Consider the following 54,279-nt stretch of genomic DNA (forward strand, 5'->3'; position numbering starts at 1 on the left):
TCGCCATTGTCCGCCTCAGCGGAGAAAGGGCGCTTTCCGTCGCCCTTTCAATGAGCCGTAGAACAAAATTGTCTCCCCGCTACGCCGTACTCTCCTTTCTCTACGCTCTCAATGACGAACTGATTGACGAAGCGATTCTCCTCTATTTTGAGGGGCCGAAAAGCTTTACCGGTGAAGATGTTGTGGAATTTCAGTGCCACGGCGGATTTATCGTGGCGCAGAGGGTGTTGCGCGCCGTTTTGGAATACAATGTCCGTCTGGCCGAGCCGGGAGAGTTTAGCAAACGGGCTTTCTTGAACGGGCGGCTTGATTTGACCCAAGCCGAAGCGATTGCTTCGCTGATCGAAGCTAAAAGCGACGATGCCGCACGGATTCTTGCCCGCCAGATGAAGGGGGAGTTGCGTGAATACGTCGAGAAAATTCGTGATGCCCTTCTGGAGATTTTGGCCTATTCCGAAGTGGTGATCGATTACGCGGAAGAGGACTTGCCACAAGACGTCGTGGATCAAATCCTTTACAAACTCGAAGCCATTACCCGTGACCTCTCCAAAACCCTCGAATCGTCGCGCCGCAGAAGCGGATTGATGCAGGGGTACCGTGTCGCGATCATCGGCAAACCCAATGTCGGAAAAAGTTCACTCCTCAATGCCCTTCTCGATTACGAACGGGCGATCGTCAGCGATATCGCCGGAACGACGCGCGATACGATCGAAGAGCAGGTACGTATCGGGTCCCATCTCATCCGCCTCGTCGATACGGCGGGGATTAGAGCTGCTCACGACGAGATCGAGCGGATCGGGATCGAACGCTCCATCGCCGCAATAGAAGGGGCGGATGTCGTTATAGCCCTCTTTGACGCAAGCCGAACTCTGGACGAGGAGGATCAGGCGATTTTAGCGTTGATCGAGCGGTACAAAGAGCAAAAGCCCTTTATCACCGTCCTCAACAAATCGGACCTTCCGACGCAGTTTGAGACAGCCATCCTTGATCTGCATGCCCCCATACGTCTTAGCTGCAAGCAGGAGACCCGCGAATTGATCGAAGCACTCACCGGATTGATGGATCACGACAACGATTCGGAGGAGATGATGCTCATCTCGGAACGGCAAATCAGCGCGACGACGCAGGCGCTTTGTTCGATCCAAGAGTCGTATGAACCGCTGGAATCCGAAGAGCTGGAGATATTCTCCTTTCATATTAATCAAGCGATCCGCGCCATGGCGTCGCTCACCCGTCCGTATGAACTCGACGAGATGTTCGACAAGATGTTCGGGCAATTTTGTCTGGGAAAATGATGGGAGCCGTCATCGCGATCGATCTGGGGCTGAAACGGATCGGGCTTGCCCTCAGCTACGGCAACGGTCTCGTCACTCCGCTTCCCGCGATCGAGCGGAAAAATCGCAATCAAGCGGCTAACGACGTCAAAAAAGTATTGAACGAATACGAAGCGACTGCGGTTGTCATCGGTATCCCGATGGGGAGCACTACCGAAGATGAGATGCGCCGTCGCGTCGCGCACTTTATGAATCTCGTCGAATTTAACGGTGAGATCGCCTATCAAGACGAATCCCACAGCTCCCAAGAAGCCGAAGCGCTGATGAGGGGTGAAATCCGCTACAAACGTGACGGACGGATCGATTCGCTCTCTGCGAAGATTATTTTAGAGCGGTATTTAAAGAATACTTCTACATGTGGGAAAGCGGCTACAGATTATTGATCAATTCTGAGGTAGAAACAGAATGCGGCACTATTATCACTCAACTATCACAATGTAACAAATATACACTTGGAGTATTTTTACAATCTGCACGATAACTATTTTAATTAATTACCGTATAATTTTGATTATAATTTCTTAAAATTGGGTTAGTGTTTTCATACAAAACACTGAAAACTTACCAAGGAAATTTATGAACCGCATATCGATTTGTACCTCTTTCATCTTTCTGGCGACATTGAACACCGTTGCTCAAGCCGGCGATTCACGAAACAATCTCATCTCGCTTTACGGGATAAACAGTGAAGTTGAGAACACGAAAGAAAATACCGTAGGAATATTTTACAATACCGAAGAGGTCAAGGTCAGATTGGACAAGGGTGCAGACCTATATAATGCAGCGGCTCTGCTTAAATTTAATCCGCTGGAAAACAAAGGGTATATTAAAATCGGAGTTGATTATATGAATCGAAAAATAGGTGGAGAACAGACAGATACCTATTACGGTTCGCTTGGATTGGGATATATGGTGTTGGATGATGTGTATGTGGAAGTAGGCAGTAGCATCAACAAGTTAAACGGCGGCTTAACGGTTCCCGATCAGACGACCAAGCAAATGTATGCGGATATTACAAAACGGTTTGATACCTCTGCCGGGACGTTAGACACATCTCTCTCCTGCGGCAACATTGGTTCGGAGTTTACCGAAAACAAAAATTTTTACAAGATCGGAATGGATTATTATCCAGTTAATAATGCACGTTTGGCATATGTGTATAGCCGCATAGAAGGGAACACAAGCAACAACTTTTCACTCGCCTATGGCTATTTGATCGCCGCATATAGAAACTCTCTCTCCTATGATGCCCGTACGATTACACTCGGTGTCCAATTTGCATTCGCTGATATGCTCGATATTTCCAGTTACACAATGCCGACCAATATCAAACTGCATCTTTCCGAATAGTGAATCATGCAATCGGAGCTTGACTCCGATTGGCTTTGATGGATTTAAAATCAAATCGCTTTAAAAAACTCCGCCGCTTCCTCTTCGTCGTCGCTCAAGGTAGAGAAGTCTTCATCATTGGCAATTTTATCTTTAATAACTCGTGTGCAGTACTCTAAAGCGATTTCTCGTGCATGCTCCAGATCAAATATAAATCCCAAGCCGCTGAACTGGTAGGGCTCTTCTTGCTCGATACAGATCAATACTCCGTCACACTCTCTTTCAAACAGTTCGACAATATCACGGTATTGAATATTAAACTCCGTCGCGTGCCATCCCATCTGCTCCAGCACTTTGTCCGAAAATTCGGCGATTCCGTCTCCGGTGGTATCGTCATACAAAGCGCGCAGACGGTTAAACCCGATTATATTCTGCCATGCTGCGGAGGCTTTAATCAGAAGGCGGTCGTCATCTTCCACGATGCGGTAATTTTTTCCCAGCATTTCGCTGATGGGGCGTGAAAGATTGGTTGAGAGGGGGGAGATCGGGGGGACGGACCCCTCATAAATAGATATAAGATTCGGTGCAAACGGCTCAAAAACGATTTTCCCGTCATGGCTGATGGCAAATATTTTTGCGGAGTTGACAGCCTGTAAAAAATCGGATTTAGCGACGACGATGATCTCTTTGAAAAGGTTGAATTTTTTCATGATGGCTCCCAATTTTTTGGTGAATTGTAGCATGCGAAGGGATGGAAAAGGTAAAAGAAAAAATTAAGGGTCTATTATAAGGGTCTGCTAATCTTGGTTTAGGGAAAAATGGGGTATAATCCGCGAAATTTTAAGCATTTCGAACGCTTACTCTAAGGATACTCTCATGGGATTGAACGTCTACTACGATAAAGATTGTAATATTGAACTCATCAAAAGCAAAATCGTCGCAATGATCGGTTTTGGATCACAAGGTCACGCACACGCGGAAAACCTACGTGATAGCGGTGTAGAAGTAGTTGTTGGACTACGTAAAGAGGGTAGTTCATGGGGCAAAGCGGAAGCAAAAGGGTTCAAGGTTATGAGCGTTGCCGAAGCATCTGCCTATGCCGATGTCGTCATGATCCTTCTTCCGGATGAAAACCAAGCGGAGATTTACAAAAACGAAATCGAGCCGAATCTTAAAAGCGGTGCGACAATCGCATTCGGTCACGGGTTCAACATCCATTACGGACGTATCCACCCTCGCTCAGACATCAACGTAACGATGATCGCCCCTAAAGCTCCGGGTCACACGGTCCGTTCGGAATTCGTTCGCGGCGGCGGGATCCCTGACCTTATCGCGATCGGACAAAATCCGAGCGGAACAACGAAAGAGTTGGCACTCTCCTATGCATCGGCTATCGGCGGAGGACGTACGGCAATTATCGAAACGACGTTCAAAGACGAAACCGAAACCGACCTATTCGGAGAGCAGGCGGTTCTTTGCGGCGGTGCGGCATCTCTCGTACAAGCGGGATTCGAAACATTGACCGAAGCGGGTTACGCACCTGAATTGGCATACTTCGAGTGTCTTCACGAATTGAAACTCATCGTTGACTTGATGTTCGAGGGGGGGATTGCCGATATGCGTTACTCCATCTCCAACACCGCGGAATACGGTGACTATGTATCCGGTAAACGTGTTATCAACGCAGAATCCAAAGCGGCAATGAAAGAGATCCTCAAAGAGATCCAAGACGGCCGTTTCGCAAAAGATTTCATCCTCGAAGGTCAAGCGGGTTATCCGCGCATGAACGCTGAGCGTGCCAATGCGCGTGCGTCATTGATCGAACAAACGGGTGTTAAACTCCGTACCATGATGCCTTGGATCTCCAAAAACAAAATCGTTAACCAAAGCACAAACTAATATCCCCCTTTATCAGGGCCTTCGGCTCTGATTACCCTATGAAAGCGGTTCCCCTCTGTCTATGAGAAAACATCATGAACCCCCTTCCACCTCTCCTCTGTTAAAAAAAATCATTTGGATTCTCACTTTTCTCCTTTTTTTGATCGGGACTTTTTTTATTGGTTATTTTTTTGGATACGAACAAGCGGAAAATGAGCTCATCTCTGAACGCGAAGAGACACGGCAAATGTTTGACCAGATCAAAAAAATTACGACACTCGATGAAGAACCTGCAACTCCCCGTGTCAATGCCGATAGTATGCGCCAGGAGCGAGAAATTCGCAGACTTAAACAAGAGCTCCAGAAGGTATTGGCGAAAGAGCGTCCTGCCGAAGCGTTGAAGCCGCAGCACGAATACGCCCCGAAAGATAAAAAGGCGCTTCCTCCCCCTCCCGCCCCCCGCCCTTTGCGACCCAGCGGTGGGGAAGGGAAATTGACCATCATTATGGATGATGTCTCGTATGAACGCGACGTCAAAGCGATTGAGTCGGTCGGATTGCCGATTGTGATGTCGTTTCTCCCTCCTAGCTATTCTCATCCGGATTCTGCCGCGTTGGCGGCAGGCCACAAGGGGTACATGGTTCATCTGCCGCTTGAAGCGGTTTCGTACAGTGCGGAAGAGCCGATAACATTACGGGTATCGGATAGCACTGAGACCATTGCGAAGCAAATCGCTTCGATCAAACGTCTCTATCCGAACGTCCACTATATCAATAACCATACAGGATCAAAATTTACCGCCGATGCTGCGGCAATGGAGAAGTTGATCAAAGTAATGCGCGATGAAGGGATTATTTTCGTCGATAGCCGTACGATCGGCAGTACCAAAGTGCCACAGGTGTGTAAAAAATTCGGATTGCGGTATCTGGGACGAGATGTCTTTCTGGACCATCAAGACGGTGTGGAAAATGTGAAACGGCAGATCAAAGAAGCGGTTGAAAAAGCCAAACAGCACGGATCGGCAATCGCGATCGGGCACCCCCGTCCCGATACGATTGAAGCGTTGAAGCAGTCGCGTGCACTGTTGTCCGAAGTGAAGCTGGTGGGGATCGGGGAGATATAACGGCGTTAAGCAAACGGTTTCCATTCTCAGCCGGTTTGTATTTTGTTCCGTCTTCTACTATCCGGCACACTATCGCTCCATCGGCACCTCGAACACCAATACTTCGGTATCTTCCGAAGCACTCAGCGTATATTCTTCCGTGTCGGTGATTTGCATCTCGTCGCGGCGGTCGAGTTCGGTCCCCGCGACAGAGAGTTTCCCCTCGACGACCAGCAGCAGCCGACCGTGATCGGGGCTGAGAGGGGGGAGGGGGAGAGATTCTCCCGCTTTCAGTCGGGCGATGCGGATTTCGGCGTCCTGATGGATACGGATCGAGTTTTCTCTCCCGTCTCCCGAGACCAGAGTATGCCACCCTTTTTGATCGGTGATAGTGCGAAAGTCGCGCTGCTCGTAGCGGGGAGGGTATCCGTGGGAGTCGGGAAAGATCCAGATCTGGAACAGTTCGGTATCGGTTTCTCCGGTTGCGTGTTCGGAGTGGTGGACGCCGGTTCCGGCGCACATGTACTGGATCTCCCCCTCACGGGTGATTCCGTGGTTCCCTTCTGAATCGCGGTGCTCGATGGCCCCCTTGGTCACGATCGTGATAATCTCCATATCGCGGTGCGGATGCATCCCGAATCCCGTCCCCGCTTTGATTGCATCGTCGTTGATGACCCGCAGGGCACCGAACCCCATCCGGTCACGGTTGTGGTATTCGGCGAACGAAAAACTGAACCAGCTGTGAAGCCAGCCGAGATCGGATATGCCGCGCTCATGCGAGCGGTGGATGTGGACAAACATGGTGTTCTCCTTTGAGCGATTTGTTGAGCTTGCGCAACAGCTCCTGAACGCTCTTTTGCTCCTGCGCGGAAAGCCCCGACAAAAACGCGGTGATACGCCGCGAATGTTCCGGGAAGAGCGAATCCATAAGCAGTTTTCCCTCCTCGGTGATCTGGAGGGTGGAACTGCGTTTGTCGGCAGGGTTCTTGCGGGTCGTTATCAGCCCCTGCTTGGCAAGATTTTTAACCACGACGGTCATGTTGCCCGGTGTGCTCATCGCCAGTTTCGTCGCCGCACCGATGGTCTGGTCGCCGCGGTGGTAGAGGAGTTCGAGGAGGGCAAACTGGCCGATCGTAAGGCCGTTGGCTTCGATAAGGGAGAGTTCGAGAGAACGTATACTGTTAAACGCTTTCATGATCTCTACCCAGGTCGAGAGCGACAGTGCGATATCGGGTTCAAATTCAGGTAATCTCTTCATATGAGAAATATACTACTAATTAGTAATAATGTCAAGGAGGATGTTATACGTTTTCGGAGTCATCGAATACTACGGAAAATTACTAGGGGATTGCAGGCAAACTTTTGGTCAGAACGGCCAGCTCCAGAGAATCGACCTCTCTATCCCATAGACCCGATTCGGGAAACGGGATCACTTTACCCGTTCTAAGATACCCTCTGCGTTCATAATACTCAATCAGCTCCGTGCGGTGGGTGATGACTTCCATCACGGCGGTATGGATTCCCCACCGTTTATGGGCTTCGGATTCGGCATAGGCCAAAAGCGCTTTTCCGATCCCCCCTCCCTGCAAGGTCGGCTCGACGGCAAACAGTCCGAAATGGACGCTCTCGTTTTCATGATGCGCATGGATGGTGGCGAAGACCCTATCCTCAGACTGAGCGATCAGGATTAGAGATTCGGGATCACCTAGCAATTGTTCCACTCCCGCCTCATCGATCCGTTTACCGCTGAGCAGATCCGCCTCGGTCGTCCATCCTGCACGGGAGCTATCACCGCGATAGGAGCGGTTTAGGAGGGAGGTTAGGGTGGGGATGTCGTTGTGGGTGGCATGGGTGAATTTCATGAGGGGATTTTAGCATAGGATTAAGGCTAAAAGAGTATTATAAGACAATAAAAAACATCAAAGGGGTACACATGGGTGAGGGATTGGTTCGATGCCGACAACGGATGGAAAACTATACCAAATCGCTTGCTCACCTCCGTACCACGGTTGAAAAAGAGTCTCTCAACGAGATCGAAAAAGCGGGGTTGATCCAGTTTTTCGAGGTGGCGTTTGAACTCTCTTGGAAAGTGATGAAAGATTATCTTATCACCGAGGGGTATGATGTCAAAAGCCCTCGCGAAGCGATCAAAACGGCGTTTGATTACGGACTGATCTCTGATGGAGCCAAATGGCTCGAAGCTCTCGAAAAACGAAACCTCGCCTTAGAAATTTACGATGAAATAATTTTAGATGAACTTGAAAAGTTGATAACTAATACGTACTACCCGTTGATGCTACTGCTTGAATTGAAACTCAAAGCTCAGTGTGGAGAATGAGGCGTTGAAGAGTGAAATTGATGGTGGAAAATAATATGAAAATTATTGTCATTGGGAATGGATTTGATTTAAATTTGGGACTAAAAACAAGTTATAAAGATTTTTTTGCAAGTGATTATTTTAAATCTTTAATTGAAGAAGATAATTCATTTGCAAAATATTTAACGTATAAAAATAATCTCAATAATTGGGTAGATATTGAACAAGAAATACCTGAATACTCTATGGCTGTCACCGTTGCAGATGCAGATCACAACGTGGAAGATGACTTTATAGCATTAAAAAGAGCATTAACTGATTATTTAAAAGAAGCTCAAAATGCTGCAATTAGTCATGAGTCCAAAGCTTTTGAAATGATTTGACAAGAGATTGCAACTGCCGATAAAATTTTTAATTTTAATTATACTAATTCAGTCTTTAGGATTGCAGAAATATTGGGTATTCATGATATAGAAGAGAAACACGTACATGTGCACGGTTCACTTGAAAATTCAGATATTATTTTTGGAGTTGAAGATGATGCAAAAGTACAATCAGATCATTATTTTTTTAAAAAGTCTCGTAACCGTAATTTCGGTAAATCAAACATAGCAAGACACTTAGAACCTGAAACAGATTTGGTTTTATTCGGTCACTCTCTTGGAATAACTGATAGCTCATATTTTCAAAGATATATTCATCTTCTTGGTAGTGTACGTCATGGGACTGAATTGAAATTTTATCATTTTGGGGATAGTGGTTATCATGACTTGATGGCAATGATTGAAAAATACACAAACAATAAGTTATCTCATTTTAAAAATAATAATAAATTTACAGAGATTGATACATCTAAATAATAATTTTATTTTCCACTTCCATTCTACCTTGGAAGTAGTGTAAACAAGCATTTTAAACCCTTACCGCCTCTACCCACTCTTGCGTACTCATAACATTACTAAATCGAAATGCTTGCTCCACAAGGGTGGCACGATGCAACTCTTCTGCGGTAGCCTTTCCCGCTGCATTCTCAAATGCCAGCGTCCCCGTCGCATCCGATAAAAACTCGACGTTAAAACCCAAATGATGAGCGTATCGCGCCGTCGTATCACAGCAGTGTTGCGTCATATAGCCACTGATAACGACGGTGTCGATCCCGTTTTTAGGGAGCCACGCTTCCAGATCGGTGCCGACAAAAGAACTTGCCATCGTTTTTTCGATCGTGTGCGCCGTTTTGGTATTTCTAACACTCTCGTGCAATTCCCATCCGTGTGTCCCTTTTACAAACGCTTTAGACTTCGATGTATGTTGTACCATGACGATGGGGATATGGGCATCGTTCGCCGCTTGGATCGCGGTGACGATGTTGGAGGTGCTGTTGTGCGGATAGGTCACGGGGAGAAGCCCCGTAAAATATTCGTTTTGGACATCGATGACGAGGAGTGCCCGTTTTTTGCTATTTTGACTTTTGATCGGAACCGTATCGGCGATGACACCGCTCGCGGCAAGCAGTGCCGCTATTTTGAGTGCATCTCTGCGATTCATCCGTTATTCTCAATCTTAAACGTATTAAAAATAATATCGGTCGCCAACATCCGCGTCGCATGGTTTACCGCATCGAGAATATCACTATCACTCCATCCCATCTCCCGTAACGTATCGAGATCATTCGCGCTAATACCGTGGGCATTACGTATCGCTTTGATCGCGAGGTTGAGCATCGCTATTTCACGTTCAGGGAGATTTGCGGCATTCGGATCGTTTCGCATAGCTGTGACTTGACCCTCCGTCCATCCCGCCAGATTTATCAACATCCCCGTATTGTAATCGATACAAAACTGACACTCTTCGCCACTCGAAACCATAATGCGGATAGCGGCGAGAAGCGGCATCGATAGAGTCGGGTGGTTCATATAAAATTTGATGAAATCCAATTGCTGACGCAACAACTCAGGGCTGATGCTGAAAAGCTGGGCATTGTTGCCGACACTCCCGCGCATCGCTTCGATGATTTTGTAGAGTTTCGCTAACTCACCTGTTGCTTCTTCGGGTGCTATGGTGTGAATGAGTGGCATGAGAAATCCTTTTTGGATGGTGTTGACTGTTTGGTCAAGTGGCATTATAAAATGATTTGACCGAATAGTCAAGAGGTTGTGATACAATTCGTTTATGTAACAGATGTTATGCATTTATTGCACTTTGCTGTTTTTGGAAGTGAGGCTTTAGCCTCGCATAGTTGTTTTAATATCAAAGAAGCTTTTGGCGGGGCTAAAGCCCCACTCCCAATTAAAAGTATATAGAAGAAGTCTGATGGAACAAAATACAAGACAAAAACTGATCGACGCTACCTATGAAGAGGTCTATTCTCACGGCTATCAAGGTGCGGCACTAGCCGATATTCTCGCCAATGCAGGAGTGCACAAGGGGTCAATGTACCATTTTTTCCCCAACAAAAAAGAGATGGCACTCTCCGCGATAAAAGAGAAGATCGCGGAGCGGTTCGGAACCCGTTATTTGGCAATAGCCAAAGGGGAGGGTGATTATCTAGCGCATTTTTTTGAGGGTTTGCGGGATCTCAAACAACGAGATTTTCGTCGCGGCTGTCCGGTCGCAAACATCGTTCAGGAGATGTCCAATATCGATGAAGATTTTAATATGGCGATGAAGGAGATATACGCAAAGTTTCGTCAAAGCGTCAAAATCATTTTTGATAAAGCGGTTAGTGCCGGTGAATTACGCTCTTGTGATACGGCCAAACTAGCCCTTTTTACTACCTCTGCTTTGGAGGGGGCAATTTTGGCGGCGAAAGCATCGGGAGAGACTCAAGACTATCTCGATTGTGTGGAGTGCTTGATCAGTTACATCGAGAGTTACAAACATGGATAATACCAAAAATACGAATAAGTATATTGTTTTAATGATTGTCGCGATGCTCTTTTGGGGGTTTGCGTGGACGGCGGGGAAAGTGGCGGCGGAACACTCCAATGCCGAAGTCGCCGCTTTTTGGCGGTATGCGATCTCGTTTATGACGATCATTCCCGTTATCTGGTATCTTAAAATACCGTTTAAAACAGACCGAATCGGTTTTATGTACATGCTCTGGGCTGGGATATTGACTTCACTGTTTAATTATCTCTTCTTCGCCGGGCTTTCTCACGGTCAGGCCGGATACGGCGGTACGATGGTAACCTCACTCTCTCCTATCATCACTTCTTTGTTCTCTATTTTATTTTTTGGAACCAAGACTTCACCTCGGCAAATCATCGCACTTTCTATCGGAATTTTCGGTGCACTGATACTGCTTCGTGTACCGTATGAGGGATTTGCCTTTTTAAATCTGGATAGCTTATATTTTCTTGGGTGTGCTGTGGTGTGGTCCATGGTGACCATCATTACCCAAAAAGGGACGAAGAGGACAAATCCCATATTTTATACGTTTGTTGTTTTCGGGATTACCACGATCATTAATATGCTTTTTGCATTGCCGCACCGTCCGTTTGATTTTGGGGCGTATGACGCGGTATTTTGGTGGACGATCCTCTTTATCGGGGTGATTCCGGGGACGTTTAGTACCGCACTCTATTTCGTCTCGGCGGGGAAAGTCGGGGCGCATCGGACGGGGGTGTTTATGTTTATCGTTCCCGTGGGGGCTATCGTGTCGAGCTGGGTCGTGTACGGTGAGACGTTGGCACTCTCCACCCTCATCGGGTGTTTGATGGCATTTGCGGCGGTGATGCTATTTCGTCTCGCTCCCAAGCTTTAGCTTGGGAGTGTATATGTTAGTCTGCATTCCCAACGAGGACGTTGGGAACGAGGGAAAATTTGCAGGTCAAATGCTGTTTTTGGAAGTGAGGCTTTAGCCTCGCATAGTTGCTTTGTCAGAAATTGCAGTGTTTGTGAAACTTTTGGCGGGGCTAAAGCCCCACTTCCGATGAAGTGCGTAACATCAGTTATTAAGTACTTGTAGTGCACAGGATTTAATATGCGGGAGTTTTTCACGTATCACCATTTCAATAATGGGAAGATTGATCCCTTCGTAATCATGCGCTATAAAATTGCGTATATCATAAGAGCCTTTGAGGTCTTCACGATCAAAATGGGTTAGAACGGAAAAAGCGGCATCATTTTTAAGTTTTTCGAATTGCTCCGCCATCGCCACAAGATGCATCAAGATAGCGGGGCGTTTGAGTTTAGTATCCGATAACGAGACAACGATTCCGCCACTTTCATTGACAATTTCGAGAATAATATCGATCTTTTCGATGATAGTTTGAACCCGCTGCAGATCACGAATCTCAGACATAAATAGCCTCTTTGAGCAATTTTTCTCTTTTAATGTCATCCAATCCTGATAGGTCACAAATATCGACACGCCCCCCGCCGAAACGATGCGATATCGTACTTCGGAGTTCTTCGATTACGCGCAATGCCTCCCATCCGGGATGAACTTGTAAAAAGCGTGGAGTGGTATGCATAACGATGTCGATATCACTACCCCACACGGCATTTTCACGTGCGTAACTGCCAAATAATCCTAATTTCTCAATCCCTTCGCTCTCTAATTTCGGGCGGATGGAAGAGAGATAGGCTAAGATTTCTTCTTTTTTTGTCATGGGTTAATTATAACAGAGTTCAATGGATTTTAGAGTTCTTTAGCACCGATGTCGCTGAATACTGTTTATTTCAAAATTGAAGATTGAATACCTGACCCCTTTACTCAAATGGCTTAATAATTGCGGAAAATTTCAAATAATCTTCAAAGGAGTTGATCTGATCGGGATAATGCGCTACGAGCCAATCATCTTCTGATAAAAGTACCGCATTTTTTTCGATAGAGAGGGTTTTGATTTTGTCGATTTTCCGGATCCCATCTTTCCGAAAAAAAAGTTAATGTCCCTTTTTTGTTCAAAAATAATCCTTTTAGATATGTCTCGCTCTCAAGAGCTCAAGCTTGGGAGTGTATATGTTAGTCTGCATTCCCAACGAGGGAAGTATACTCTCGTCATTCCGTGCTACGACACGGAATCTAATGCAAGAGATGGATCCCGTATCAAGTACGGGATGACAAAATGCGTATATACAGTTAAAGATTGACGGAACTACCTTTGCTCATTTCACCGGAAGAGTTGAAATATTCAATATTTGACTCAATGGAAATTCATGTCAATAAGGCAATAGATCTATCATTATGATTTTCTCGAAGCGCATGTTAGGCAACTTTTTCTGCTTCACTTGACGTCTTGCGTCTGATAAAGAACCAATTAACCTCAAGCATTATTACAAGTAGACCATAGACCACGGGAACGACATTGAAGGCAAAAAAGTCGCCACCAAACTCAGACAGGCTTATTACGACAAGTACCATTGATGCGATAGACAAGACAATCAAGGCAGGTTCGCGACGACCGACCATGAATGTGAGGACTATTGCAACCGCAATGATCACTGCGCTTACAAGCATTAACGGTATAAGTACAAAGAACCCAAAATATGCGGGCTCCATAATTCCAGATGGAAAAAATGGCGCAACAACCGCTAGTAATACACAGGTGCTAGGTATCAGGAAGCACAAATAGGCGATACTAATACGCCTTTGGAGTTGAGCCGAAGTAAGCATGGAGTTGTCTTTTGTCCGCCTAACTATGTTATTCATACTCAAAATATACCATTTTGATAGAAATTTACAAGATAATCGGATATTAAAAATGTCCTAATATCAGAAACATCCAACCAAAATTGTACATATCAACATATTTTTAAACATTCTACACCGTTTATCCTAAAATAATTTCCGCAAACGCTCTACCCGCAGGCAAAGCGAAAAAAGAGGACAATCTCCCCATTATTAGAGATAGGAATTTGGTTGGAATCTGCTATTAAATGAAAAATTCAAAATAGAGTTGCGATATAATAATATCACCAGATGCGAGATAATATCATGACAATAGCAATGAATAAAGCGATTGAGGATTTGCAGGAACTTAGCCCCAATGAAAAAGGGTTTGTCGCACAATATCTGATCTCCTCTTTGGATACCACGCAAGATACAGAGGCTCAAGCAGAATGGTCGGAATTGGCAAAAAAACGTTTCGAATTATTGGAAAACGGTGATGTGCAACCCATCAGTTGGGAGAGTACCAAAAATCAGGTACTCCTATGAAGCAATTAGCTATTTTCCGCAGATATGATCTCCTTTTCAACATGGGTTTCATCGCTATGTTTTGCCCCATTTTCCATCATTTACAAAGAAACTCACGATACTGTTTTTGTCCTTGCTGTAATGCATAATAGCCGTAAACTTGGATATTGGCAAAATAGAGTATGAGTGTTATAACCATTCTTGCAATTTTAGCGTTAAGCCTAATCGGATTGCTCCATTTTTATTGGGCATTGGGTGGAGTGAACGGATTGGGTAAAGCCCTGCCGACCGAGAATGGCAAACCGTTGATCAACCCCGGAAAAATTGCGACACTTGGAGTGGGGATAGCTTTGTTTGGTTTCGCCATAATCGCCTATATGCTCTATTTTTATGATTTGTCTTCGTCGCACTATCGGGATTATTTCATCATTAGCGGCTGGATAGTATCGGGGATATTTACACTTCGAGGGATCGGTGAGTTTAATGCAGTCGGGTTGTTTAAAAAAATAAAATCATCCGAATTCGCCTATTATGACACCCGTTTTTACACCCCATTTGCTTTAGCTATGGGGTTGGTTTTTGCTATTTTGGCGTATAGAGTGTAAGTAAATTATAACGAAAATGAGGAAAATGAATGAACCGATATACCATGCCGAACTTTAAATCCTCCGCGTTGATTACCATTGATACGCAAAGAGATACACTTGACGGGCAACCGTTAGAGATCAAAGGAACTACGCAGGCACTACCGTACATAAAGGAGCTACTTGATTTTTTTCGCGCCCATCAGTTGCCGATCGTGCATATTGTTCGAATTTATAAAAAAGACGGTACTAATGTGGATTTGTGTCGCAAAGAAAGCGTTGAAAACGGAGCTGAATTATTGATGGAAAACACTGTAGGTACCGAGTTAGCTAAAGAACTGTTTGATAAAGATGACATTCACTTTAATACAAAACTTCTATTAGATGGCGGGATACAATATCTCTCGAATTACGAAGTGATTATCTATAAGCCTAGATGGGGTGCATTTTATCAAACACCTTTGAATGAATTTTTACACAAATACGAGGTGGATACCCTTGTTTTTAGCGGATGCAATTACCCTAATTGCCCTAGAACATCTATCTATGAAGCAGGCGAACGGGATTATAAAGTAGTACTTGCCGAAGATGCCGTTTCTGGTTTATACGAACAAGGAAAAAAAGAGCTCCAAAATATCGACGTATGGGTCAAACCAACTGCTGAAATTCTCAAAGAGGCAACACATGCATTATCTGAAACGTGAGGGAGTAGTTAGGGATGAACTGCAAACTGATTTTGCGCTCTGCCTCTGCGACGGTGAGTATTATCCGAAAATTGGGGTTACGAAACACCCTTCGATGTGGACGAGAGATAGTATGAGAGAAAGGGCATAAATATGATCATCCAAAACAGCACCCTTTCTGACATCAACGAAATTTTCAGACTCTATGCCATCGCTACCGATTTTCAAAAGTCCAAGTTCTTTGTCCATTGGCCGGAGTTTAAACGGGAGTGGATAGAGACCGAGATAACCGAAAACCGGCAATGGAAGATGATGATAGACGGACGTATAGCATGCATCTGGGCGACGACGTTTAACGATCCGCAGATATGGGGAGAACGGGATCATGATCCGGCCCTCTATATCCACCGCATCGCGACAAACCCCGACTTTCGAGGTAATAATTTCGTCGCCCGCATCGTCGAGTGGGCGGAAGGATATGCACGAGAGAATGGTAAAAAGTATATTCGGATGGATACAGTCGGTGAAAATAGAGGACTGATAGAACATTATAAAAAATGCGGGTTTGAATATTTAGGGTATTTCAAACTGGATTCTATCGAAGGGCTTCCCGATCATTACGCTCTGGCGGATGCGTGTTTGTTTGAGAGAAAAATCCAATGACCTATGTACTTCCTAACTTTTTTTTGGAAGAACAAAAAGAGAATATAATTGCAAAAGATTCTTTTTTTTGTGCAGCTTATTCTTCACGACAAACCCAAACGGACATATCGATACGAAACGTCACACATGTAATGATCCTGCTTCATAAGGGAAAAAAACATCTCAAATTTTCAACCGGTACTATTTCGATTACTGAAGATACACTCTTGCTACTTTCTCAAGGCAACTATTTTATGAGCGAAATCGTTAATGACAAGGGGGTGTATGAAGCTACCCTCATTTTTTTTGATGATTTGTATATCCACGCTTTTATTGAGCGTCATAAATTGCAGATTCTTGATAGCATGGCTGAAAAAACCGCATTGTTTAAAATGGACGGACTGTTAAAAAATCTGTCTGATTCGTATCGATTGTATGTGAATAAAACCATAGAAAACAAATCAGAAATTCTCAAGCTCAAAACAGAAGAACTGTTGTTACATCTGTACGCAAATAACAAAGAACGTTTCAGCGCTTTTGTGTACACGGTTTTATCTACAGCGGACAGTAGGATGAAATATCTACTTGAATCCAATGTCGATATCCTCGAAGACGTTGCGGGAATGTGTGCCTTGACACGATTGACAAAAACGCAGCTACGCAAATCTGTGCACAATATTTATGGGCTAAATCCAAAAGAGTGGCTTGATCAAAAACGGATGGAAAAAGCATGTCTGCTTTTAAAAACGACCGATAATCCGATCCATTCGATAGCAACCGGCTGCGGATACTCAACGGTCTCATGGTTCGGATCGCAATTTAAAAAGTTTTACCGGCTCACCCCCAAAGAGTATCGTGAACAAAACCGATAAAAATCCCCCTTTTTCTTGTACCTTTTTTTTCTAAACACTCTATACTTTTGGCACATCGAAGGAGAAACTATGGAAGCAAAATGGGATGCTGAATCGTATGCGAAAAATTCCAAGTCACAAGAACTCTGGGCAAAAGAGCTCATTGAAAAGATCAATCTGAACGGTCACGAAGTTATTTTGGATATAGGCTGCGGTGACGGAAAAGTGACCGATTATTTGGCCCATTTAACGACGTCACGTGTTGTCGGGATCGATCTGAATCACGACATGATTGCTTTGGCAAAAGCATCCTATCCATTACCGGAATTTCTACAGATGGATGCCGAAAAGATCGATTATGAAAATACTTTCGATCTCGTCTTTTCGAATGCGGTATTGCATTGGGTAAAAAATCATGAGGCGGTCATTGCCGGAATACACAAAGCGTTGAAGCCAAAAGGAAAAACGGTATTACAGATGGGCGGAGAGGGCAATGCTAAAATGGTTTTTACAGCATTATCCACGGTACAAAAAGAGTATGCACCATATTTTGAAGATTTCGTATCGCCCTATACTTTTTGTTCGGATAGTTATTATCTGAAAATACTAGATAAAGCAGGTTTTGTTCAACCCGATGTTCAATTGATCGAGAAAGATATGGTTCATAAAAATCTGGAAGCTTTTGAAGGGTGGTTGAAAACGACATGGTTCCCCTATTTGGGATGTTTACCTGAAAATAAGAGAGTTGAGTTTTTGAATCAATGGATACAAGCGTATTTGGATTTAGCTCCACTCGATAAAATGGGTAGAGTTCATGTATCCATGGTCAGACTCGAAGTAAAAGCTCAGAAAAAATAACCGCTAATAAAAGCTTGTGTAACCGATTTTTCGGTACACTTTCACAACTTTACAAAGGAGAGCAGATGACACATTATCGCACCATCGACAATACCCCTCTTGTCCGAGTTGCTCTCTTTTGGCGTCTGCCATAACACTTTCTTTTTAACTTAACCCCTAACATTTATTACTACACACTAGAAGGATACCTATGTCGTTGCAATTAGACGATTTCCTCATTACGGGTCGTACCTTTGAGGAGTATGTGGCATTTTTCGATTTGGATGCCGAGACGATGAAAAACATGAGAGTTTTGGACTGCCCAAGCGGAGCGAGTTCATTTATAGCTGAAGCCAAGCGTAGAGGGATAGCGGCACAGGGATGCGATATGTTGTACTGTTATGATCGTGATGCGTTGCGTGTGCAAGGGGAGAAAAGTATCGAGAAAATCTATGCCGATACGAGCTGGATGGCAGATAATAATTTTGCCTTTTATCATTCATTTGAGAGACATAAAGAACATCGAATAGGGGCATTAGAAGCATTTTGTGCCGATTACAACACAAGGGACTATTGGTTCGCTGAACTTCCGAAATTGCCGTATGCTGATAACAGCTTTGATTTGGTGCTGAGTTCGCATCTGTTGTTCGTCTACGATGATAGATTAGACTTGGCATTTCATGAAGCCTCAATCACTGAGATGTTGCGTATAGGAAAAGAGGTGCGTATTTTTCCACTGGTCGATTATAAAAACTCCCGTGTGGATGAACCCTATAATCTCAGCCCGTTTGCCTATCAAATCGCAGAAAAATTTGGCGGTGAGATTGTTAAAGTTGACTTTGAGTTTCAAAAGAATGGAGGGTATATGATGAGGATAAAGCGGTAGACTATGAGGCGAGAGTGTAGTGATATAGATCGCCCTTTTTTGAGTAAAATGATACGATGTATATTACAAGGAGTATGAAATGAATCCATTTACTACGCACGGTGCATTTAGTTGGTTTGAGCTTTTAACGGGCGATGTCGAAGGGGCAAAAAAGTTTTACGGTGAGGTTTTTGGATGGGAGTTCAAAAGAGCTGACAATGTCGATTTTGACTATCAAGTGGTATCATTGAATGGTCAAGAGATAGCAGGTATCATGGATATACAACAGTGTGATGATGAAAAAATACCGCCGCATTGGGGCAATTACATAACTGTCACAGACATTAAAGTCACGCTAGATAAGGCAAAAGAGTTAGGGGCAAATGTTATTGTCGAGATTACGTCGATACCGAAAGTCGGTGATTTTGCTATTATCCAAGATCCGCAAGGGGCAGTAATTTCGATGATTGAATATAAGATGGCGTGTTAAACAACGCAAAGGGTAAATTCTCATCATACGCTCCCGTGTTGTTTAGGTTATAGTTGAATCCGAAAGGGGATCATTGCTGATTCTGAAAATCCCATCCCCTCGTAAAATCGGTGTGCCGAGAGATTATCCGCATCGGTGAGGAGAGTCACTCTTCGAATCCCTTTTTCTTTGGTACAGGTGAGGACGTATTCGAGTAAAGACGAGCCGATATCCTCTCCACGGTGTTTCTCATCGATGACCATATCTTCGAGTAGGGCGACTCTCTCTCCCAGTGCCGTTGAGACGGTGTACAAAAGGTTAACCATCCCTACTACCTCGTTATCTATTGATGCGACGTATATCTCACCGATTTTCTCATCCTCGATGATCATTTTCAGTCCCTTCGTCTGATGCGTGATATCAGGGGTAAATTCGACCTCTTTCGAAAAGAGCTGATGCAAAAGGGTGCAAAGGATCGGGATATCTTCTACGGTTGCCGTTCGGTACGTGATGGGGGTCTCTTTAGAGACAGACTCATAGGCGATGAGGATCTTTTTACGCTCAATGCCCCACCGATACCCGCTCATAGCACCACTTTTGGCGATAACACGGTGACAGGGGATGAGATAGCCGATATGATTTTCACCGATTGCACTGGCTACTGCACGCACCGCTTTGGGATTATCGATAGTATTGGCGATATCTTGATAGGTTGTTAGCGCACCATCTGGGAGATTGATGAGGGCTTTCCAAACGTTGATTTGGAGGTTTGTCCCTTTGACCATGAGGTTGTATTTTTTGTTTTTGATGAAAATATTTTCCAAGTAGGTTTGCGCTTTTTCATCATCGTGTTGCAAATTTGCATTTTCCCACAGTTCACTAAATCGTGTAAAAATAGCCTCTTTGTTTTTATCGATAAACCCTAAATAACAGACCCCTTTATCAGTGTAGGCGATCAGTGCTTCGCCGAAGGGGGTGAGCCCGAAACCGTAGGTGATGGTGACGTCTTGTCCTTTTTCTCTCCACTCTTTTGGGGTGACCCCTATGAGATTGACAAAAAGTTCATGAAGTCTGCTGGAGCTGGATAACCCGATATCCAGAGTACTCTCCAACAGAGATTTAGACTCTTTGATATGCTCTTTGGCGTAGTTTAGCGTCACGGAGTGGAGAAACTGTTTAGGGGTTACTCCGACATACTCTTTAAACACCCGCATAAAATGGTATTTACTCATACCGATATTTTTAGCGATTTCATCGATGGAGGGCTGATCTTTGAAATGGGTGTCGATATAGGTGATGGCTTTGGCAATGAGATGATAATTTTGGTTTAATATTTCGAGCTCTTGCATGAATCGCCTTTAATAGGTTGCATAATTATAGACTCTAAAACCCTTCAAAAGAGTTTCGAGCTCCGCTTTAATCTGCATTTGAAGAGGGAGGTTTTGTATGTCATCTAAAACATCGCAGATTCTATGGGCGATCAGGGTAAACTCTTTTTCTTTCATCCCCAGTGTCGTTAATGCGGCACTTCCTATGCGTATACCTGAGGTAGAGGTCGCGGGGCGGGGATCGGCGGGGATCGAATTTTTATTGACGGTGATACCGGCATTTTCCAACGCCACACTCGCCTCTTCACCTGAGAAATCTCTCTCCATCAACGATACGAGAACCATATGGTTATCGGTTCCTCCGCTGATGAGCTGAAACCCTCTTTGGTTCATAATCTCTCCTAAAAGTTTTGCGTTGCTTTTAACCGCTTTGGCATACTCTTTCCATGAGGGGTGTAAAACCTCTCCAAACGCCACCGCTTTTGCGGCGATGACATGCACTAGCGGACCCCCTTGTATTCCGGGGAAAATAGCACTGTCGATTTTTTTGGCTATCTCTTCGTTGTTTGTCATAATCACCCCGCCGCGAGGACCTCTGAGTGTTTTATGGGTTGTAGAGGTGACGACATCGGCGTAGGGAAACGGGCTCATATGCTCACCCGCCGCGACCAATCCGGCAATATGGGCAATATCGGCAAAGAGTATCGCACCAACACGCTCCGCTATGGTGCGGAACTTTTTAAAATCGATTTCCCGCGTATAGGCACTTGCACCGCATACGATGATTTTAGGTTTTACAATTTCCGCGATCTGAGCTATCTTTTCATAATCCATTCTTCCATCAACTTCCACACCATAGGTAAAGGAGTGGTAGTTTTTTCCCGAAAAACTGGGTTTTGCACCGTGCGTCAAATGTCCACCGTGACGCAAATCCATCCCTAATATCTTATCGCCTGCTTGCAATAACGCGGCATAAACTGCTCCATTGGCTTGACTTCCTGAATGGGGCTGTACGTTTGCGTAGTGACATCCGAAAATTTTACAGAGTCGATCTTTAGCCAGTTGCTCTACCTGATCGGCAAATTGACATCCGCCGTAGTATCGTTTGTTCGGATACCCCTCAGCGTATTTGTTGGTAAAAATACTCCCCATCGCCTCCATAACGGCGGGAGAGGTAAAGTTCTCACTGGCGATCATTTCCAAATGGGTTGATTGTCGGTCAAACTCATTTTGTAGAATGGCGAACACTTCCGTATCTGCAACCGATAAATCCTCTTCGTGTATAAAACTCATGCTCTCCCCTTGTTGGATAGTTCGTAAAAGTTTAGCGGTTACGAATATCGGTTGCAATCCAAAAATTGCTCATTTGCAATGGTATGAGAGCAAGATTTGGATTGTTTTTGATGAGCAAAAATTTATAGGAAATAGGGAGATGGAGTTTAAAACAAGCAATAGCTACATAATGAATTGTTATAGGTATCACCTATAGTTTTTATGACGCTAAATGGCTTCTCTTTAGATTGATTTCCAGATTAAATCCTACAGCTTTTGCATATTCTATCAATGTGGATAAGTTCGGTAAACTTTTAGTATTTGGACTCTCTAATCTCGAAATATTGCTTTTTTTTGTATGTAGTAGGGTAGCAACATCTTCTTGGGAAAGTTTTGCATCGAGGCGAGCTTTTATCATCTGTTTTTTGAGTGCAAAGATCGGTTCTAATGCTTCGTATTCTTCTCGAACCTCTTCATTTTTCAGAGCTTTTTCTTTGAATGCTTCAAAAGAAGGTCTATTAGTCATGGTTTATCTCCTTTTTTCGCTTTAATGCGATTTCGATCTCTTTTTGGGGTATTTTTTGAGTTTTTTTAATAAACGAGTGGAGAATAATGATTTTCTTTCCACTTGCATAGCAAAAGAAACTCCTTCCTATTCCCTCAGCACCTTTTGCTCTAATTTCGAAAAGTCCATCACCGAATGCATCAGTGTACGGTTTTCCGAGATTGGGACCATGTTCTTGAATCATCTCAAAGATGTGGAGCATTTTCGCCAAAATTTTGGCAGGAAAAGATAAAGTGTCTGCTTCTACAGCCTCGTTAAAAAACTCAATTTCCCATTTCATGTAGCTATTATATCAAAAATGATAACTTTTTAGAAGAGAATGTATTAGTCCTTAACATTCATCTAAATTCCTTTTTTGTCTAATTATTTATTTATACTCAAAATATCCCATTTTAACAGATATTCTAAATGATTGGTGTAGATGTTGAGCTAAGAGATGAGCGTGAAGTTGTGGTGTGTATCGGGAGATTTATGTGGTTTGTGCAAGTTTTAGATGTTTAAACTATATTAATTAATAAAATAACAATAAATAGCTTGTAATTCATCCTGAAAAGATATATAATTAACAAAATATAGGTAATTAGCAGGTGAAATTAAGAAATGAAATCTTTGTTCAAAATCGATGACTTGCTCAAACAAAGTAATAAGGCGGTGCGTAATGAGCGTATCGCTTTGGGGCTGACCCAAAAAGAGTTTGCCAATTTCGTCGGTTTGAAGTACGCGACTTATCGCTATTTCGAACAAGAGGGGAAAATCTCTTTGGAAAATTTTCTTTCTATTTTAAACGCCATCAATAAAAGTATAGAGTACAAAAAGTTTTTGGATGGTTTTGAGTATGAGAGTGCGAGAGAACGGGCAAAACCTGATATAAATACCCCGCAAGACAATATGACAAAGCCTATCGTACCGCCGTCTCAAAAGCAGATTACCCTCGATAAACAGATATTCGGCAACGAGCTGTTTTACAGTGTCGAAAATGGGCATGTGTATGAAGTCTCGACATTTATCACGATTATGTTGGGACACTACAGTGATGAGAGACTGGTATTACTTTTGCGTTATTTCGGTGTTGATAGATTAAAGCCTTATATTCTGAAAGAGAAAAATATCGATTTATTGCAAAAGTTCAACAAACATATAACGTATCTAAAGAAACGAGTCTGAAATGTTGGAAAAAACGAAAATCTCGAAGAGTTGTATCATCAAAAATAAGTAGATATAGCCATAGGAAAAAATGGAGAAAAATACGTGAGTAAATTACTTGAATTTTTAAACAAAAACATAGCACTTGATGGTGATGAATTGCAATTACTTACCCAAATGTTTCATCAAAAGCATTTTAAAAAAGGGGAATCCATCCATCACGCAGAGCATATTCACGACAGTATCTATTTTCTCGAATCGGGTATTGCGCGAGGGTATTACATCGATGAAAAGGGGAAAGATACGACGTGGTATCTCTATTTTAACGATGAGAATTCCCATTTGACCAATCTGGTTGTGTTCGATTATGACAGCTATTTGTGTCAAACTCCCTCGAAACTCCATTTTGAAGCCATCACCGATTGTTCCTTTCAAGTTATGAAAAAAGAGGATAAAGATTATTTGTGTGCTCATCATCTTAAATGGTCGGAGTTTATGAGACGATCGAGTGATTTGGCGTATTCGCTGGTGCATCAAAAGTTTTTCTCTCAGTTAGTGATGAATGCAGAATCACGATTTGCGCAGTTTTTAGAAACAACCCCGTATCTGCTCGATAAAGTACCGCAATACCATATCGCTTCGTATTTGGGAATCACGCCGCAACATCTGAGTCGGTTGAAAAAGATGAACAAATGCGAATGACAATTCTCTAAGGAGTGAGTAGAATTTCCCTATGTTTGTTAGGGGAATTTTATGCAAAAAACATTTTTACGGCATCCCACGATTTGGCTCTCCATCGCTTCGATACTTTTACTATCCGGGTGCGCGACGCCTGAAGCTTCTCCTTCTAAACTCGATTCCAACCTCTCAGCAACTTTTCACCATGCCGATAGTTCTCTCACAGAGGATAGAGAGTGGTGGGGTAAGTTTAACGATCCTATCTTGAGTGCTCTCATCGAAAAAGCGCTCACCTCCAATCATGATGTACGAATTGCAATGAGCCGTATAAAAGCCGCTCGTGCCGGAGCGGATGCACATGCCTCGCGTCTTTTACCGTCAGTAGATTTACAAACATCAGCTTCAACGACCCATAGCGGACTCCCCTCACCGTATAAGCAGGGGATGCCGGATGTGAGAGCGTATAGCGCGGGGGTTGGTTTGGCGTGGGAGCTAGATTTAAGCGCAGGGGTGCGTGCCGGCGCTAATGCCGCACAATCCGATGCTTTGTCCGCAGAAGCAGGAGCTGAGGGGGCACGGCTGCTTATTGCGAGTGAAGTAGCACGTCAGTACTTTATCTTGCGAGGTGCACAACAACGTCTGGCTATTCTCAAAGAGCTGGCGCAAACGCGACACGAATACGTTAAGCTGATTTCTCGACGCCTCAAGGAGGGGCAATCGAGCCGATATGACCTCAATATGGCTGAAGCGCAAACCAATGCATTGGATGGACAGATACCGTCGTTGCAAACGTTGGTTGACGTATCGCAAACCCATATTTCCCTTTTACTGGGTGCAAACCCTTCTATGTCAGTGGTATCCGATAATCCTGAATATGTTTGGCCGCAATCTCCGAGTATCGGTACGGGTCAACCTATCGATTTGCTTCGTCGTCGTCCCGATTTGATGGCGGCGGAAGCACGTTATCGTGCAGAGTCCTTACGTTCCAAAGAGGCGGAATCTCAAACGTGGCCGAAGCTCTTTGTGAATGCGCTGTTCGGGTTTGAGGATTTGCGGATTAACGGAATGGATTTGGCAACGGTGGCATTTTCGAATGTTGCCATGGCGTTTGCTATGCCGATTTTTAACGCGGGACGGATTCAAGCGGGCATTGATGTTCAAAGTGCGCGTGAAAACGACGCGTTACTCTCATGGCAAAAGGGGGTTCTTGTCACGGTGAAAGAGGTGGAAGATACGCTAAGCCTACGCTCAAACGAGATGAAGCGCGGTGCATTGCTCAGAGCGGTTGCTGCAAATCATCAACAATCACTCCACCATACGCAATCGCTATACCGTGAAGGTCAAATCGACAAACTTTCCCTCCTCGATGTTCAGCGTTTAACATTGCTCAGCGCATTGGAGGTAACAGATCATGAGACGCAACGTCTTTTAGCCGATGTGCAGCTCTATAAAGCGTTAGGCGGGGGATGGAACGCATCTCAACTCTCATCGAAAGAACAACCAAAGGTACACCCATGAACCCATCAAAAATCAAATATTTGCAAGCTATTGCCCTCCTAGTCTCTGTGATACTGATAACAGGATGCAAGGATAAAACGGTGAAAACTCCCGACTCAACGGCGGTCTATGTGACGACAATCGCAAAGAGTGACGGTGTGGAAGAGAGATGGTTAAGCGGGTCGATTCGTGCGCGGGTTGAAACCGATGTCGGTTTTAGAATAGGGGGAAAAATCCTCAAACGTCTCGTCAATGTCGGAGATTGCGTCACCAAAGCTCAGCCATTGGCAATGCTGGATAACGGTGATTATCAATTAGCTCTCAGCGCTGCCGAGGAGCAGTTTAGGGCGGCGAGCGTGAATGCCAAACAATCCCTATCGGACGCTCAAAGATTTCAACGTCTCTCACTGGATGGTTCGATGGGTTTAGCAGAGTATGAGCGTCAAAAGAGCCGTGCCGATGCGGCAACAGCGGGTATGGAGCAAGCACGAAGCGCGTTGGAACTGGCAAAAAACAAGGACAGCTATACGATTCTTAGGGCACCGTATGATGGCGTTATTACAGCTATTACTATGGAAGTAGGTCAAGTGATTGCAGAGGGGCAACCTCTCCTATCCATAGCCAAAGAGGGTGAGCGTGAAGTGGTGGTGGATTTACCCGAAGAGATTATGACCCATGTCACTGAGTTTAAAGCCGATGCGCAACTGTGGGATAACGAGGAGGGTTCGGTGCCGCTTCGTTTGCGTGAGCTCTCACCGATGGCTACATTACCAAGTCGAACCTATCGTGCACGTTATGTAGCGCAGAGCGGGGGATTACGATTTCCTTTGGGATCGACCTTGCAACTACGGCTATCACGCCCTAGCGAAGCGGGAGTCACTTTACCGCTTGGTGCCATTATTAAAACAGCAGATGAAGCGGGAGTATGGGTACTCAAACGAGATGGCAAGCATCCGGTATTTGTAAAAGTTAAAATTCTCAGCTATGGAGCAACGACGGTTCGGGTGAGCGGATTAGAAGAAAAGATGCGTATCATGACGGTCGGAGCGCAAAAGATAGATGGATCGATGAACGTCACTCCAATCGAGCGCAACATTGAGACTATGGATGAGTTGTTTGATGAAAAACTTTAATCTCTCCAAATGGGCGGTAACGCATACGCAGTTGGTCCTTTTTTTGATTATCAGTGTACTAATCGCCGGAATCATATCGTTTACCAAACTCGGTCGTTCGGAAGATCCGAATTTCAACGTACCGGCAATGACGATGGTCGTGATGTGGCCCGGTGCAACTGCTGATGAGGTTCAAAATCAAGTGATCAACCGTATCGAGCGCAAGATGCAAGAACTCGAACATATCGATAATATCCGCTCCTACTCGCGTCAGGGGTACGGTGCCATTACGTTATGGATGAGCGGGGGAACCGGTAAAAAAGAGTTGGATGAGTCGTGGTATCAGGCGCGAAAGAAGATTTCCGATATACGTCACGAGTTGCCCGGCGGAGTACAAGGACCGTTGTATAACGACGAATTCACCGATGTTTACAGCGTTTTGTATGCCCTGAGTGCCCCAGAGTTGACGACGGCCGAACGTCATGATGCGGCGGAGATGATTAAGCGTCAATTACAAAGCGTCAAAGGGGTTAATAAAGTCAATATCCTCGGTAAACAAAGCGAGCGTGTCTATGTCGAGGTTTCGACACGTCGCCTTGCCGCACTGGGTATTGCCCCCAACGTTATTTTCGAGGCATTGGCGCGTCAAAATATGGTTATCCCCTCCGGTGCCATCGAGACTCCTGATGATCGTGTATACGTTCGTGTGGATGGTGAACTTCATCATGCAAACGATGTGGGAAATGTCCGTATCGAAGTCGGCGGGAGAGTGTTGAAACTATCCGATATCGCTACGATACGGACCGGATATGAAGATCCGCAACGCTTTACGATACGTCGCAACGGCGAATCGGTGTTAGCCATCGGCGTGACGATGAAACACAACGGCAATATTTTAGAGCTGGGCAGTGCACTCGATGAGCGGATGAAACGTATCCAGACACAATTGCCCCTGGGGATACGCATCGAGAAATACTCCGATCAGCCGAAAATCGTAGAGGAATCGGTGTGGGAGTTTGAACGCTCCTTTTTGGAGGCGTTGGTCATTGTACTGGCGGTGTCGTTTCTCTTTTTGGGTTGGCGGAGCGGGATCGTCGTTGCCGTTTCGGTACCGTTGGTACTGGGGATCGTTGCAATCGTCATGTTTGCTTTGGGGTGGAGTTTGGATCGTATATCGCTGGGGGCACTCATCATTGCATTGGGTCTGTTGGTCGATGATGCGATTATCGCCGTTGAGATGATGGTGGTGAAACTCGAAGAGGGGTGGGATCGCTTAAGTGCCGCTACTTTTGCTTACAAATCTACGGCATTTCCGATGCTGACGGGGACATTGGTAACGGTGGCGGGTTTTATGCCGGTCGGTTTTGCGCAATCGATTTCGGGAGAGTATGCCGGAGGTATTTTTTGGGTGGTCGGTACGGCATTGATCGCTTCATGGTTGGTTGCGGTGATTTTTACCCCTTATCTGGGGACGAAACTGTTACCCTCCTACGAAACGTCGTCGCATCCGCATGATCTTTACCATCGCCCCGTCTATGTGAGATTACGTCGCATTGTCGAATGGAGCGTCGTGAGACGCTGGAGAGTGTTGGGTGCGACATTGGCTCTTTTTGTCCTCTCCGGTGCGGGTATGTTACTGGTGCAACAGCAGTTTTTCCCTACGGCGTCACGGACAGAGTTGTTGATCGAGCTGAGACTGCGCGAAGGGGCCTCGTTTGAAGCGACGCAACATCAGGTAAAACTGCTGGAACAGATTCTCAAATCCGACCGTGATATCGATGGTTTTACCGCCTATACGGGGGAGGGGACACCTCGATTTTACCTCTCGATTTCTCCTGAACTTCCCAGTCCGTCGTATGCGCAGTTCGTACTCACAACACGCACTCTTGAAGATAGAGAGAGGGTTCGTAGTCGTCTGATGGCGCTGTTTGATAAAAATGAAGCATTTCCGGATTGCAGAGCCCGTGTTTTGAGGCTGGAGTTCGGTCCTCCCGTAGGGTTTCCGGTGCAGTTTAGAATCATGGGACCGGATAAGGAAAAAGTACGCCAAATCGCCTATCAGGTGAGAGATGTCGTCCGTCAAAGTCCGCTGGTCAGAGATACTCAGCTCGATTGGAATGAGCAGGTAAGGTCGCTCAGAGTCCATGTTGACCCGGACAAAGCCCGTTTGTTGGGTTTGAGTACGGTGGATATTCAAAATATCGTCCAAACCGCATCAAACGGAGTGGCGATAACGCAGATTCGACGTAACGAAGAACTCGTCGATGTGGTGGTGCGCGCTACCTCTGATGAGCGTTTGTCAGTTGAGCGGCTCGGAGATATTCAGCTCTTCTCACACACTGGAGCTGTATTTCCTCTTTCACACGTGGCGAAGATCGAACCTGCATTTGAGGAGCCGGTAGTGTGGCGACGCGATCGGGATAGGACGCTTAGCGTCCGCAGCGATTTGGCAGACGGTATCCAAGGCCCCTACGCCACCACCAAAATAATGCCATCATTGCAACCGATTATCGATAATCTTCCCTCAGGTTATCGCATCGAAGCCGGAGGAGCCATAGAGGAGAGTGATAAATCGAACATCGCACTTTTTGCTGTTTTTCCGGCTATGTTTGCCGTTATGCTGTTGATCTTGATGGTGCAGTTACAGCGATTTTCATTGATGTTTATGGTATTTATGACCGCTCCATTGGGACTTATCGGTGTTGTTCCGGCGCTGCTGATCTTTAATGCCCCGTTTGGGTTTGTGGCATTGTTGGGGGTTATCGCATTAGGGGGGATGATTATGCGCAACTCCCTGATTTTGGTCGATCAGATCGAACAGGATATTATACGGGGTGTCGATGCATGGAATGCGATTATCGAAGCCACCGTGCGCCGTGCACGTCCTGTCGTTCTGACTGCCGCCGCCGCGATATTGGCGATGATCCCTCTGACCGGCAGCGTGTTTTGGGGACCGATGGCGATGGCGATCATGGGGGGGCTTATCGTCGCTACGGCTTTGACACTGGTTTTTGTTCCGGCATTGTACGCGGCATGGTTCAAAGTGCGTGTCATTTCATAAAAGAGAGCGAAACTATCGTATCTATGGGATGCAAGAGGTATGCAAAGATCACTCGAATGATGCATAAGCATAAATGTTCCAAAGGAACGTATTTTTTAAAATGGAGATGAAATGAGTAAAAAACAATGCGCAAGCAGATTAATGATGATAGGAGGGTTGGTTGAAATCGTTCTTGGGATTCTTCATTTTATTTGGCCATTTCAGCTTATAAAAACGGGTGAGTATGTCCATTTATCAGCAGATTACATGAATCTGCTCTTTCTGAGTTCACTCTCTATCGGACTTTGTCTCAGTGTTTTTGGACTGTTGTCCATCTATTTTTCAAAAAGGTTGCTTTTTGATGAGCGAAGCGCATGGATTTATGGAATGGTTCAGGGGTTAATATGGGAAGTAAGAACACTCTTTGAACTACTATTTCCGGTTAAAATACCTTTGTTGTTTATCGTAAATCCGACAATAGTCATTCTTCCATTAGCGTTTTTGCTTGGAGTGCTTTTTTTAGCCCCTCTTTGGAGGGTTAAAGAAAGTTTTATAGGCAGCGAGAAGCAATGAGTGTTATAACTATTCTGACTATTGTCGCGTTGAGTTTGATCGGATTACTCCATTTTTATTGGGCATTGGGTGGTGTGATCGGACTGGATATAGCTGTGCCGACAGAGGATGACACGCCATTACTTAATCCCGGAAAAGTTGCGACCGTGATCGTTGGGATAGCTTTGTTCGGGTTCGCTTTTGTTGCCTATATGCTCTACTTTTATGATTTCTCTTCGTCGCACTATCGGGATTATTTCATCCTTAGCGGGTGGATAGTATCGGGGATATTTACACTTCGAGGTATCGGTGAGTTTAATGCGGTCGGATTGTTCAAAAAAATAAAATCTTCCGAATTTGCATACTATGATACCCGAGTATATACCCCGTTTGCATTATCTATGGGATTGGTTTTCGCTACTTTAGCGTATGGGGCATCATGAACTCAATCAGTATCAAAAACAGTACCATCGACGATCGACGGTTTACCCGATCATTGCGCTCTGGCGGATGCGTGTTTGTTTGAGAGAAAAATATAAGGATACCTATGTCGTTGCAATTAGATGATTTTCTCATTACAGGTCGTACTTTTGAGGAGTATGCGGCATTTTTTGATTTGGATGCTGCATCTATGGAAAATATGAGAGTTTTGGACTGCCAAAGCGGAGCGAGTTCATTTGTAGCCGAAGCTAAATATAGTGGTACTTGACACCTCAAATTGCAAATTTGTGCATCGCTAAACTTTATGAAGATGTGCTACAATTTTCAAAAGTAAAAAGGGGGCGTTGATGTCACGATTACCGCTTCAGCAGTTCGAACTCTATCATCAGCTTATGATGCCTCTTTTACAGATCGAGGCAGATTTAGAACCTGCTGATAACAATATTATTAAAAGTCATGCCCGTACTGCTCTCGTTTTTACCCAAGGGATGAGAGATATTCTCGATGATTTAACATTCGATTATGATCTATTTGAAAAGCTCCTCTTTGATCTCGATGATAATTATGAAATCGTTAAAACCGAGTACGCTACCGTTAATGATCCAGAACTAAAATCTATCGTTGATCAGCTGATGACTCAAATGGTAAAACTCCAAATGGAGATCAGCGATAAATTGGTTGATTTCAAACATGCCCATCGAGCTTGAAAAGCAATATCTAAAAGATAAAGAGCGGGCAATCAGATCGATTGGTGAAGCCATTATCGAAAAAACTGAAAAACTTTGCGAAACCGATCCCTCTCATCCTTCACTTCACAATAAACCAATCGTTTGCTCAAAAGACAAGTTTAAACACTCCGTGCGTGTCGGTGGAACCGGCTACCGGATCATCTATACCATACGAGAAAACTATGTCTATTTCCAGCGCCTCATAAATCATGATATCTATGATCGATTGATAAAAGATTGTTAATCATAAAAACGGATTCTTACTATCTGTCATTCAAAAAATGAAGATTGAAACCATGACCCCGATATTTTTTTGTTAATGGTAGTTTTAAAGAACCAAACATCGGTTGTAATACTCAACGTATGAATTGAGCGGTCTGCGTGGCTTTTCGCGCAAGTCCGCTCGAATGATAGGTTAGGCACCCAGCGGTACAGGTATCGCGCATAGCTTATCGAGACCTTTTTTAACTGCAATAGTAATTATCACAACAGCTAGAGCATTCGTAAGTGTTCCTGTTATGATATGAGAAATATCTATTTACTGAGGAATTAAATATGGGAAAAGTCATATTATCTCAGAATAAACATTGGAAGAGTTATAAAAATCTCTATAGCCGAGAGATAGTAGAGCTCCTCATCAACAATTGGTTTTCGTTGCTATGTGACACCTCTATATGTCAGTCTACATTCCCAACGAGGACGTTGGGAACGAGGGAAACGATCATTACCTATAATCAAGAAGAGACGAGTGAAGCGATAAACGTCATACCGTTTTGGAAATATTTTTATAAATAAAAAAGTACTAGAGCATATAATTGAGAGGTTATAGGTATCACCTGACACCTATTTTGTGTTAGCTCAGCTAGTAGCCTCTTTTATTCAATATTGGGGTAAGTATCATATGGCAAATAGTAGTTTTTAACGATAGTGGTATGTAGTTTATGGTGACCACTGTCTTCATCTAAGGACTCTTTAGTTATTTCTTCAACAGTAACATCACTTTCTTTTTTTATACCATCACTACAAAGCATTTGCAAAGTATTGGCATCAACATGGTGACCAATAATACACATATTATTAATACCCCCAAAATCAGGTGCTTTAGCATTTAATGCTGAAACATTATTGTAAAAGGTAAAATAATCTGGATTACTTTTTCCTCGTTTTAGACATACTTCATAAATAAATTTTCCCATTTGTAACTCTCCTATATTATTTAACTACCAACTTAACAGCACTGGCTAAATTTGGATACATGGCTTCTAGTAATTTTGCTGCAATAGGAGAAGCTTCGATATCAGATATTCTTTTTATGGTTAGATTTGGCATTGGGCAAACAAATATAGGATCTTTAGGAGGCATTGTATCCATTAAAAACCGTGCTTTGATTATTTGGCCTGGATTTATATGCTCAGCTTTGATTAAGATGGTTTCACCATCTTCTCTTTCTATTTCCCATCGTCCATCATAGCCATCTGGTATATCTTCAATATATGCAGGGATTATATAAGTAGCATCTCTTGATTCTATTTTAATTGGAGGGTTTTCTAATGCAACATTTCCGCTGTTAATAATGTCTACTTCCAGAAAAACTAATTCATCAATTATATCGCCTTTATATTGTATTTCTAGTTTATCGGTTTCCTTGAATAAATTTTTATTTAAAAGAGGTGTTATTCTCATTCGATATTGAAGTTCTTTCCTCTGCATTGATTTTCGAACGTGTGCAGCAGATATAAACCACGTAAGAACACCTATTAATATAGTCGCTCCAGCACCAAACAAACCAATAATATCTGATTGTGTAAGTTGAACTAAACTCTCCGTTTCTACTGCCATTAATCTTCCTTTTTTTGATAGCTAATGTTTAAAATGAACAATCAAAAAGCCGCCTGCGGGTTTTTGATTAGCACCTCAAATGTCTTGCTAAATTCTGTTTTTAAATTGTACTGCATAAAACTTGCTAATGATGATATCTTGTTGGCAGCATCAATTACTTTACTTAAATCATCTTGGCTATGACTTTCATTTGTTTGCTGTCGCAAATATTGCTGTTGATATCCCCAGAATAAATTTGCTTGACTTGCAATATCATCAATTTGTTTTTTCAAGTCAGGAAGATACAATCCGATATTCATTTCAATCTTATTTATTCGATTAACAATTTCATCTGAATAAAATTTATGAAAGCTGTCTAAAGTGTCTATTTCTGTAGAAATGAAGCTCGATGTAATAGAACATTTCGATTTAATTGCAGACAATAATTCGTAAGTATTTTCAAGATGTAACCTTTTTTCATTATTTGTTCGATCGGTATGTTCTAGTTTTAGCAATTTAATTTTCATATTCTGTTCAATATTAAATTGTTCCTTTTGATAATCTAATTGTTCTTGCAATAACTGTCGTTCTTTTTCAAAATTTTTTCGTGCTAAATATATAGAGATTAATGCACCAATAATTGAACCGATTACAGTTGCCATTACTGTTGCTATACCTTTGTCTAATACGAAACTAGAAAACTGTACAGTTGTATTTATATCCATTTATTTCCTTTGATTGTTTTAACATTTTTAATATAGCGTTTTTGTGAATTTTGCTACGCCAGCAACAAGTTCTTCTACTTCTTCTTTTGTTGGTTCTCTTTCTTTATTATGGTCACAAAGATTACGAATATCACCAAGTCTTTGTATTTGTCTCCAAGAAGGGACATCTAAAATACCTTCATTTTTAAGTATTTCATTGAAATCGTTAATAGTAGGGGCTTTTTTATGTGTCTTTACATTATGATTGATAACAACTTGTGCAAGATGCTTTTCTAACACTACTCCTGAAATCGCACCAGCTCCACGTAAAAATCCATGTTTAATTAATTCTCTTGCTGTATCAAGCTCGGAATCAAATAAATCAGCTTGAACTAGTTGCTTGATATCAAAAAGACTACTTTCAAAACGTGCTAATACGGCATTCAAAATAGCTTGTTGTTGTTTAAAATGAGGGATTGCTCCATCTGGACCCACAATTTTTCTTTTTTCATATCCGCTTGTAATAGTTAACCCTTGAAGGTAATCTTCAATTCGATAATTTTCGTAGCTAATGTCTTTTCTTGTTTTCGGTTTTTCATAATGTCTTGTAAAGTCATCTATCCTGTCTGGAAGTAATTGTTTGATTAATACTTTTGCTTCTGAATACCAAGCTTGATATTCATCATTAAACTTAGGAAGTGATTTTATAACTTTTGCAAGATTTTCATCTGTTTTAGCAGCTTCGTTAACACCATCTGGATAGCACTCATATTGCATCGCAGTACTGAGTTTTTCACCTTTATCAATAAGTTTTTCTAAATCTTTTTTGTACTTCTCGAGATTACTAGTCATTGATATCAACCTTTTATGTGTGTTGTCTAATCATTTATTTATTCAAAAAATATACCATTTTGCCAGAATTTTATCAGATAATCAGACATTCAAAATGTCCTACTATCAGAAACATCAAACCAAAATTTTACATATCAACATATTTTCAAACATTTTACACCATTTTTCTTAAAACAATTTCCGTATTCCATATCTTCGGCATATGAATGGAGAGGGTCAAAATTTACCAAAAGAGCGGTACGATACTCTTATCAAAAACATAGAAGTATAACGGCTCTGCTGATAGTGCAACGATTCAGCATAAAGAGAACAGGAGAAAATGAATGTTGATCACCTACCAAATAACCCCCAACCTATCAACCGAAGATTTCATCGACATCCTCAACCGTTCCACATTGGGCGAACGCAGACCTGTTGATGATCTTGAATGTATCGCGAGTATGCTCAAAAATGCCGACATCATTGTTACGGCGATTGCGAATGAGAAAATCGTAGGGGTAGCACGTGCCGTAACCGATTTTAGCTACTGCTGCTATCTGTCGGATTTAGCCGTCGATGCGAGCTGTCAACATCAGGGGATCGGTAAACAGCTCATCCAAAAAGTACGCGAACCGTTAGGGGCTAAATGCAAATTGATTTTGCTCTCTGCACCTGCAGCGGTAGAGTATTATCCAAAAATCGGTTTTACGCAACACCCCTCGGCGTGGGTACTGGACAGCACGAAAAACGTTTTATAAAAAAGCAGCGACAATGAATTTCAAAAAACTGAGAGAAGCCGAGGCAAGTTTTTTCACCTTTTACCCCAAAGGATTCGAAGACGAAGCACATCTCTCCTTTGATCGGTGCAGATAATGCAGGGTTTACTGGATTTTTGATGATGGCGATGAAATAGGAATATTTGTTGTAAAAATGTAACTTATCGTTAGAAGACTAATATACTAATTTAAATATTTACACAATGACGTGATTTTTTTGATAAAATATTTTTATATTAATATTTTTAGTTTTGTATTATTGCCTGTTATGTACCAACCATGATGAAAAGTAGTGAAGGAGTGGAAGTATGGGAAAAGATAAACATATTTTGCAAAATAATATCATTGAAATTGACTCGATTTTTAATCATACAAATACCAAATCAACCCTTGATAAATTGGAACAAATTCAAATCGAAGAGCAGCTTCAACTAGCTGATTTGGCTTTGAATATTATCACGGATGCCATCTATCTATTCGATGACAAACGAGAAATTAGGTATGTTAATAAAGCCGCCTGTGATGCACTTGGCTATTCCAAAGAGGAACTGATCGGTAAAACTTCTTATGATATTGATCCGGTGATTACGGCAGATGAGGTGCAAAACATTGTAGAGACAATTAGGTCCAATAAAGTAAAGTATTTTGAAACAAAACATAAACGAAAAGACGGCTCGATTTTCAGCGTAGAAATTACCACTTATCCCTATATGAATGGTCGTTATGCTTTGCATGTCGTTAAAGACGTAACAGAGCGAAAAAAAACTGAAGAAAAAATGCAACTTATGGCAAGTGTGTTTTCAAGTGCAAAAGAGGGAATCGTCATCACAGATACAAAAGGAATAATAGTTGATGCGAATGAAGCGTATAGCCTTATCACAGGATATTCAAACGATGAGATTATAGGGCAAAATGCAGGATTTTTAAAATCGGATAAACACGATAAAGCATTTTATAAAAATATGTGGAATGAATTAATCCGAAACAAATATTGGATCGGTGAGATTTGGAATAGAAGAAAAAATGGAGAAATTTTTGTCGAGAGATTGACCATCTCTGCTATCAGTGATTCGGATGGGAAAACTTCAAGCTATGTCGGATTATTGACCGATATAACGACGGGGAAAGATTATGAATCTACATTGGAGCGAATGGCATTTTATGATTCTTTGACGGGATTGCCGAACCGGTTGTTGTTTGCCGAGAGAATCAATCAAGCTATGATGATTTCAAAACGTTTAAATACTATGATGGCAATTTGTTATCTGGATTTAGATGAATTCAAACCCGTTAATGATGGGTTCGGGCATAGTGTCGGCGATAAATTATTGCTTGAAATTTCGAATCGGATGCAAAACCAAGTAAGAGAAAGTGATACGATTGCAAGAATAGGCGGAGATGAGTTTGCCATCTTACTGATTAATATTAAAGGTATTCAAGAATGCGAAACTATCATCACCAAAATCTTGGATAGTATTAATGAACCATTTATCCTTCCGGATAAAGGAGAGGTTACTGTAACTGCAAGTATTGGTATAACTCTGTATCCGCATGACAATTCTCCTTCCGATATATTACTTCGGCATGCGGATCAGGCGATGTATTTAGCAAAAGAAAGCGGCAAAAACCAATACGTTTTTCACAGTTAATCTTTAAGCAAAAAAGATTGTGTTGTCATTTATGAAAGAGGTGTAAGATTGTACCTATTATTATAGGAGCTCACATGTTACAACGTATCCTTGCATTTTCTACAGCTTTCCTTTTTGTCTCCTCACTCTCAGCTGCTCCGCTTCCGGATATTAAGATGCCGGATAACGGATTGCCTTTTCAGCTGATCGATGGATATCAGGATTATAAAATCGTTGCAACGCACTGGCGTATCGACAAACATGAGTTACGGTATGTGTTAGCCAATCCGATAGCGTATAAAGCATTGCAAAACAAACAAAAACCGCTTCCGGAAGGGAGTAAAATGGTCAAAATAGGCTGGAGTGTCAAACCTATGACAGCCTATTCGGATGCGTTGGAGGCCGATAAGCTTCAGCGGATTGAGTTTATGGTGAAAGATTCGAACCGTTTTGATCAAAAAGGTGATCACTGGGGATATGCCCGATTTGTTAAAAAGGGAGATAGTTATGCCCCGTATGCGAACGGCTCAGCGGAATGCGTTGCCTGCCATGCTTCCGTCGCACCGAACGATTACCTGTTTACGACCTTTCAGCCAACTTTTTAATGGTGTCCTGAAATCAAAATGCAAAACCGTCTTAAATTTAGACAAAAGGACGTATGCTATGATAGTTCCAATTAAAAAGTGGAGAACATAATGTCTGTTTCACGTTGCGGATGGGTCAAACTGAGTGATCCGGTGTATGTTGCTTATCACGATGAAGAGTGGGGGAGAGCGCTGCATGATGATCGGGCCCTTTTTGAACTGTTTTCTTTGGAGACTCAATCGGCGGGGCTTAGCTGGCTGACTATCCTCAAAAAACGTGAAGGGTATCGCGAAGCATTTGAGGGGTTTTCTCTGAACAAGGTGGCACACTACGGCGAGGCAGACATAGATCGGATACTCAACAGCACACTGGTGGTAAAAAGCCGTCCCAAAATCGAAGCGATTATCACGAATGCACGAGGATTTTTAGAGATTCAAAAAGAGGTTGGTTCATTGGATGGGTATTTTTGGGGAAAAGTGGGGGGAAACGCGATTATTAACGATGTTGCCGATTACAAAGAAGCGGCGTGTACCTCAGATATTTCCGATACTATTACAAAAGAGCTCAAAAAACGGGGATTCAAATTTATCGGAACGACCACCATATACGCTTTCATGCAAGCGTGCGGGATGATCGACGATCATGAAAACAGCTGTATGTGCAAACAAATAAGGAAATAATTTTAAATGAATTCGATCGTATTATTCGACAATGTCCAACTCACCTACACCGAATCACCGGTCCTGAAAAATATTTCGCTTCAAATCGATCAAGGGGAACATTGCGTTATCCTCGGGGCAAACGGTTCGGGGAAATCGAGTCTTATCAAACTGATTAATTGCGAACTCTATCCGTCTTACATCGATGAGCCGTTTAGAAGAGAGATTTTGGGCAACGAACGATGGGTCGTCACGCAACTGCGTAAACATTTGGGGGTTGTGACGAATGATCTGCATACCCGTTTTGCATTTGAGAGCGGCTATCTCAGCGGATTTGAGACGGTGCTGAGCGGTTTTAACGGAACGATCGGATTGTTCGATCATTTAGAGGTGACGAGTGAGCAGATCGAAGCGGCAGAACATGCCATGATGCGGTTGGGGATCGAGCACCTGAGCGAAAAACGTTTGAGCGAAATGTCGACGGGAGAGCTGCGAAAATGTATCGTAGCCCGTGCGCTGGTTCATCCGGTAAAAGCGATCTTGCTCGATGAGCCGACCGTCGGGCTGGATATCAAAGCACAGCTTGATTTTATCGAGATGATGCGCTCTTTGGCTAAGGGCGGTACGACCGTCATATTGGTGACGCATCATATCGAAGAGGTATTTGAAGAGATCACTAAAGCGGTCTTGCTCAAAGAGGGGATGATCCATGCGGCAGGAGAGAAAGAAGAGGTGTTAAACAGTGATACTCTATCCACTATTTTCAACACACCGCTCAAACTGGAAAAGAGGTATGGACGTTATTCGATACATCCTAAGCAGTAAAGGTTATACGCATGAATCCTGCAAAAGTCATACGTGAAAAAGTTGAAAAACTGACCGATCTTCCCAATGTCGGCAAAACGGTTGCCGGTGATTTTGCACGAATCGGCATTACCCGTCCCGAGCAGTTGCGCGGAGAGGATCCCTATGATATGTATGTCCGATTTTGCAAAGCGTTCGGAGAACGGCAAGATCCGTGTATGGTGGATGTGCTGATGTCGATCACCGATTTTATGGATGGAGGAGAGGCTAAAGTTTGGTGGGATTATACCGCGCAGCGCAAGGTGCGCTACGGAGATAGGATCACAGTGCGTTAAAAACCTCGCCGAAAGGAGGCTGGAATTTTATCCGATTCATGGAACTCTTTAGCGGCTGCGAGTGCGAGATTCGGATTGCGTAATAATGAGCGTCCATAGGCAACGAAATCGCATACTCCCCCCATCAGTAACGCTTCCCCTTCCGCCGGTGTCGTAATAAGACCTACGGCGATGGTAGGAATCGATCCTTCGTTTCGGATCCGTTTGGCATAATCGGCTTGATAGAGGGGGACGAACGGCGGTTGCGTCTGAGTGAGGGGCTGATTCCCTCCGGCAGAGACATGGATGATATCGGCTCCTGCCGTTTTTAGCGCTTTGGAGAGGGCGATAGAGTCTTCAATATTCCACCCCTCTTCCATCCACTCCTCCGCAGAGATGCGCACAATCACGGGAAGGTTAATGGCAACTTTCACCGCTTCAGTCACTTCCAGCAACAATCGGCATCGGTTTTCAAACGTTCCCCCATAGCGGTCGTTGCGTCGATTGCTTAGCGGGGAGAGAAATTCGCACAACAGATAGCCGTGTGCTCCGTGAATCTCGACCATATCGTAACCCGCATCTTTGGCACGCAATGCGGCACGAACAAAGGAGCCTTTGATCTCCTCTATCTCTTCGAGCGCTAATGCGGTTGGAATGCGATAAGGGGCTTCGGGACTAAATGCGATTGCACTCGGAGCGACAGGGATCTCTGAGCTGCATTCGCATTTACGTCCGGCATGGGCGAGTTGCAGTGCAATTTTGGCACCGTTATCGTGGCAGATTGATGTTAATGTGCGATGGGTGGGGATATGGGCATCTTCCCATATCCCCAAATCATTTTCGCTGATTCGCCCTCGTGATTCAATCGCAGTCGCTTCAACGATGATCAATCCCACCCCTCCCAGCGCTTTGGAACCGTAATGGAGCAGATGAAACGGATTGGGATGACCGTCATGTTCGGCATGGTACATGCACATGGGCGGCATGACAATGCGGTTTTTAAGGGTTACACCGCCGATAGTACCTGCTTGAAGTAATAAACTCATCTCCCCTTCCTTCTCGTGTTTAAGCGTTTTTCAGTATCGTTGCTATGGTCTGGGAAGAGTATTGGGTACCCATTCCCCATAGAACCGCCAATCCATGCGCGTTGTCGGCAATTTCAGCGATACGTTCTGTCGGGATATCCGCTTCTGCCAAGGTTACCGGTGTTCCGATCGAGCTAAACCACGATTCCAATGCAGCAATCCCCTCATTGGCCGTGCCCAGTCCGAAGACCTCTTTGGCAAACCGTTCAAACTGGGCGGGGTTTTGCCCTTGGTACCATTTCATCCATGCCGGGATGACGATGGAAAGACCCGCACCGTGGGCGATGTTAAAGAGGGCAGAGAGGGCGTGTTCGATCATGTGGTTGGGGAAGTTTCCCCCCCCCGTCCCTGAATTGGTTAACCCGTTGAGCGCCTGGGTGGATGCCCATGCAAACTCGGCACGTGCGTCATAATTGAGCGGATCTTTGAGGAGAATTTCGGTCGTTTCGATGACCGTCTTGATGATCGATTCGACGAGACGCGATTGGAAATGGGGGTGAACGGTCGCCGTAAAATAGACTTCGATCGTATGGGCGATGATATCGGCTGCCGAATAGGCGAGGTATTCCGGGGTGACGCTCATCATCAGTTCGGGATTGATAACGGAAATTTTCGGATTGACGAGTACGGAGCTGATCGAGTATTTTTGTTTGGTCGCGTCGTTCATGACGACCGAGTTGCCGTTCATCTCGCTGGCGGTGGCTGCGAGGGTCATGACCGCATAGACGGGGAGTGCTTCGGTAATGGAGGCTTTCTGGATGAAAAAGTCCCATACATCCCCCTCATAGAGGGCTCCTGCGGCGATTGCTTTGGCCGAATCGACGACGGAGCCTCCGCCGACACCCAGAACCGCTTGAAGATCGTGCGATTTCACCCGATCGATTCCGTCGTGGACACGGGAGAGGAGGGGATTGCTGACGACGCCGTCTAGCTCTTCGTAGGTAATACCGGCATTTTTCAGACTGCTGATGATCCGCTCATAGAGGCCATTTTTTTTGATTGAACCGGTCCCGTAGACGAGGAGAAGACGTGTAATCCCCTGCTCGGCGATCATCGAACCGATGTTGTTTTCTTTCTCCCGTCCGAATTCGATTCGGGTAGGATTGTAATAGGTGAATGCATCCATAAAAATCCTTTAGAGTAGGGTGATGAGGTCGTTTAAATCGGAACGGTGACGCGGCTGCTGCTCTTGGACCCGGTATCCGAACGGAATCAGAAAGGGGACGCCGTAGAGGGATGTATCGATCCCCATAATCTTCTCGGCCGCTTCACGGTCAAATCCCTCGATCGGACACGAGTCGATCCCGATCGATGCCGCCGCCGTCATCATGTTGCCTCCGGCGATGTAGACCTGACGCGAAGACCAGCACTCCAGTGTCTCGTCGCTGTGAGGATCGATCCAGCTTGTATAGAGTTGGCGAAGTCCATCGGGGTAATGAAATTTCTCAAATTCGTTTTGGATGTATGCGTCGCTGGAGCGGACGGTTTTGCGGTAAGCGACGGCAACAAGTTCGGATGCCGTCGTGATCTGGGGCTGATTCCAGGCGATTGCCCGGATCGCTTCGCGCATTGCGGTGTCGCGGATCAGAAAAAAATGCCACTGCTCCATCCCGAATGAACTCGGGCTGAGGCGTCCTGCTTCGAGGATAAACGTCAGGTCTTCCGGACTAATTTGTTTTGTGTCGTCAAAAAGTTTACAGGCATGACGGAAATGGAGTGCTGTTTCAAAATCGTTTCGCATAAAAAGCTCCTTTAGGGGTATGTCAGGTGAGATTCTATAGGATACGGTATTAACTGTCAAGAACGTACTAAAAAGTACTGTACATACTAAAAGGTAACTATAGATGAATGGTGAAACGCGATTTAGCTGCCCCTTTGAACTTACCATCGAATTGATCGGCGGAAAGTGGAAAGGGTTGATCTTGTGGCATCTGCTGGAGAAAAAAGTACTGCGTAACGGAGAGATGCTCCGTCTAATGCCCCGTATCACCCAAAAGATGTTGACGCAGCAGCTTCGGGAGATGGAGGAAAACGGTTTGCTCACCCGCGTCATTTACGAACAGGTACCGCCGAAAGTGGAGTACAGCCTCACGCCGCACGGCGAAGCGCTGCGTCCGATACTCGATATGATGATCGGTTGGGGTGTGGAGTATGCCCAGGAGAAAAATATTAGGCTTGCGTGTAGCAGTCATTAAAAAGGGGAAGAAATCGCTTCAAAAGGGTAAAATATTACATTATGCCAATTTTTGGAGAGGTTTCCAAATAGTGGTTAGAGTATTAAAAACAGATGGACAATGGCATGGAACCGATCGATTTTTATATTTCTGAATTGGATGCAATGAAAAAATATCCGGAAACACTCTATTGCCGGGGCAATAGGGAGCTTCTAAATCGGCGCAGGGTATCAATCATCGGCAGCCGGAAACCCAATCCGTATACCCAGCAGATGACCCATCGGCTTGCCAGCGAATTGTCCCGAGTCGGGGTCTGTATTGTCAGCGGCGCGGCGATGGGGGTGGACGCGATTGCCCATCGCGGAGCCGGCAGCGACAATACCATCGCCGTATTGCCGTGCGGAATCGATCTGCGCTATCCGGCTATCAATAAGCCGCTTTTGGAGAGCATTGAAAAAAACGGTTTAACGATCAGCCCGTTTAAACCCGGATTTCAGGCCACAAACTGGAGTTTTGTCGTTCGAAATGAGTTGGTCGTCGCATTGGGGGAGGTATTGATCGTGATGCAGGCCGATATCGGGAGCGGAAGCATGCGAAGTGTCGAATATGCTCAACAGATGGGGAAAAAGATCTATGTTCTCCCCCATCGGATCGGTGAGAGCGAAGGGTCAAATCGTTTGGCGGCAGAGGGGAAAGCCGAAATGATCTATGAGATGGACCGTTTTGTCGGAAAATTCGGAACGGTTCATTCGCCGATCGACAAAAAAGACCCGTTTTTACTCTTTTGTGCGAGACGACCGACATACGAAGAGGTGGTAGCGGCATTTCCGCAGAGGATATTCGAAGCGGAACTAAGCGGTGTGATTGAGGTGCAAAACGGAAGGGTAATCGTAGTATAAACGGCCTGCCTCAAAAGAGGAGGCGGAAGCGGTTAACGGTGCCCTGAAGCACTTTCGTAGCCGTAGTGTTTGACGAGGTAGTTGATGATGATCTGCTGATCCTCTTTCGGGATCGGCGCTTTGAACTCGTTGACCATTTTAGAGACGGTACCGGTCCAGTAGGGGCGGCTTTTTTTCCCTTGATTGAGGACGTAGCCGAACGAGTGGCAGATGAGGCAGTATTGCTGCAGCACTTCGTCATGATCCCCTTTTTCGATCGGGTAGTCGATGTAGGGCATCTCAATCGGTTTGGCAACCTGAGCAAACAGGGCCGATGTGCTGAAGAGTAATCCGGCGATCAGTAATTTTATTTTCATAATCCCCCCCTTACACTATTTTTACATTGACGGAGTCAACGGCATTGTATTGATATCCGCCGGCATTCCAGCCGATGTCTTCGGGGAGGGGCTGAATGTTTCCGATACGGTTGATCGCGCGGACCATAATCGTGTATTCCCCTTTGGCTTTCGGTTCCCAGACAAACGTCCACGGACGGTAGGCAAATTTGCCGTAATCTTTTTCCAAAGCGGTAGGGCTCCAGCTTTTTCCGCCGTCGACGGAGATCATCACCTCTTTAATCCCTTTCCCCTGATCGAAGGCGACGCCGGTCACTTTAACACGGGACCCTTTTTTGATGATGGTATTGGGGGTCGGATAGCCGATAACCGATTTGACTTTCATCACGGCGATCGGTTTGCGTTTGTACTCGAAATCGCTTCCGGAGATGACACATTCGCAGTCATTGTCGGGGACGGTATAGGCGACGTCCATAAAGAACGATTTGCGGTATTGATCCATGACGGTGATCTCGGAGAGCATTTTGACCCAGCTGTCGGAGAAGTGTCCCGGGATAACCAGACGCAGCGGAAATCCGTTGAGATACGGCAAATCTTCCCCGTTCATCGAGTAAGCGACGATGATCTCTCCGCTGAGAGCTTCGTCAATCTCCATTTCACGAAAAAACTTCGGTGTTTCATCGACGGCCGGTTTCTCAAGACCGTTAACCCCGACAAATCGGGCTGAGCCTTTGACGCCGGCGCGGTTTAGAATATCTTTGAGGCGTACCCCTTTCCAGATCGCACACCCCATCGCACCGTGGCCCCATTGGACGCCGTGGGTCGCCTGGCCGGTTGCGGCATAATACTTGCGGCTGTTACCGCCGCATTGGAGGACGGAGGTGATCTCTACGGGCTCGAATTTGGATTTCAGATCATCGACACTCAGAGAGAGGGGGGTTTCAACCGCCCCTTGTACCTGAAGACGAAATTCATTCAAATCGATGTACGTCGGAATATCGGGCATATGCCAGCGGACGAAAAACTGATCGTTCGGAGTGATCGCCCGGGTGAAAATATCGCGCGGCGATTCGAGTAGCGGCGGACGGTCCGAGATCACTTTAAGGGGTTTTTTTTCCGGAAACGCAATGGTAGGGGGGACAAACTCATGCGATTCGGTGACGATTTTTTGTGAGGTTTCTTTCCCCAATAGGGTAGATGCGCCGAGAATCAGGCCGGCACCTAAGAAATTTCTGCGGTTAAGTGGATCCATAAAAATGCCTTGAAAAGGAATGTCACAATATTATCATAATTAGAATGAATTTAGAGTATAAGCATCGCATCGCCGTAGGAGAAAAAGCGGTATTTTTGATCAATCGCCTCTTGATAGATGCGGTGGGTCTCTTTCAGCCCTACAAACGAGGCGACGAGCATCAGGAGCGTCGATTTTGGGAGATGAAAATTGGTCAGCAGATGGTTGACCCGCAAGGGGGGATTGAGCGGGTGCAAGAAGAGGTTGGCCTCTCCGCTGCATTCATCGGTTCGGACATGATATTCGACCGTACGGGTGGAGGTGGTTCCGACACACAGTAACGGGGCAGAACTTTCGATGATCGTTTTTGCCGATGTGCCGATTTTAAAATACTCCGAATGCATCGGATGATCGGTAATGAGGGCGGCTTCGACCGGTTTAAAAGTGCCCGAGCCGACATGCAGCGTAACAAAGGCGTGCGGATGGGATGCGCATACGGATTCAAACAATGCATCGGTAAAATGGAGCGATGCGGTCGGAGCGGCGACGGCCCCTTCGTTGTGCGCAAAGACGCTTTGATATTCCCGTTCATCTTCGGTATCGTCTTCACGTCCCAGATAGGGGGGGAGGGGGATATGCCCTATTTTTTCCAAGATGGGGAGAAGCTCTTCAAATCGAATCCGACTATTTCGAAGATAAAAATTGACTTCCCTCGAACCGTCTTCATTCAAGGTTGTTACGCGGGCAGTGAGGTCGGCATCAAAAAGGAGGCGGGTACTAATTTTCACTCGTCCTTTGATGTAAACATTTATTGCATACGCATCAAGGGGGCGGTTGATAAGGAGTTCTATCGCTCCGCCGCTCTCTTTTTTCCCGTAAAGTCTAGCTTTGATAACTTTGGTGTCGTTAAAAATAATCCCGCACTGTTGCGGCAAAAATGATTCCAATGCATCAAAGCGGGCATGAATAATCGTTTTATCGGATCGGTTATAGACGAGGAGACGGGCATGGTCTCTGGGGTGGATCGGATGGGTCGCTATGAGCTCATCGGGAAGATGGTATGTATAGCTTTCGCTCAGCAGGGGGTCGGTGGGACGGGAATGCCCCTCCTTTGAAGCAACCTCTTTAATCAATGGTCTCTTCTTCATCTTCAGCAATATACGGTTCCTCTTTAGGGGCCGGATTGACGGCACGGACGATCAGAATCGAAACACCGTAGAGGAGGATAAGCGGCATCGCCATCAAAATTTGGGTAATAACGTCCGGAGGGGTGAGAATGGCGGCGATGATAAAGATTAAAACGATGGCGTAGCGAAAGAATCCGGTCATCATTTTATCATCAATCAATCCCAAAAGGGCGAGGAAATAACAGATAACAGGAAGTTCAAAAGAGAGGCCGAATCCGAACATGATTTTGGTGAAAAATTCGACATAGTCTTCGATGTTGATCATCGGGACGAAGGAGGCGCTGCCGAAGGCGATCAGATAGCTAAATCCAAACGGCGTGACGACGTAATAGGCAAAAGCAGCCCCCATCACAAACATGACCGTTCCGCCGACAACAAACGGTATGAGCATTTTTTTCTCATTCGCATAAAGCCCCGGTGCCACAAAAAGCCATATTTGGGTCAGTATGACGGGGAGTGCGGCAAGCAGCCCCGAGAAGAAGGAGACTTTCATGGCGACGAAAAACGTTCCCCCCAGTTGAGTGGTGGTGATCATCCCCTCAGCTGCTTTATGAGAGACTTTGGCAACGGAAGCAATGGCATCAGCAAGGGGTGCCGTTATCCATCCCAAAAGCGCTTCGTGAAAATTAAACATGACAAAAAACATGATGATGACGGCGGCTACGCTGATACCGAGTCGTTTGCGCAGTTCGGCTAAATGGGGTTTTAAATCTTCAAACATTAGACATTCTCTTCTTGAACGGATTTGGCTTTAGGGGTGAAAGTGATCACTTCCGCCTCCTTCGGTGCTGCCGGAGCCGGTGCAGGGGCGTTGAGATCCAAATCATTTTTAAGGACATTGAGTTCGCTCCCGATTTCGGTGACGCTTGCCATCCGTTCGAGTTCGGCACTCGCGTCGGTGAGCTCTTTTTTATAGTTAAGGGCATCTTGCTTCATCTCGGAAAACTTCATCTCCTCTTCGAGGGTAGTACGTGCGGAGGAGACGGTATTTTTGACACTTCGGAAAAATTTGGCGATCTCCACCATCGTCGAGGGGAGCTTGTCCGGACCTAAAAACAGTACCGCGATAATCGCGATGAGGAAAATTTCACCTAATCCCATTCCAAACATAGTCATAATCCTGCATAAAGTTTTTTACATTCTGCCTCGTAGGGGCAAGCTTTAGTGCCTCAGCGGCTAGCGTAGCCGAACGAGAGCTCTGCTCCATCGGCATTTTAAACGAATAGCGGCGATTTTATCAAAATAAAGTTTTAATATCCCTCAACCCGGAGGGCAATTTCATCGGCCAAAAGAAAATCCGGGTTAAAATAGCGCCCCTCCCGGTACTCCAGCATCCCCTCCCTTTTCAGAAGATCCGCCTGTGCTTTTTGCTTAGGGGACAAAATTGATTCGTCTACTCCGATACAGCTTCGAAACCCCAAAAAAAGTTTTTCCCCCAGACGGGCACTCTCATCCAAATGCTCTTCGTAAATTTCAAGCGGATGGGAGATGTAGCGGTCGACGTCACGTGAGGGGTAAAAACGTCTATCGTTTAAAAAACCGACCGCTCCGCTTCCTAAACCGATATAGTTTTTCGATTCCCAATACCCCAGGTTGTGGCGTGAACGGGTGAGGCCGAAATTGGAAATTTCATAGTGCTCAAACCCTTGTTTGGTAATTTCATCGAAAAGCCATTGGGTTAATTCGAGCTCTTCGTGGGCGAGCTGGGGTGTTTTTTCAAAGGCGGTCTCCTCTTCGATCGTCAGGGAGTAGAGGCTGATATGATCGATCGGCAGGGCAAACGCTTGTGCCAGATCGTTTGCCAGCAGTTCTTTGGTATCTCCCCGTACTCCGTAAATCAGATCGACCGAGAGGCGGTCGAACCCGATTTCGTGGCCGTTTCGAATCGCATTTAGCGCGTGAGCGGTGTTGTGGGCGCGCCCGAGCGTTTTTAGTTTTTGATCATCAAAGCTTTGTACTCCGAAGCTGATCCGATTGACTCCCAGCGCGTGCATCCCCTCCAGCCACTCTTTCGTCGCGCTGTTGGGGTTGGCCTCCGAAGTGATTTCGGCATCGTTGATGAGAAAAGGGCGAAACATATCAAAAATTTCCCTATAAAGGGATGGATCGACGGTAGAGGGGGTCCCCCCGCCGATAAAAACGGTTTCGATAGGGTTGGCGACGCTGACCTCGAACCGTTCAAGTTCATAACGGAGCTGCCGGGTGAGGGAACGCATGTAGTGTTCCCTCCGGGCAAATTTATCGACGTAGGAATTAAAGGCACAATAGGAACACTTACTGTCACAAAAAGGGATATGAATGTATAAAAGCATATCGAATTATACTTTTTTAATCGTGAATACTTTACAATACGACTCCAAATCAATGAAAAGATTGTTAGCTATGAACCAAACGAAATTTTATCGTCCCAATGTTGCTGCGGTAATTGTTTCGAGCGATTACCCTTCGGTCAAAAAGGTATTTATCGCCGAACGGAGTGACTTGGCCGGCGTTTGGCAATTCCCGCAAGGGGGGATTGATGAGGGAGAATCGAGCGAAGAGGCACTTTTCCGAGAACTCAAAGAGGAGATCGGAACCAAAAAAGTGGAGATTATCGCGGAATATCCGGAATGGATCGCGTACGATTTCCCCTCCCATATTGCCCAGAAAATGGCTCCGTTTTCAGGGCAGAAACAGCGCTACTATCTTGTTCGGTTAAAAGAAGGTGCGGTAATCAATCTGGAGACAAAACATCCGGAGTTCAAACGGTACCGCTTTGTCGGGATCGATGAATTGCTGGGGCATACCGCCCATTTTAAAAAACCGGTCTATGATCAAGTTATTTCACATTTTAGAGCCAAGGGATATCTGTAATGCTTATTGTACAAAAATTCGGCGGGACAAGCGTCGGTGATCTGGATCGGATCCAAAACGTCGCCGCACGTGTTTCTCAAACACTTCAAGAAGGGCATCAGGTCGTTGTCGTCGTTTCGGCAATGAGCGGTGAGACCAACAAGCTGATCGCGTATGCCGAACACTATACCGACTCTCCGGAACGCCGCGAAGTCGATATGCTTCTCAGCTCCGGTGAACGGGTCACGGCGGCACTCCTCTCTATCGCCCTCAATGCGATGGGGCATAAAGCGGTATCGATGAGCGGACGCCGTGCGGGGATCGTGACGGATAACGTCCATACGAAAGCGCGTATCGAAATGATCGATCCCTCTTCGATGCATACCGAGCTTGCTAGAGGGAAAGTGGTCGTAGTCGCCGGATTCCAGGGGATGAGCGAAGAGGGCAACGTTACGACGCTGGGGCGCGGAGGATCGGATCTCTCCGCCGTAGCGATCGCCGGAGCCCTCGAAGCCGATTTGTGCGAAATCTATACCGATGTCGACGGGATCTATACGACCGATCCGCGTATCGAGCCCAAAGCACGTAAAATGGACAAAATCAGTTACGACGAGATGCTGGAACTTGCCTCTTTGGGGGCAAAGGTGCTTCAAAACCGTTCCGTTGAACTGGCTAAAAAACTGAATGTCAATCTGGTCACCCGCTCCAGTTTTACCAATGCGGAAGGGACACTTATTACAAAGGAAGAGAATATTATGGAAAAACCACTTGTCAGCGGTATTGCGCTTGATAAAAACCAGGCACGTGTTTCCCTTTCAGGGGTTATTGACCGTCCGGGGATCGCTTCGGACATTTTTACCGGTTTGGCGGACAACAGCGTTAATATTGACATGATTATCCAAACGCTGGGGTATGATGGGAAGACAAGTCTGGATTTTACCGTCCCCAAAACGGAATTGATCGATGCGAAAAATGTCGTGGAAACGTTTATCGCTAAAGGGGAAATCAAGGAAGCGAGTTACGATGAGTGTATCTGCAAAGTCTCTATCGTCGGTGTCGGGATGAAATCGCATACGGGTGTTGCGGCAAAAGCGTTTCAGACCATGGCACACGAAAATATCAATATTATGATGATTTCGACCTCCGAGATCAAAGTGTCGATGGTGATCGATGAAAAATATGCGGAACTTGCGGTACGATCTCTTCACAGTGCGTATGCCTTGGATCAATAGTGCGCCATTTTGAAGAGTGGACATTAAAAACGATACGCTCTGAGGGGACCGCCATGAGCTGGTTCGAAGAGCGCCGCTTTGAATGGACCCCTTCGGTTGCCAATGCCCTTGAGCAGGTGATGGGGGGCAAAAGTATCGTCCTCATTACGGATCACGATCGGGATTGGTTTTCCCATTATATTATTGCCTCCTTGAATAAAAAAAATCAAGACCGTCCGATGATCCCTATTGTTTCTATGGATGCCTTGTACCCCCATTACGACTATTTAAGCAGTGATGAATCGATCGATATGCTGACCGATATGCTGGAGCTGACGTTTCACGCAGAGTATTTCTTCTGGTATATCGGCAGAGGGGATGAACGCAGAGCGGAAATTGCCAAGCGCAAGAGTAACAGTTTGCTGTGGATCATGGATGAAAATTTTCAAAACGCTTTGATTCTCCGTTCGTATGACCCCTTGATCGATATTAAGCTGCTACAGATGTACCGCCTTTTTGATAAAACTCTCAGTTCGGTCCTTTTCGGAGAGATCAATGTTCGCGAGTGAACGGGGAGGGATCCTCATTACCCGGGATATCGAAGAGCGTGCCAAAGCGCTGGAGGAGTCGATTCACCCTTTGCGTTCCGTCTTATTTATACGCGACGACTTTAAAATCGAAGATGCCAAAGAGGTTATCGCCGAAGCGTATAAAAGCGAAGAGAAGACCAAGACGCTGATCCTCGGGGCAAAAACTTTTACAATACCCGCCCAAAATGCCCTGCTGAAAATTCTTGAAGAGCCTCCGCGAAACATCCGGTTTATTTTACTCGCTCCGAATAAAAGCACATTTCTCCCTACCGTACGTTCCCGTCTGACCCTGACTCAGGAGTTGGAAGAGAGGGTGTTTGAACCCTTACCCCTTTCTTTGGTATCCTTGGACCTTGCGGCATTGTTTGCTTTTGTCAAAGAGCACGAAAAGCTCAAAAAACATGAAGCAAAAGCTTTGGTCACGCAGCTTTTCCATCACGCTCTCCATTATGAGGGGATCGCTTTGAGGGCACCGCAGCTTGAAGGGTTTGATAAAGCGTTACGTCTGGTAGAGCTAAACGGGCGGTTTCAAAGTATTTTAGTCATGCTTTTGATGAATTTTTTGAAAGAGGTCAAACGTGCACGTTGAAAAACTCGGTAACTCCATCGATCTGCCCCATTTTCTTAAACAATTGGGCGTTGACGGCGGAGGGGTATCGATATTGCGGGATAAGGGGACGCTTCATCTGCTGTATATTAGCGATCTGCATGTCGGTGCCGCCAATATCCTCAAGCAAGATGCCCTGAGCATCGGTGCCGATCTTGCCGTCCCCAAAGGGACGGTAATCGCATCGCAAAGTCGGGTTAACGCGCTGTTAATCGCGAAGCAGCGGCAGCTGCAGGAGTTGGCAAAAAAAGAGCGTGCACAGCCTTTTGGCCTTAAACTTCTTGCCGAGTCGCTGGAGGGGTATTGCCGCATGCCGTTTCCCAAAAAAGTTGAGGTGATGGGGATTATTAATGCCAATGAGGACAGTTTTTATCAATCGAGCCGTTTTCAGGGGGGTGATGCCGTCCGCAAAATTGAGGAGATGATAGAAGAGGGTGCCGACATTATCGATATCGGGGGGGTATCGAGCCGTCCGGGAAGCGTGGGGGTGGATGCATCCGAAGAGCTGAACAGGCTTCGTCCGATTATCGATGCCCTTTATGCCGAACGTTTGTATGAAAAAGTACGGTTTAGTCTGGACAGTTTTGAACCCGTCGTTATCGCGTATGCTCTGGAGAGGGGTTTCTCCATCATCAACGATATAACGGGATTTTCCAACGATGACGTGATCAAACTGTGCGCCGCGTACGGTGCGCGCGGAGTGATTATGCACATGCAGGGGAACCCTCAGACGATGCAGCGGGACCCCTCGTATCATTCGGTTCTTCATGAAGTGGAACTTTTTTTCCGCGACCGCCTTGCGAAAGCGGAATCGTTCGGGGTCAAGGATGTGATACTCGACACGGGGATCGGATTTGGCAAACGTCTTGAAGATAATTTAGCCCTCATCACCCATCAAAGCCATTTTTTGGCACTGGGCAAGCCGCTGCTTGTCGGGGCAAGCCGAAAATCGCTGATAGATGCCGTTTCGAAAAGCTCCGGTGCGCAACGGCTCCCCGGAACCTTGGCGATCCATCTCAAAGCGGTTCAGGAGGGGGCCTCCGTAGTACGGGTTCATGATGTGAAAGAGCATGTGCAGGCCCTTAAGCTCTGGCAAGCGTTAAAAGGATAGCCGTTGAGCAATACCGTTGTTATAATTACCCTGTCGTTATTGGTTTTGTTATCGCCGTTTTTATCGCGTATTGTCCGAATTCCGGTTGTTGTTGTAGAAATTTTATTGGGGTGTCTCGCAGGGTACTTTGGTCTATTGGTCGAAAATGAGCTCTTTAAAATTATCGCCAAAGTCGGGTTTTTGTACCTGATGTTTCTCGCGGGGATGGAGGTGAATCTAAAAGAGTTCGGATTCGCCAAATCGTCGTTATTGCGTCGCACAATCATCTATTTTGCAATGCTGTACGGATGTTCGTTGGCCCTCTTTTTGTATTTTAATCTGAGTTCCGTTTATTTAGTCGCTTTTCCGATCTTTTCGTTGGGGATGCTGATGGCATTGGTTAAAGAATACGGTAAAAACCAGCCGTGGCTAGCACTGGCATTGAACATCGGAATCATCGGTGAATTGGTCAGTATTATGGCCCTAACCATTCTCAGCGGGGGATTGGAATATGGGTATACGCGCGAATTTGCGTTTAAACTTGGCGGACTGTTTGCTTTTTTAATTGGATTTGTCCTTTTCTTTCGGGGGATAAGAATCTTATTTTGGTGGTACCCCGGACTTAAAACACTGATTATGCCGCATGATGACGGTAAAGATCAGGATGTCCGTTTTTCGATGGCATTGATGTTTATTATGGTCGCTGTGATGCTCTATCTTAAGATAGATGTCGTTTTGGGGGCATTTTTAGCGGGGACGTTTGTCGCTGCTTATTTCAAACATAAAACTGAGTTGCCCGAAAAGCTCTCCTCTTTCGGTTTCGGATTTTTAGTCCCGATTTTTTTTATCCATGTCGGTTCAACTCTTGCGTTGGATGCATTTACCGATCCGCAAACACTCGGATTGGCATTGTTTATTGCGGGTGCGATTATCGGGATTCGCCTCATAAGCTCATTGGTGGCGTACGGCGGATATTTGGGACTTAAAAATACAATATTGTTTTCTTTAAGCGATTCGATGCCGTTGACATTTACCGTAGCCATTGCGACTTTAGGGTACGAAGCGGGGGCTATTACCCATAATGAGTATTACTCCTTTATTGTCGCCAGTATGGGGAGCGGAATTTTTTTAATGATTGCGATCAAAATTCTTTATACCGTTTTTTATCCGAATAAAGGGCAAAAGTAGAGTGCCGTTAATAATTTTTAGTGAAAACAAGGTACAATCGACTCTCATTTAGAAAATACAATATTGCCCTCTTTGGGAGGGTGAACTAACTGTTTCGGGGATGAAAGGGGGACGTGTGGATTTAACAACGATATTAGGGATTTTGGGAGCAATCGCCTCTATCTCCATCGGTGACTTGATGGAGGGGGGGAACCCCGTTCACGTTGTCCATATTACATCACTGATCATCATTATTCCTACCACGCTGTTGGCGTCGATGGTCAGTACCGATCCCGAATACATCAAAGGGGCATGGAAAAACGTGGGGATGAATTTTAAAAAATCTCCGGTTAATCTGCATGAACG

The 54,279-nt window shown here is 44.9% G+C and carries 69 protein-coding genes (2 of these 69 running past the window's edge); 43 read left to right on the top strand and 26 right to left on the bottom strand.

Annotated elements, in window-relative coordinates; all coding sequences use genetic code 11:
- The 3 genes from mnmE to M0P91_RS06230 form a co-directional block, all read left to right on the top strand.
- Nucleotides 1–1,295, top strand: partial view of a tRNA uridine-5-carboxymethylaminomethyl(34) synthesis GTPase MnmE gene (mnmE, locus tag M0P91_RS06220; RefSeq protein WP_295065729.1) — the 3' portion only. 49 nt of this gene lie to the left of the window's left edge; the window shows 1,295 of its 1,344 coding nt (coding positions 50–1,344); its start codon lies off the left edge, out of view; the stop codon is at nt 1,293–1,295.
- Nucleotides 1,295–1,717, top strand: coding sequence for a Holliday junction resolvase RuvX (ruvX, locus tag M0P91_RS06225; protein WP_295065731.1), 423 nt, complete (start codon nt 1,295–1,297; stop codon nt 1,715–1,717). The genes mnmE and ruvX overlap by 1 nt, the downstream gene beginning before the upstream one ends.
- 193 nt (nt 1,718–1,910) lie before the next feature.
- Nucleotides 1,911–2,684, top strand: a complete 774-nt coding sequence (locus tag M0P91_RS06230) for a hypothetical protein (protein ID WP_295065733.1) — start codon at nt 1,911–1,913, stop codon at nt 2,682–2,684.
- A gap of 50 nt (nt 2,685–2,734) precedes the next feature.
- On the opposite strand, the gene M0P91_RS06235 is transcribed toward M0P91_RS06230, so the two are convergent.
- Complete coding sequence (locus M0P91_RS06235) at nt 2,735–3,373, bottom strand: hypothetical protein (RefSeq protein WP_295065736.1); 639 nt, start codon at nt 3,371–3,373, stop codon at nt 2,735–2,737.
- 166 nt (nt 3,374–3,539) lie between these two features.
- On the opposite strand from M0P91_RS06235, the gene ilvC reads away from it, so the two are divergent.
- Together ilvC and M0P91_RS06245 are read left to right on the top strand one after the other, a co-directional pair.
- Nucleotides 3,540–4,562, top strand: a complete 1,023-nt coding sequence (gene ilvC / locus M0P91_RS06240; protein ID WP_295065738.1) for a ketol-acid reductoisomerase — start codon at nt 3,540–3,542, stop codon at nt 4,560–4,562.
- A gap of 61 nt (nt 4,563–4,623) precedes the next feature.
- Entirely contained in the window at nt 4,624–5,664 is a 1,041-nt protein-coding gene (locus M0P91_RS06245; protein WP_295065740.1) for a divergent polysaccharide deacetylase family protein, read from the top strand.
- Nucleotides 5,665–5,733: 69 nt separating this feature from the next.
- On the opposite strand, the gene M0P91_RS06250 is transcribed toward M0P91_RS06245, so the two are convergent.
- From M0P91_RS06250 to M0P91_RS06260, 3 genes are all read right to left on the bottom strand, one after another.
- Nucleotides 5,734–6,444: a pirin family protein gene (locus M0P91_RS06250; RefSeq protein WP_295065742.1), complete on the bottom strand. Its 711-nt coding sequence runs from the start codon at nt 6,442–6,444 to the stop codon at nt 5,734–5,736.
- Entirely contained in the window at nt 6,416–6,901 is a 486-nt protein-coding gene (locus tag M0P91_RS06255) for a MarR family transcriptional regulator (protein WP_295065744.1), read from the bottom strand. Before M0P91_RS06255 ends, M0P91_RS06250 begins: the two co-directional genes overlap by 29 nt.
- A gap of 82 nt (nt 6,902–6,983) precedes the next feature.
- Complete coding sequence (locus M0P91_RS06260; protein ID WP_295065746.1) at nt 6,984–7,505, bottom strand: GNAT family N-acetyltransferase; 522 nt, start codon at nt 7,503–7,505, stop codon at nt 6,984–6,986.
- Between the two features lie 71 nt (nt 7,506–7,576).
- Here M0P91_RS06260 and M0P91_RS06265 point away from each other — a divergent pair, with 71 nt between their 5' ends.
- The 3 genes from M0P91_RS06265 to M0P91_RS06275 are packed head-to-tail and all read left to right on the top strand — an operon-like array spanning nt 7,577 to nt 8,820.
- Nucleotides 7,577–7,981: an HI0074 family nucleotidyltransferase substrate-binding subunit gene (locus M0P91_RS06265; protein ID WP_295065748.1), complete on the top strand. Its 405-nt coding sequence runs from the start codon at nt 7,577–7,579 to the stop codon at nt 7,979–7,981.
- 20 nt (nt 7,982–8,001) lie between these two features.
- Nucleotides 8,002–8,343, top strand: coding sequence for an AbiH family protein (locus M0P91_RS06270; RefSeq protein WP_295065951.1), 342 nt, complete (start codon nt 8,002–8,004; stop codon nt 8,341–8,343).
- Nucleotides 8,344–8,367: 24 nt separating this feature from the next.
- Nucleotides 8,368–8,820 carry an AbiH family protein gene (locus M0P91_RS06275; RefSeq protein WP_295065953.1) on the top strand — a complete coding sequence of 151 codons (453 nt, stop codon included), beginning with the start codon at nt 8,368–8,370 and terminating at the stop codon, nt 8,818–8,820.
- A 52-nt stretch (nt 8,821–8,872) separates the two neighbouring features.
- Here the strand turns inward: M0P91_RS06275 and M0P91_RS06280 are convergent, their stop codons facing one another.
- Both M0P91_RS06280 and M0P91_RS06285 read right to left on the bottom strand, forming a co-directional pair.
- Nucleotides 8,873–9,505 carry a cysteine hydrolase family protein gene (locus M0P91_RS06280; protein ID WP_295065750.1) on the bottom strand — a complete coding sequence of 211 codons (633 nt, stop codon included), beginning with the start codon at nt 9,503–9,505 and terminating at the stop codon, nt 8,873–8,875.
- Nucleotides 9,502–10,035, bottom strand: coding sequence for a hypothetical protein (locus tag M0P91_RS06285; RefSeq protein ID WP_295065752.1), 534 nt, complete (start codon nt 10,033–10,035; stop codon nt 9,502–9,504). Before M0P91_RS06285 ends, M0P91_RS06280 begins: the two co-directional genes overlap by 4 nt.
- Nucleotides 10,036–10,270: 235 nt before the next feature.
- Here M0P91_RS06285 and M0P91_RS06290 point away from each other — a divergent pair, with 235 nt between their 5' ends.
- Nucleotides 10,271–10,846: a TetR/AcrR family transcriptional regulator gene (locus M0P91_RS06290; protein ID WP_295065754.1), complete on the top strand. Its 576-nt coding sequence runs from the start codon at nt 10,271–10,273 to the stop codon at nt 10,844–10,846.
- Complete coding sequence (locus tag M0P91_RS06295; RefSeq protein ID WP_295065756.1) at nt 10,839–11,723, top strand: DMT family transporter; 885 nt, start codon at nt 10,839–10,841, stop codon at nt 11,721–11,723. Before M0P91_RS06290 ends, M0P91_RS06295 begins: the two co-directional genes overlap by 8 nt.
- A 183-nt stretch (nt 11,724–11,906) precedes the next feature.
- On the opposite strand, the gene M0P91_RS06300 is transcribed toward M0P91_RS06295, so the two are convergent.
- From M0P91_RS06300 to M0P91_RS06310, 3 genes are all read right to left on the bottom strand, one after another.
- Nucleotides 11,907–12,263 (bottom strand): HepT-like ribonuclease domain-containing protein, encoded by a 357-nt coding sequence (locus M0P91_RS06300; RefSeq protein ID WP_295065758.1) that lies wholly within the window; start codon nt 12,261–12,263, stop codon nt 11,907–11,909.
- Nucleotides 12,256–12,573, bottom strand: a complete 318-nt coding sequence (locus tag M0P91_RS06305; protein WP_295065761.1) for a nucleotidyltransferase domain-containing protein — start codon at nt 12,571–12,573, stop codon at nt 12,256–12,258. The genes M0P91_RS06300 and M0P91_RS06305 overlap by 8 nt, the downstream gene beginning before the upstream one ends.
- A gap of 596 nt (nt 12,574–13,169) precedes the next feature.
- Nucleotides 13,170–13,613 carry a hypothetical protein gene (locus M0P91_RS06310; RefSeq protein WP_295065763.1) on the bottom strand — a complete coding sequence of 148 codons (444 nt, stop codon included), beginning with the start codon at nt 13,611–13,613 and terminating at the stop codon, nt 13,170–13,172.
- A 297-nt stretch (nt 13,614–13,910) separates the two neighbouring features.
- Between M0P91_RS06310 and M0P91_RS06315 the strand changes: the two genes are divergently transcribed.
- From M0P91_RS06315 to M0P91_RS06350, 8 genes are all read left to right on the top strand, one after another.
- Nucleotides 13,911–14,120, top strand: coding sequence for an addiction module protein (locus M0P91_RS06315; RefSeq protein ID WP_295065765.1), 210 nt, complete (start codon nt 13,911–13,913; stop codon nt 14,118–14,120).
- Nucleotides 14,121–14,281: 161 nt separating this feature from the next.
- On the top strand, nt 14,282–14,704 hold the full coding sequence (locus M0P91_RS06320) for a DUF3995 domain-containing protein (protein WP_295065767.1): 423 nt from the start codon (nt 14,282–14,284) through the stop codon (nt 14,702–14,704).
- 29 nt (nt 14,705–14,733) lie between these two features.
- Entirely contained in the window at nt 14,734–15,387 is a 654-nt protein-coding gene (locus M0P91_RS06325) for an isochorismatase family cysteine hydrolase (RefSeq protein WP_295065769.1), read from the top strand.
- A 132-nt stretch (nt 15,388–15,519) separates the two neighbouring features.
- On the top strand, nt 15,520–16,029 hold the full coding sequence (locus M0P91_RS06330; RefSeq protein WP_295065771.1) for an N-acetyltransferase: 510 nt from the start codon (nt 15,520–15,522) through the stop codon (nt 16,027–16,029).
- A 233-nt stretch (nt 16,030–16,262) separates the two neighbouring features.
- Nucleotides 16,263–16,880 carry an AraC family transcriptional regulator gene (locus M0P91_RS06335; protein WP_295065773.1) on the top strand — a complete coding sequence of 206 codons (618 nt, stop codon included), beginning with the start codon at nt 16,263–16,265 and terminating at the stop codon, nt 16,878–16,880.
- Nucleotides 16,881–16,949: 69 nt separating this feature from the next.
- Nucleotides 16,950–17,717 carry a class I SAM-dependent methyltransferase gene (locus M0P91_RS06340; RefSeq protein WP_295065776.1) on the top strand — a complete coding sequence of 256 codons (768 nt, stop codon included), beginning with the start codon at nt 16,950–16,952 and terminating at the stop codon, nt 17,715–17,717.
- Between the two features lie 190 nt (nt 17,718–17,907).
- Complete coding sequence (locus M0P91_RS06345) at nt 17,908–18,582, top strand: hypothetical protein (RefSeq protein ID WP_295065778.1); 675 nt, start codon at nt 17,908–17,910, stop codon at nt 18,580–18,582.
- Nucleotides 18,583–18,661: 79 nt separating this feature from the next.
- Entirely contained in the window at nt 18,662–19,051 is a 390-nt protein-coding gene (locus tag M0P91_RS06350; protein WP_295065780.1) for a VOC family protein, read from the top strand.
- A gap of 47 nt (nt 19,052–19,098) precedes the next feature.
- On the opposite strand, the gene M0P91_RS06355 is transcribed toward M0P91_RS06350, so the two are convergent.
- From M0P91_RS06355 to M0P91_RS06370, 4 genes are all read right to left on the bottom strand, one after another.
- A complete protein-coding gene (locus M0P91_RS06355; protein WP_295065782.1) occupies nt 19,099–20,379 on the bottom strand; it encodes a GNAT family N-acetyltransferase in 1,281 nt (426 codons plus the stop codon).
- A 9-nt stretch (nt 20,380–20,388) separates the two neighbouring features.
- Nucleotides 20,389–21,651, bottom strand: a complete 1,263-nt coding sequence (locus M0P91_RS06360) for a serine hydroxymethyltransferase (protein ID WP_295065784.1) — start codon at nt 21,649–21,651, stop codon at nt 20,389–20,391.
- Nucleotides 21,652–21,850: 199 nt separating this feature from the next.
- On the bottom strand, nt 21,851–22,156 hold the full coding sequence (locus M0P91_RS06365) for a helix-turn-helix transcriptional regulator (RefSeq protein ID WP_295065786.1): 306 nt from the start codon (nt 22,154–22,156) through the stop codon (nt 21,851–21,853).
- Nucleotides 22,149–22,475, bottom strand: a complete 327-nt coding sequence (locus tag M0P91_RS06370; protein ID WP_295065788.1) for a type II toxin-antitoxin system RelE/ParE family toxin — start codon at nt 22,473–22,475, stop codon at nt 22,149–22,151. Before M0P91_RS06370 ends, M0P91_RS06365 begins: the two co-directional genes overlap by 8 nt.
- 320 nt (nt 22,476–22,795) lie before the next feature.
- Here M0P91_RS06370 and M0P91_RS06375 point away from each other — a divergent pair, with 320 nt between their 5' ends.
- The 10 genes from M0P91_RS06375 (at nt 22,796) to M0P91_RS06420 (ending at nt 31,630) form a co-directional block, all read left to right on the top strand.
- On the top strand, nt 22,796–23,359 hold the full coding sequence (locus M0P91_RS06375) for a helix-turn-helix transcriptional regulator (RefSeq protein WP_295065790.1): 564 nt from the start codon (nt 22,796–22,798) through the stop codon (nt 23,357–23,359).
- A gap of 84 nt (nt 23,360–23,443) precedes the next feature.
- Nucleotides 23,444–24,040 (top strand): Crp/Fnr family transcriptional regulator, encoded by a 597-nt coding sequence (locus tag M0P91_RS06380; RefSeq protein WP_295065792.1) that lies wholly within the window; start codon nt 23,444–23,446, stop codon nt 24,038–24,040.
- Between the two features lie 51 nt (nt 24,041–24,091).
- Nucleotides 24,092–25,534, top strand: coding sequence for an efflux transporter outer membrane subunit (locus tag M0P91_RS06385; protein WP_295065794.1), 1,443 nt, complete (start codon nt 24,092–24,094; stop codon nt 25,532–25,534).
- Nucleotides 25,531–26,646, top strand: coding sequence for an efflux RND transporter periplasmic adaptor subunit (locus M0P91_RS06390; protein WP_295065796.1), 1,116 nt, complete (start codon nt 25,531–25,533; stop codon nt 26,644–26,646). The genes M0P91_RS06385 and M0P91_RS06390 overlap by 4 nt, the downstream gene beginning before the upstream one ends.
- Nucleotides 26,633–29,686, top strand: a complete 3,054-nt coding sequence (locus M0P91_RS06395) for an efflux RND transporter permease subunit (protein WP_295065798.1) — start codon at nt 26,633–26,635, stop codon at nt 29,684–29,686. The genes M0P91_RS06390 and M0P91_RS06395 overlap by 14 nt, the downstream gene beginning before the upstream one ends.
- A 111-nt stretch (nt 29,687–29,797) precedes the next feature.
- On the top strand, nt 29,798–30,238 hold the full coding sequence (locus M0P91_RS06400; RefSeq protein WP_295065800.1) for a hypothetical protein: 441 nt from the start codon (nt 29,798–29,800) through the stop codon (nt 30,236–30,238).
- Nucleotides 30,235–30,660, top strand: coding sequence for a DUF3995 domain-containing protein (locus M0P91_RS06405; RefSeq protein WP_295065802.1), 426 nt, complete (start codon nt 30,235–30,237; stop codon nt 30,658–30,660). The genes M0P91_RS06400 and M0P91_RS06405 overlap by 4 nt, the downstream gene beginning before the upstream one ends.
- Nucleotides 30,661–30,764: 104 nt before the next feature.
- Nucleotides 30,765–30,926: a hypothetical protein gene (locus tag M0P91_RS06410; RefSeq protein ID WP_295065804.1), complete on the top strand. Its 162-nt coding sequence runs from the start codon at nt 30,765–30,767 to the stop codon at nt 30,924–30,926.
- 79 nt (nt 30,927–31,005) lie between these two features.
- Nucleotides 31,006–31,365, top strand: a complete 360-nt coding sequence (locus tag M0P91_RS06415) for a hypothetical protein (protein ID WP_295065806.1) — start codon at nt 31,006–31,008, stop codon at nt 31,363–31,365.
- Nucleotides 31,349–31,630: a type II toxin-antitoxin system RelE/ParE family toxin gene (locus M0P91_RS06420; RefSeq protein WP_295065808.1), complete on the top strand. Its 282-nt coding sequence runs from the start codon at nt 31,349–31,351 to the stop codon at nt 31,628–31,630. Before M0P91_RS06415 ends, M0P91_RS06420 begins: the two co-directional genes overlap by 17 nt.
- A 631-nt stretch (nt 31,631–32,261) precedes the next feature.
- Here the strand turns inward: M0P91_RS06420 and M0P91_RS06425 are convergent.
- Genes M0P91_RS06425 through M0P91_RS06440 form a run of 4 tightly spaced genes read right to left on the bottom strand, consistent with a single transcriptional unit; the run spans nt 32,262 to nt 34,760 of the window.
- Nucleotides 32,262–32,582, bottom strand: coding sequence for a hypothetical protein (locus M0P91_RS06425; protein ID WP_295065810.1), 321 nt, complete (start codon nt 32,580–32,582; stop codon nt 32,262–32,264).
- A 16-nt stretch (nt 32,583–32,598) separates the two neighbouring features.
- Nucleotides 32,599–33,225: a hypothetical protein gene (locus M0P91_RS06430; RefSeq protein ID WP_295065812.1), complete on the bottom strand. Its 627-nt coding sequence runs from the start codon at nt 33,223–33,225 to the stop codon at nt 32,599–32,601.
- A 41-nt stretch (nt 33,226–33,266) separates the two neighbouring features.
- The gene (locus tag M0P91_RS06435; RefSeq protein ID WP_295065814.1) at nt 33,267–33,929 is read right to left on the bottom strand and encodes a hypothetical protein; all 663 of its coding nucleotides are present in this window, start codon (nt 33,927–33,929) and stop codon (nt 33,267–33,269) included.
- Nucleotides 33,930–33,956: 27 nt separating this feature from the next.
- The gene (locus tag M0P91_RS06440; protein ID WP_295065816.1) at nt 33,957–34,760 is read right to left on the bottom strand and encodes a hypothetical protein; all 804 of its coding nucleotides are present in this window, start codon (nt 34,758–34,760) and stop codon (nt 33,957–33,959) included.
- 323 nt (nt 34,761–35,083) lie between these two features.
- Between M0P91_RS06440 and M0P91_RS06445 the strand changes: the two genes are divergently transcribed.
- The 6 genes from M0P91_RS06445 (at nt 35,084) to M0P91_RS06470 (ending at nt 39,526) form a co-directional block, all read left to right on the top strand.
- Nucleotides 35,084–35,497, top strand: coding sequence for a GNAT family N-acetyltransferase (locus M0P91_RS06445; RefSeq protein ID WP_295065818.1), 414 nt, complete (start codon nt 35,084–35,086; stop codon nt 35,495–35,497).
- Nucleotides 35,498–35,823: 326 nt separating this feature from the next.
- Nucleotides 35,824–37,164 (top strand): diguanylate cyclase, encoded by a 1,341-nt coding sequence (locus tag M0P91_RS06450; protein ID WP_295065820.1) that lies wholly within the window; start codon nt 35,824–35,826, stop codon nt 37,162–37,164.
- A gap of 74 nt (nt 37,165–37,238) precedes the next feature.
- Nucleotides 37,239–37,748, top strand: coding sequence for a cytochrome P460 family protein (locus M0P91_RS06455; protein WP_295065823.1), 510 nt, complete (start codon nt 37,239–37,241; stop codon nt 37,746–37,748).
- Between the two features lie 90 nt (nt 37,749–37,838).
- A complete protein-coding gene (locus M0P91_RS06460; protein WP_295065825.1) occupies nt 37,839–38,408 on the top strand; it encodes a DNA-3-methyladenine glycosylase I in 570 nt (189 codons plus the stop codon).
- A gap of 6 nt (nt 38,409–38,414) precedes the next feature.
- On the top strand, nt 38,415–39,212 hold the full coding sequence (locus M0P91_RS06465; RefSeq protein WP_295065827.1) for an ATP-binding cassette domain-containing protein: 798 nt from the start codon (nt 38,415–38,417) through the stop codon (nt 39,210–39,212).
- An 11-nt stretch (nt 39,213–39,223) separates the two neighbouring features.
- Nucleotides 39,224–39,526 (top strand): helix-hairpin-helix domain-containing protein, encoded by a 303-nt coding sequence (locus tag M0P91_RS06470; RefSeq protein WP_295065829.1) that lies wholly within the window; start codon nt 39,224–39,226, stop codon nt 39,524–39,526.
- On the opposite strand, the gene M0P91_RS06475 is transcribed toward M0P91_RS06470, so the two are convergent.
- The 3 genes from M0P91_RS06475 to M0P91_RS06485 are packed head-to-tail and all read right to left on the bottom strand — an operon-like array spanning nt 39,523 to nt 42,331.
- Nucleotides 39,523–40,551, bottom strand: coding sequence for an NADH:flavin oxidoreductase/NADH oxidase (locus M0P91_RS06475; RefSeq protein ID WP_295065831.1), 1,029 nt, complete (start codon nt 40,549–40,551; stop codon nt 39,523–39,525). The two genes, M0P91_RS06470 and M0P91_RS06475, sit on opposite strands and share 4 nt — an antisense overlap.
- A gap of 19 nt (nt 40,552–40,570) precedes the next feature.
- Complete coding sequence (locus M0P91_RS06480; protein ID WP_295065833.1) at nt 40,571–41,716, bottom strand: iron-containing alcohol dehydrogenase; 1,146 nt, start codon at nt 41,714–41,716, stop codon at nt 40,571–40,573.
- A 9-nt stretch (nt 41,717–41,725) separates the two neighbouring features.
- Entirely contained in the window at nt 41,726–42,331 is a 606-nt protein-coding gene (locus tag M0P91_RS06485; protein WP_295065835.1) for an NAD(P)H-dependent oxidoreductase, read from the bottom strand.
- A gap of 103 nt (nt 42,332–42,434) precedes the next feature.
- On the opposite strand from M0P91_RS06485, the gene M0P91_RS06490 reads away from it, so the two are divergent.
- Nucleotides 42,435–42,785 (top strand): helix-turn-helix domain-containing protein, encoded by a 351-nt coding sequence (locus M0P91_RS06490; RefSeq protein WP_295065837.1) that lies wholly within the window; start codon nt 42,435–42,437, stop codon nt 42,783–42,785.
- Nucleotides 42,786–42,889: 104 nt separating this feature from the next.
- Nucleotides 42,890–43,663, top strand: coding sequence for a DNA-processing protein DprA (locus M0P91_RS06495; protein ID WP_295065839.1), 774 nt, complete (start codon nt 42,890–42,892; stop codon nt 43,661–43,663).
- 32 nt (nt 43,664–43,695) lie between these two features.
- Here the strand turns inward: M0P91_RS06495 and M0P91_RS06500 are convergent, their stop codons facing one another.
- The 6 genes from M0P91_RS06500 to hemW form a co-directional block, all read right to left on the bottom strand.
- A complete protein-coding gene (locus tag M0P91_RS06500) occupies nt 43,696–44,019 on the bottom strand; it encodes a sulfite:cytochrome C oxidoreductase subunit B (RefSeq protein ID WP_295065841.1) in 324 nt (107 codons plus the stop codon).
- A 10-nt stretch (nt 44,020–44,029) separates the two neighbouring features.
- Entirely contained in the window at nt 44,030–45,250 is a 1,221-nt protein-coding gene (locus M0P91_RS06505; RefSeq protein ID WP_295065843.1) for a molybdopterin-dependent oxidoreductase, read from the bottom strand.
- 50 nt (nt 45,251–45,300) lie between these two features.
- A complete protein-coding gene (gene queA, locus M0P91_RS06510) occupies nt 45,301–46,377 on the bottom strand; it encodes a tRNA preQ1(34) S-adenosylmethionine ribosyltransferase-isomerase QueA (protein WP_295065845.1) in 1,077 nt (358 codons plus the stop codon).
- Entirely contained in the window at nt 46,355–47,137 is a 783-nt protein-coding gene (tatC, locus tag M0P91_RS06515; RefSeq protein ID WP_295065847.1) for a twin-arginine translocase subunit TatC, read from the bottom strand. The genes queA and tatC overlap by 23 nt, the downstream gene beginning before the upstream one ends.
- Nucleotides 47,137–47,532 (bottom strand): Sec-independent protein translocase protein TatB, encoded by a 396-nt coding sequence (tatB, locus tag M0P91_RS06520; RefSeq protein WP_295065849.1) that lies wholly within the window; start codon nt 47,530–47,532, stop codon nt 47,137–47,139. The genes tatC and tatB overlap by 1 nt, the downstream gene beginning before the upstream one ends.
- A 134-nt stretch (nt 47,533–47,666) precedes the next feature.
- Nucleotides 47,667–48,728, bottom strand: a complete 1,062-nt coding sequence (gene hemW, locus M0P91_RS06525; RefSeq protein WP_295065851.1) for a radical SAM family heme chaperone HemW — start codon at nt 48,726–48,728, stop codon at nt 47,667–47,669.
- Between the two features lie 70 nt (nt 48,729–48,798).
- Between hemW and M0P91_RS06530 the strand changes: the two genes are divergently transcribed.
- From M0P91_RS06530 to motA, 7 genes are all read left to right on the top strand, one after another.
- Nucleotides 48,799–49,269 (top strand): RNA pyrophosphohydrolase, encoded by a 471-nt coding sequence (locus tag M0P91_RS06530; RefSeq protein ID WP_295065853.1) that lies wholly within the window; start codon nt 48,799–48,801, stop codon nt 49,267–49,269.
- Complete coding sequence (locus tag M0P91_RS06535) at nt 49,269–50,480, top strand: aspartate kinase (RefSeq protein ID WP_295065855.1); 1,212 nt, start codon at nt 49,269–49,271, stop codon at nt 50,478–50,480. Before M0P91_RS06530 ends, M0P91_RS06535 begins: the two co-directional genes overlap by 1 nt.
- Nucleotides 50,480–51,028 carry a HobA family DNA replication regulator gene (locus M0P91_RS06540; protein WP_295065857.1) on the top strand — a complete coding sequence of 183 codons (549 nt, stop codon included), beginning with the start codon at nt 50,480–50,482 and terminating at the stop codon, nt 51,026–51,028. The genes M0P91_RS06535 and M0P91_RS06540 overlap by 1 nt, the downstream gene beginning before the upstream one ends.
- Nucleotides 51,015–51,638, top strand: coding sequence for a DNA polymerase III subunit delta' (locus tag M0P91_RS06545; RefSeq protein WP_295065859.1), 624 nt, complete (start codon nt 51,015–51,017; stop codon nt 51,636–51,638). Before M0P91_RS06540 ends, M0P91_RS06545 begins: the two co-directional genes overlap by 14 nt.
- Entirely contained in the window at nt 51,628–52,767 is a 1,140-nt protein-coding gene (gene folP / locus M0P91_RS06550) for a dihydropteroate synthase (protein ID WP_295065861.1), read from the top strand. The genes M0P91_RS06545 and folP overlap by 11 nt, the downstream gene beginning before the upstream one ends.
- A 3-nt stretch (nt 52,768–52,770) precedes the next feature.
- The gene (locus tag M0P91_RS06555) at nt 52,771–53,934 is read left to right on the top strand and encodes a cation:proton antiporter (protein ID WP_295065863.1); all 1,164 of its coding nucleotides are present in this window, start codon (nt 52,771–52,773) and stop codon (nt 53,932–53,934) included.
- A 115-nt stretch (nt 53,935–54,049) separates the two neighbouring features.
- Nucleotides 54,050–54,279 carry the beginning of a flagellar motor stator protein MotA gene (gene motA, locus M0P91_RS06560; protein WP_295065865.1) on the top strand. Its footprint extends 541 nt past the window's final position, so the window shows 230 of its 771 coding nt (coding positions 1–230); it begins with the start codon at nt 54,050–54,052; its stop codon lies beyond the right edge, outside the window.

Source organism: Sulfuricurvum sp., assembly GCF_023229695.1.
In the GTDB taxonomy this organism is placed as follows: domain Bacteria; phylum Campylobacterota; class Campylobacteria; order Campylobacterales; family Sulfurimonadaceae; genus Sulfuricurvum.

Excerpts from the sequence above, each read along its gene's own strand:
- M0P91_RS06360 (WP_295065784.1), bottom strand. The coding sequence starts at position 21,651 with ATGAGTTTTATACACGAAGAGGATTTATCGGTTGCAGATACGGAAGTG.
- M0P91_RS06495 (WP_295065839.1), top strand. The coding sequence starts at position 42,890 with ATGGAACCGATCGATTTTTATATTTCTGAATTGGATGCAATGAAAAAA.
- M0P91_RS06300 (WP_295065758.1), bottom strand. The coding sequence starts at position 12,263 with ATGTCTGAGATTCGTGATCTGCAGCGGGTTCAAACTATCATCGAAAAG.
- M0P91_RS06295 (WP_295065756.1), top strand. The coding sequence starts at position 10,839 with ATGGATAATACCAAAAATACGAATAAGTATATTGTTTTAATGATTGTC.
- M0P91_RS06370 (WP_295065788.1), bottom strand. The coding sequence starts at position 22,475 with ATGAAATGGGAAATTGAGTTTTTTAACGAGGCTGTAGAAGCAGACACT.
- M0P91_RS06460 (WP_295065825.1), top strand. The coding sequence starts at position 37,839 with ATGTCTGTTTCACGTTGCGGATGGGTCAAACTGAGTGATCCGGTGTAT.
- M0P91_RS06405 (WP_295065802.1), top strand. The coding sequence starts at position 30,235 with ATGAGTGTTATAACTATTCTGACTATTGTCGCGTTGAGTTTGATCGGA.
- M0P91_RS06235 (WP_295065736.1), bottom strand. The coding sequence starts at position 3,373 with ATGAAAAAATTCAACCTTTTCAAAGAGATCATCGTCGTCGCTAAATCC.
- M0P91_RS06435 (WP_295065814.1), bottom strand. The coding sequence starts at position 33,929 with ATGGATATAAATACAACTGTACAGTTTTCTAGTTTCGTATTAGACAAA.
- M0P91_RS06450 (WP_295065820.1), top strand. The coding sequence starts at position 35,824 with ATGGGAAAAGATAAACATATTTTGCAAAATAATATCATTGAAATTGAC.
- M0P91_RS06330 (WP_295065771.1), top strand. The coding sequence starts at position 15,520 with ATGATCATCCAAAACAGCACCCTTTCTGACATCAACGAAATTTTCAGA.
- M0P91_RS06365 (WP_295065786.1), bottom strand. The coding sequence starts at position 22,156 with ATGACTAATAGACCTTCTTTTGAAGCATTCAAAGAAAAAGCTCTGAAA.
- M0P91_RS06325 (WP_295065769.1), top strand. The coding sequence starts at position 14,734 with ATGAACCGATATACCATGCCGAACTTTAAATCCTCCGCGTTGATTACC.
- M0P91_RS06390 (WP_295065796.1), top strand. The coding sequence starts at position 25,531 with ATGAACCCATCAAAAATCAAATATTTGCAAGCTATTGCCCTCCTAGTC.
- M0P91_RS06265 (WP_295065748.1), top strand. The coding sequence starts at position 7,577 with ATGGGTGAGGGATTGGTTCGATGCCGACAACGGATGGAAAACTATACC.
- M0P91_RS06490 (WP_295065837.1), top strand. The coding sequence starts at position 42,435 with ATGAATGGTGAAACGCGATTTAGCTGCCCCTTTGAACTTACCATCGAA.
- M0P91_RS06505 (WP_295065843.1), bottom strand. The coding sequence starts at position 45,250 with ATGGATCCACTTAACCGCAGAAATTTCTTAGGTGCCGGCCTGATTCTC.
- M0P91_RS06395 (WP_295065798.1), top strand. The coding sequence starts at position 26,633 with ATGAAAAACTTTAATCTCTCCAAATGGGCGGTAACGCATACGCAGTTG.
- M0P91_RS06545 (WP_295065859.1), top strand. The coding sequence starts at position 51,015 with ATGTTCGCGAGTGAACGGGGAGGGATCCTCATTACCCGGGATATCGAA.
- queA (WP_295065845.1), bottom strand. The coding sequence starts at position 46,377 with ATGAAGAAGAGACCATTGATTAAAGAGGTTGCTTCAAAGGAGGGGCAT.
- M0P91_RS06280 (WP_295065750.1), bottom strand. The coding sequence starts at position 9,505 with ATGAATCGCAGAGATGCACTCAAAATAGCGGCACTGCTTGCCGCGAGC.
- M0P91_RS06255 (WP_295065744.1), bottom strand. The coding sequence starts at position 6,901 with ATGAAGAGATTACCTGAATTTGAACCCGATATCGCACTGTCGCTCTCG.
- M0P91_RS06320 (WP_295065767.1), top strand. The coding sequence starts at position 14,282 with ATGAGTGTTATAACCATTCTTGCAATTTTAGCGTTAAGCCTAATCGGA.
- tatC (WP_295065847.1), bottom strand. The coding sequence starts at position 47,137 with ATGTTTGAAGATTTAAAACCCCATTTAGCCGAACTGCGCAAACGACTC.
- M0P91_RS06260 (WP_295065746.1), bottom strand. The coding sequence starts at position 7,505 with ATGAAATTCACCCATGCCACCCACAACGACATCCCCACCCTAACCTCC.
- M0P91_RS06335 (WP_295065773.1), top strand. The coding sequence starts at position 16,263 with ATGAGCGAAATCGTTAATGACAAGGGGGTGTATGAAGCTACCCTCATT.
- M0P91_RS06305 (WP_295065761.1), bottom strand. The coding sequence starts at position 12,573 with ATGACAAAAAAAGAAGAAATCTTAGCCTATCTCTCTTCCATCCGCCCG.
- M0P91_RS06375 (WP_295065790.1), top strand. The coding sequence starts at position 22,796 with ATGAAATCTTTGTTCAAAATCGATGACTTGCTCAAACAAAGTAATAAG.
- M0P91_RS06285 (WP_295065752.1), bottom strand. The coding sequence starts at position 10,035 with ATGCCACTCATTCACACCATAGCACCCGAAGAAGCAACAGGTGAGTTA.
- M0P91_RS06340 (WP_295065776.1), top strand. The coding sequence starts at position 16,950 with ATGGAAGCAAAATGGGATGCTGAATCGTATGCGAAAAATTCCAAGTCA.
- tatB (WP_295065849.1), bottom strand. The coding sequence starts at position 47,532 with ATGACTATGTTTGGAATGGGATTAGGTGAAATTTTCCTCATCGCGATT.
- M0P91_RS06475 (WP_295065831.1), bottom strand. The coding sequence starts at position 40,551 with ATGAGTTTATTACTTCAAGCAGGTACTATCGGCGGTGTAACCCTTAAA.
- M0P91_RS06480 (WP_295065833.1), bottom strand. The coding sequence starts at position 41,716 with ATGGATGCATTCACCTATTACAATCCTACCCGAATCGAATTCGGACGG.
- M0P91_RS06530 (WP_295065853.1), top strand. The coding sequence starts at position 48,799 with ATGAACCAAACGAAATTTTATCGTCCCAATGTTGCTGCGGTAATTGTT.
- M0P91_RS06400 (WP_295065800.1), top strand. The coding sequence starts at position 29,798 with ATGAGTAAAAAACAATGCGCAAGCAGATTAATGATGATAGGAGGGTTG.
- M0P91_RS06310 (WP_295065763.1), bottom strand. The coding sequence starts at position 13,613 with ATGAATAACATAGTTAGGCGGACAAAAGACAACTCCATGCTTACTTCG.
- M0P91_RS06485 (WP_295065835.1), bottom strand. The coding sequence starts at position 42,331 with ATGCGAAACGATTTTGAAACAGCACTCCATTTCCGTCATGCCTGTAAA.
- M0P91_RS06470 (WP_295065829.1), top strand. The coding sequence starts at position 39,224 with ATGAATCCTGCAAAAGTCATACGTGAAAAAGTTGAAAAACTGACCGAT.
- hemW (WP_295065851.1), bottom strand. The coding sequence starts at position 48,728 with ATGCTTTTATACATTCATATCCCTTTTTGTGACAGTAAGTGTTCCTAT.
- M0P91_RS06270 (WP_295065951.1), top strand. The coding sequence starts at position 8,002 with ATGGTGGAAAATAATATGAAAATTATTGTCATTGGGAATGGATTTGAT.
- M0P91_RS06290 (WP_295065754.1), top strand. The coding sequence starts at position 10,271 with ATGGAACAAAATACAAGACAAAAACTGATCGACGCTACCTATGAAGAG.
- M0P91_RS06500 (WP_295065841.1), bottom strand. The coding sequence starts at position 44,019 with ATGAAAATAAAATTACTGATCGCCGGATTACTCTTCAGCACATCGGCC.
- M0P91_RS06535 (WP_295065855.1), top strand. The coding sequence starts at position 49,269 with ATGCTTATTGTACAAAAATTCGGCGGGACAAGCGTCGGTGATCTGGAT.
- M0P91_RS06355 (WP_295065782.1), bottom strand. The coding sequence starts at position 20,379 with ATGCAAGAGCTCGAAATATTAAACCAAAATTATCATCTCATTGCCAAA.
- M0P91_RS06315 (WP_295065765.1), top strand. The coding sequence starts at position 13,911 with ATGAATAAAGCGATTGAGGATTTGCAGGAACTTAGCCCCAATGAAAAA.
- ilvC (WP_295065738.1), top strand. The coding sequence starts at position 3,540 with ATGGGATTGAACGTCTACTACGATAAAGATTGTAATATTGAACTCATC.
- M0P91_RS06350 (WP_295065780.1), top strand. The coding sequence starts at position 18,662 with ATGAATCCATTTACTACGCACGGTGCATTTAGTTGGTTTGAGCTTTTA.
- M0P91_RS06245 (WP_295065740.1), top strand. The coding sequence starts at position 4,624 with ATGAGAAAACATCATGAACCCCCTTCCACCTCTCCTCTGTTAAAAAAA.
- M0P91_RS06445 (WP_295065818.1), top strand. The coding sequence starts at position 35,084 with ATGTTGATCACCTACCAAATAACCCCCAACCTATCAACCGAAGATTTC.
- M0P91_RS06415 (WP_295065806.1), top strand. The coding sequence starts at position 31,006 with ATGTCACGATTACCGCTTCAGCAGTTCGAACTCTATCATCAGCTTATG.
- M0P91_RS06345 (WP_295065778.1), top strand. The coding sequence starts at position 17,908 with ATGTCGTTGCAATTAGACGATTTCCTCATTACGGGTCGTACCTTTGAG.
- M0P91_RS06430 (WP_295065812.1), bottom strand. The coding sequence starts at position 33,225 with ATGGCAGTAGAAACGGAGAGTTTAGTTCAACTTACACAATCAGATATT.
- M0P91_RS06465 (WP_295065827.1), top strand. The coding sequence starts at position 38,415 with ATGAATTCGATCGTATTATTCGACAATGTCCAACTCACCTACACCGAA.
- M0P91_RS06425 (WP_295065810.1), bottom strand. The coding sequence starts at position 32,582 with ATGGGAAAATTTATTTATGAAGTATGTCTAAAACGAGGAAAAAGTAAT.
- M0P91_RS06420 (WP_295065808.1), top strand. The coding sequence starts at position 31,349 with ATGCCCATCGAGCTTGAAAAGCAATATCTAAAAGATAAAGAGCGGGCA.
- M0P91_RS06440 (WP_295065816.1), bottom strand. The coding sequence starts at position 34,760 with ATGACTAGTAATCTCGAGAAGTACAAAAAAGATTTAGAAAAACTTATT.
- M0P91_RS06385 (WP_295065794.1), top strand. The coding sequence starts at position 24,092 with ATGCAAAAAACATTTTTACGGCATCCCACGATTTGGCTCTCCATCGCT.
- M0P91_RS06230 (WP_295065733.1), top strand. The coding sequence starts at position 1,911 with ATGAACCGCATATCGATTTGTACCTCTTTCATCTTTCTGGCGACATTG.
- M0P91_RS06410 (WP_295065804.1), top strand. The coding sequence starts at position 30,765 with ATGTCGTTGCAATTAGATGATTTTCTCATTACAGGTCGTACTTTTGAG.
- M0P91_RS06455 (WP_295065823.1), top strand. The coding sequence starts at position 37,239 with ATGTTACAACGTATCCTTGCATTTTCTACAGCTTTCCTTTTTGTCTCC.
- ruvX (WP_295065731.1), top strand. The coding sequence starts at position 1,295 with ATGGGAGCCGTCATCGCGATCGATCTGGGGCTGAAACGGATCGGGCTT.
- M0P91_RS06250 (WP_295065742.1), bottom strand. The coding sequence starts at position 6,444 with ATGTTTGTCCACATCCACCGCTCGCATGAGCGCGGCATATCCGATCTC.